The sequence below is a fragment of the Mesorhizobium sp. M0077 genome, from assembly GCF_040322955.1.
Taxonomy (GTDB): Bacteria; Pseudomonadota; Alphaproteobacteria; order Rhizobiales; family Rhizobiaceae; genus Mesorhizobium.
Genome location: NZ_JAMYUL010000017.1, coordinates 56509 through 113589 on the forward strand (window position 1 = coordinate 56509; position 57081 = coordinate 113589).

Sequence of the window (57081 nt, forward strand, 5' to 3'; positions counted from 1 at the left end):
TCTTTTTCTATCGGAGCGGCTGTCGCCGTTCGACCAGTTGCGCGAAGTCGCCATGGAGGCCTGCCTGATCCGCATGACGGTCGCGATCGCCGGCGAAATTCAGGCGCTGAAGCTCGGTACGGACGAAGCCCGCCGGCTCGCCCGCTTCGAGTTCGGCCGCTACGCCGCCCATGCCTTGATGATGCCCTATCAGGCCTTTCATGCCGCCGCCGTGCGGGCTCGTTACGACATCGATGTGCTGCGCTCGCGTTTCGGCGTCTCCTTCGAACAGGCGGCGAACCGCCTGACCATGCTGCAGCGTCCTGGCTTGTCCGGAGTGCCGTTCTTCATGCTCGAGGTCGACAATGCCGGCAACCGCTTCCGCAAGGCCGGCGGCCAGGGCTTTCCGCAAAGCCGCTTTGGCGGCGGCTGCCCGAAACTGCCGGTCCATGCCGCTTTCGCTTCGCCTGGCCAGATCCTGGTCGAGGCGGTGGAAATGCCCGACGGCGCCGAGTTCCTCTGCATCGCACGCACGCTCGAGGGGCCGCAGGGTTCGTTCTCCGAGCGCCCGCGCCGCACCGCGCTGCTGTTGGGCTGCGATATCGGCTTTCGCGACGAGATCGTCTATGGCGCCGGGCTGCCGGCAAAGGCCGGACAGGGCGCCGCCACGCCGGTCGGTCCCGCTTGCCGGCTGTGCGAACGCATCGGCTGCCTCGCCCGCGCCGAGCCGCCGGTGACCCGTCCGCTGGGCCTGGACGAGATGGCGACGGGCCTGAGCGCCTTCGATTTCCAGTGATGCTTCTCGGGCAGGAGGTCGCGGAAGACCGCAGCTGTTTGCGCTAAGCAATAGAGCGCGGCCCGAACCATCGCCGAACCAAATATTGATTAAGCATCGGCGCTGCGCTATCGAAGGTGAGCTGCAGGGCAGCCAAGGGGGGACGGCTTATGAACAGGAAAGCTTTGTGGCTTGGCGTGGCGCTTGCCCTTTTGGCGGGGCCTGTTCTGGCAGAAAAATCCTCGGAATTCTTCAAGGACTATCAACAGTATAGTGACGACGGCAAGGCATTCCTGGACAAGATCGATCCAAAGACCGGCGCGGTCGACCTTCCCGAAGGCATCCATCTCGATCTCAAGGACAAGTTCTATTTTCTGGGCAAGAAGGACGCGACGTCCGTCCTGACCGAGGCCTGGGGCAATCCGGCTGATACCGCGTCCGAAGCAATCGGCATGATCTTCCCGGCCAAGTACGAGCCCATCGCCGGCAACGGTTGGGGCATCGAATTGCGCTATGAAAAGATCGGCCATGTCGATGACGCCGACGCCGCATCCATCGACTACACCGAATTGCTGAGCAGCATGCAGGCGGACACATTGTCGGCCAACGATCAGCGGGTGAAGGACGGCTTTCCCCCGATCAAGCTGATCGGCTGGGCCTCGCCGCCGGTCTATGATTTCGTCCACAAGCGGCTGCACTGGGCCAAGGAACTGCAGTTCGGAGACGATACCGTCCACACGCTCAATTACGACGTCCGTTTCCTCGGCCGGGAAGGCGTCTTCGTGATGAGCTACATCGCTACGGTTGAACAATTGCCGGAGATCAAGCAGAGCCTGGACGAAGTGCTGGGCGTGGCGGACTTCAACACCGGCAAGAAATACACCGATTTTCTGCCAGGCACCGACACGGTCGCCGCGGTTGGCATCGGCGGCCTCATCGCTGGAAAACTCGCGGCAAAGGCCGGCCTGATTGCGGTCGCGCTCATCGCCCTGAAAAAGTTCGGCATTCTGCTGCTGGTACCGTTGGCCGGTCTTTGGCGCTTTATCCGCGGCAACAAGGGCACGTCCTAGAAACGGCGGTGTTTGCCCGTATGGCTGCCGGTTGGCGGTGCGCCAAAGGGAATGCCGGGCTGGATCACCTCCGGCGGTAGCCTATGCGCTAGGCGAATGCGGCACGTTTCTGTCGTCCATTGTGCATCATGCCGCCCCGAGATAGCCGACAGTCGCACCCCATGACCGATACCGCATCTTCTCCAATCGCCGCATCGCCGATCGTCTCGCCGCGCGAAGAGCGGGTCGGCTTGCTGCTGGTGTTCCTGTCGGCGCTGATGTGGAGCTTTGGCGGCACCATCGCCCGCTTCATCGACACCGCTGACAGTTGGACGGTGGTGTTCTGGCGCTCGCTGTGGGCGGCTGTGTTCCTGATTTGCTTCATGGCCTGGCGCGACGGCTGGCGCGGCATGTTGCGGCTGTTTCGCGACATGGGCCTGCCCGGCCTTGCCGTGGCCGTCTGTTTCGCCACGGCGTCGACGTGCTTCGTTGTCGCGCTCGCCTACACCACCGTTGCCAATATCCTGTTGATGCAGGCCGGTGTGCCGCTGCTGGCGGCATTGCTTGCCTGGGTGCTGTTTCGCGAACGCGTCGCCGTCGCGACCTGGGTGGCGATCGCCGCCGTCATCGCCGGCGTCGCCATCATGGTGTCGGAATCGCTCGACGGCGCCGTATCGCCCATCGGCGACGGGCTGTCGCTGCTGATCGCCGTCATGTTCTCGATTGCCACCGTCATCACCCGGCGCTTCGCCCATGTGCGCATGACGCCGGCGACGTGCCTCGGCACGATGCTGGCAGCGGCTTTCGCCGCATCGCAAGCCACGCAGTTTGCCACGTCGGCCCACGACATGGCTTTCCTGTTTGCCTTCGGCGTCATCAATCTCGGCCTGGGCCTTGCCTTCTTCGCCACCGGCGCGAGGCTGGTTCCGGCGGCGATCGCAGCACTCCTCGGCACGTTCGAGCCGATCCTCGGACCGATCTGGGTCTGGCTCGTTCATGGCGAGGTGCCCTCGGTGCGCACCATCATCGGCGGCGCGGCGGTGGTCGCCGCGCTGCTCGTCCATATCGCGCTTGAATTCAAGCGCCAGGCGAGACCTGCACGGCCGGGGACCACCGGCCTGCCATCCCCTAATTGACCCGCCTTTCCCTTGGTTGAGCCCGTCTTCCCTATTACGCCCTTCTTTCCCCAATTAGCGAAGCCGCACGCCCTATTGACCGAGCTTCCCCGCGCGGGCCATTGACAACCTTGCTGCGGCACGGGCAGGCTGGGGCACGGCAACAACAAGACAGGCTTATCTTGCCAAGTGTCCCCGCCGGTCGGACCAAGACCGGACCACAGCGTCGTATCCCTGCCAGCGCCGCGGCGAAAGCCTCTGACGGCGTCAGCGCGCCCGCCATGCGGGCACACAGAGCCATCATCTGCCGCTCGTCGAACCGCCCGGACGGCGCTGGCAGTTCATGCTTGTGGCTGCCCGGAAAGCTCAATACTCTGAAGCAAATGCCCAATCGCGCTCGAACAGCGACGACTTGGCGAAGGAACACTCATCAAAGGAGAACAGCATGATCCGCAAAGCGCTCTGGCTTTCGGCAACCTCGGCATTTCTGACGCTTTTCGCCGTTGGCGGCCATGCCGAGGATCGCGTCGTCAACGTCTTCAACTGGTCGGATTACATCGACAGTTCGATCATTGACGACTTCACTAAGGAGACCGGCATCAAGGTCGTCTACGACACCTTCGATTCCAATGAAATCCTCGAAACCAAGCTGCTTGCCGGCGGCAGCGGCTATGACGTCGTCGTGCCCAGCGGCAACTTCCTGGCCCGCCAGATCCAGGCCGGCGTGTTCCAGAAGCTCGACAAGTCGAAGCTGCCCAACATTTCCAACATGTGGGACACGGTTTCGGAGCGCACCGCCAAATACGATCCCGGCAATGAATACTCGATCAATTACATGTGGGGCACCGTCGGCATCGGCTACAACATCAAGAAGGTGCAGGCAGCACTCGGCACCGACAAGATCGACAGCTGGGATGTGTTCTTCAATCCCGACAGCCTGGCCAAGCTGAAGGACTGCGGCGTCTATGTGCTGGACTCGCCGGCCGACATCATCCCGGCGGCGCTCAAATACCTCGGCCTCGATCCGAACAGCACCTCACCTGACGACATCGCAAAGGCCGAGGAGACGTTGCTGAAGGTGCGTCCGTATATCCGCAAATTCCATTCGTCCGAATACATCAACGCGCTCGCCAACGGCGACATCTGCCTGGCGGTCGGCTGGTCGGGTGACGTCTTCCAGGCGCGCAACCGCGCGGTCGAGGCCAAGCAAGGCGTCGAGATCGGCTATTCCGTGCCCAAGGAAGGCGCCCAGATGTGGTTCGACCAGATGGCGATTCCCGCCGATGCGCCGCATGCCGCCGAGGCACTCGAATTTCTCAACTACATGATGAAGCCGGAAGTGATCGCCAAGTCGTCCAACTATGTGCTGTACGCCAACGGCAACAAGGCTTCGCAGCAGTTCGTCGACAAGGCGCTGCTGGATGATCCGGCGGTCTATCCGGACGCCGAGACCTTGAAAAAGCTCTATACGGTCCAGCCCTACGATCCCAAGACCCAGCGCCTGATCACGCGCAGCTGGACCAAGATCGTCACCGGCCAGTAAGCAATGCGACATGGTCCCGGCAGCCACCTGCCGGGACCATTCTTCTCTGGGGCAAGAAGCAAAAAAATAGGACGGAGTGGGACATGAAATCGCTTGGCAGCATCCGCAGGGATTTCGCGCCATGGAACGACCCGAACGCCAAGCCATATATCCAATTCGAGAACGTCACCAAGAAGTTCGGTGACTTCACCGCCGTCAACAATCTGTCGCTGACCATTTTCGAGCGCGAGTTCTTCGCCCTGCTCGGCGCGTCGGGCTGCGGAAAGTCGACGTTGCTGCGGATGCTTGCCGGCTTCGAGGAGCCCACCGCCGGCCGTATCCTTCTCGACGGCCAGGACTTGCGCGGCATCCCGCCCTACCGCCGCCCGGTCAACATGATGTTCCAGTCCTATGCGCTGTTCCCGCATATGAGCGTGGAAAAGAACATTGCCTTCGGCCTCAAGCAGGAAGGCATGCCGGGACCGGATATCGAAAAGCGCGTCGCCGAGATGCTGAAGCTGGTGAAGCTAGAGCAGTTCGCCAAGCGCAAGCCGCACCAATTGTCGGGCGGCCAGCGCCAGCGCGTCGCGCTCGCCCGCTCGGTTGCCAAGCGGCCAAAAGTCTTGCTGCTCGATGAGCCGCTCGGCGCGCTCGACAAGAAGCTGCGCGAGGAAACGCAGTTCGAGCTGATGGACCTGCAGCAAAATCTCGGCCTTACCTTCGTCGTCGTCACCCACGACCAGGAAGAGGCGATGACCATGGCCGACCGCATCGCCATCATCGACAAGGGCGAGGTGATGCAGGTGGCGACGCCGGCGGAAGTCTATGAGGCGCCGAGCTCACGCTTCGTTGCCCACTTCGTCGGCAATGTGAACATGTTCGAAGGCAAGGTCGCCGAGCGTGCGGCAAACACCACGCGCATTACCGGCGCGACAGGGGCCCAGATCGTCGTCGAAAACAGCACCGATACAAAGGCCGGTTCCGACATCGTCTTCGCCATCAGGCCGGAGAAGATCAAGGTGTCGTCGAAGAAACCGGCCGACGCAGTCAATGCGCTTGAGGGCGAGGTCTACGACGTTGCCTATCTCGGCGACATGACCGTCTACCACATCCGGCTGGATGACGGGCAGATCATCAGGGCAAGCGCGCTCAACGCGGCGCGAGTCACCGAGGACCCGCTGACCTGGAACGACCGCGCCTGGGTCTCCTTCCGGCCGGATGCCGGCGTCGTGCTGACGCGGTAGGGGGCGGGCATGTCCAACATCGCCATCACCGGCACCGGCCCATCGACAGCGGCCAAACCGTTTCTGACACGGCTCGGCGCCGGCTTCGTCAGCCGGCTCGTCATCATCGTGCCCTATCTTTGGCTGCTGTTCTTCTTCCTCATCCCGTTCATCATCGTTTTCAAGATCTCGCTGTCGCAGACGGCGATCGCCATGCCTCCCTACACGCCCGTGCTCGATTTCAGGGACGGCATGTCCGGTTTCTTCGCCGGCTTCCGCGAACTCAACTTCGACAATTATACCTTGCTGGCGCAGGACGCGCTTTACTTCAAAGCCTATGTGACCAGCGTTATCATCGCCGCGATATCGACGGTCCTTACGCTGCTCGTCGGCTACCCGATCGCCTATGGCATGGCGCGTGCGCCGGCAACGATCCGCCCGACCTTGATGATGCTGGTGATCCTGCCGTTCTGGACGTCGTTCCTGATCCGCGTCTACGCCTGGATTGGCATCCTCAAACCTGAAGGCCTGCTCAACCAGCTGCTGCTCGCCACCGGCATCATCGACGAACGCTTGATCATTCTCAACACCTACTATGCGATCTTCATCGGCATCGTCTATTCCTACCTGCCATTCATGGTGCTGCCGCTCTATTCCTCGCTGGAAAAAATGGATTATTCGCTGATCGAGGCGGCCAAGGATCTCGGCTGCCCGCCGACATCAGCCTTCTGGAAAATCACCTTCCCGCTGTCGCTGCCCGGTGTCATTGCCGGCTGCCTGTTGGTGTTCATTCCCGCGGTCGGCGAGTTCGTCATTCCCGACCTGCTCGGCGGATCGCAGACGCTGATGATCGGCAAGACGCTCTGGAACGAATTCAACAGCAACCGCGACTGGCCAGTATCATCGGCGGTGGCGGTGATCCTGCTATTGCTGCTGATCGTGCCGATCATGCTATTCCAGCGAGCCCAGGCGCGCGCCCAGGAGCAAGACAAATGAACACCAGCTGGAGCCGCTTCAACGTCACCTCGGTCGTGCTGGGCTTTGCCTTCCTCTATCTGCCCATCGTGCTGCTCGTCATCTTCTCCTTCAACGAGTCGAAGCTGGTCACCGTCTGGGGCGGCTTCTCGACCAAATGGTATGCCTCGCTGTTCCACAATCAGGGGCTGATGGACGCCACCTGGGTGACCGCGCGTGTGGCTGTCATCTCCGCCACTGTGGCAACCGTGCTCGGCACGCTGGCGGCACTGACCTTGACCCGCTACACCCGCTTCCGCGGCCGCATCCTGTTTTCCGGCATGGTGTTTGCGCCGCTGGTCATGCCGGAAGTCATCACCGGCCTGTCGCTGTTGCTGCTGTTCGTTGCCGTCGGTCTCGACCGTGGCTTCCTGACCGTGACGCTTGCTCACATCACCTTGACCATGTGCTTCGTGGCTGTCGTCGTGCAGTCGCGCCTGGTGTCGTTCGATCGTTCGCTGGAAGAAGCTGCCTTGGACCTCGGCGCAACGCCGGTAAAGACCTTCTTTCAGATCACGCTGCCGGTGATCATGCCGGCCATCGTCTCCGGCTGGATGCTGGCCTTCACCTTGTCGCTTGACGATCTGGTGATCGCCTCCTTCACCTCGGGGCCTGGCGCCACCACGCTGCCGATGAAGATCTACAGCCAGGTGCGTCTCGGCGTGACGCCGGAAATCAACGCCGCCTGCACCATCCTGATCGCCGTCGTGGCGGTAGGCGTCATCATCGCTTCGGTCGCCAACAAGCGGCGTGAGGTGCAGCGCCAGCTCGACGAACAGGCCGCGCAGCGCGGTTGATTGCGTCAAACGAGGGATAGGGCGGTCCCGGTAAGGGTCCGCCTATTCGCCTGAGACGCCGCGGCTGATCGGCGAGATGAACGGCGTGCTCCAGGTGCCGCCGACGAAGAATGACGACTGGTTGGATCCCTGCTGGCCATTGACCGGTGCCGCTGCCGGGTCGGCCTGGGTGACACCCCCCGAAAGCGCCAGCCCGCGTCCGCCGTAAGAGGCGATGCCGGACAGCCAGACCTTGTATTTCGCCGAATTGGCCTCGGCCTTGTCCAGCCTTGCCACACCCTTCGAGATGGTGGCCTTGAGCTCGGCGCCGTCCATCGGCAGTGTCCCGTCCGAGACGTCGTCGAGCGCGAAGAAGCCGCCCTGTTCCGTGTGCTTCAGAAATGCCGGCAAATTGAGCCCGCTCAGCGCGCCCGGCCCGAACGTCGCAGAGACCGAGCCGTCCGCGTTCTCGAAGATCGAGTCCCAGGATTTGCCCGGCCCTTTGAGAATGACCGAGACAGTGCCGGTGCTGGCCGGCACCAGCCGCGTCATTCCGGCCGCGGTGCCGAAAGCGGCGCCGTCAATGTCGGAGGCGAGCAGCCGGATCTCGACCTGCGAGCCCTCCGGTTTACGGTCGAAACGCAGGCTGCTTTGCACGTTGCCGCCAAAGGCCGACGCATCGGAGATATCAAAGACGGCAAGCCCGTTCTTCACCTGCGCCGTAGCGGCGACGTCGGCAAGCTGGATTGCGCCGGCCGAGGCATGCGCCGCTGACAGCCTCAGATCGAGATTGATCCGGTCGGCGAAGCTGGTGTCGATTTCGCCGGGACCGGTTTCACCGGTGGGCGCCAGCGGCGTGAAGGCCGAAAACAGCGACCTGAGGTCGAGCGTGTCGAAGGCGAGTGTGCCTGATATCACCGGCAAGGCGTCGCCGAACGAGAAATCCAGCGCCCCCATTCCCGGGTTGCTGTCGAGCGTCACCGCGGTGTTTTCGAATTTGACGCGGCCGGCGGTCGCCGTGATCTTGCTCGAAATCGAGACCGAACCGATCGCCGTACCAGGAGCAATGCCGGCCTGCGACCATTCCAGCACGCGCCGCAGCGAGGGTGCGGCGAATTTCGCCTGGCCATCGAAATAGGCGTTTTGCGACATGCTGGCCGTGCCATCGAACGAGAAGCTGGCCGGCGCTGCCTTGAACGAAAACGTGACCGGTGCGGCGCCGCCGGCAAACAGCACCAGCGGCTTGGGCGAGGCGGCATCGACGGTGACGCTCTCTCCGCGCCAGATTCCGGTCGCCGACAAGGTCGCGTTGCTGTTCATCGCTGCCCAGCTCGCCTGGCCGGACAGGCTGGTCAGCAATTCGACGTCCTTGCCGCCGATGGAGGCGACCATGCGGCCGTCCCTGAATTCCACTGTGCCGAACGGATCGGCGGGCAGCTTGCTCAGGTCCGGCTTCGTCGGATCGGCGTTGACTAGGCCGCGCGCCGTGTCGATGGAGCGGGTGATGCGTCCGCCCGTTGGTATGGCGGGCAGGAATATGCCGTTTGCGGCGCGCTGGACCCGGATTGTCGGCCGCACCAGCCGCGCCGTCGAAAACACCACATCGCCCTGCAGCGCCGCCATCGCCGAAAGGTCGACCTCGACCCGTTCGGCCTCGATCACCGGCGGCGCGTCGGTCTCGGTCCACTGGGACAGCGTGACGTCGCTCAATATGGCGCGGAACTTCGGCCACACCTCGATGCGCGGCGAACCGGCGATGGTGACCCTGAAACCGCTCCACGCGCTCATCTCCCAGGCGATGCGATCGCGCACGATCCGGGTCGAGGCAAACAGCGGCAGAGCGGCGACGACCAGCGCGATGACGAGCACGGCAACGCCGATCGCCCATATTCCGCGCCGGATCAAAGGTGATGGCATATTGCCCCGGTTGCTTTCATTCCGATAAACGCCTGACGGGTGTAACCGCCAGTCGTCACCACGCCTTCCAGCCGTCACTACGACTCAGGGCTGAGGCATTTCAAGTCTTTATGGCCCGGCGATGGCAATTGCGCACATATGGCCGAGTTTAGCGGAACAAAATCTTGCTCTGCCGCACGGTGGTAGGCATAAGCGATGCAGCTTCAGCCTGTTACGAGGCGCGGCGTTTTTGGGACAGCGGCGCCTGTAAAGCTGAGGCTAGTGCATGTCGCCCGGAAGAGTGCAGCGGTTCCGGGACAACGACGTGCATCAAACAAAAGCATATCTATCTTGCGACGCGACGGGCTTCAAGGAGGATCGATCATGGCTGCCGAAGCACCGCTCTGGACTCCGACGCAAGACCAGATCGACGCAACACCACTGACCGCGTTCATGAAGGCAGCAGCGGCCAAAAGCGGCACATCCTTCGCCTCCTACGCCGAACTGCACCGCTGGTCGGTCGAGGATCGCGAGGGCTTCTGGAGCCTGCTGTGGGACTTTTGCGGCATTGTCGGCGACAAAGGGACCGATGCGGGCGAGCCCGTGCTCGTCGATGGCGACAAGATGCCCGGCGCATCGTTCTTTCCCAAAGCGACGCTGAACTTCGCCGAAAACCTGCTGAAGAAGACCGGTTCCGGTGACGCGATCGTCTTTCGCGGCGAGGACAAGATCGAGCGGCGGCTGTCGTGGAGCGAACTGCACCAGCTGACCTCGCGCTTTCAGCAGCTTTTCCTGTCGCTCAAGGTGAAAAAGGGCGACCGCATCGCGGCGATGATGCCCAACATGCCGGAAACCGTCGCCGCCATGCTGGCGGCCGCCTCCATCGGCGCGGTCTGGTCGTCCTGTTCCCCCGATTTCGGCGAGCAGGGCGTGCTCGACCGTTTCGGCCAGATCGAGCCGGTCATATTCATTGCGCCGGACGGCTATTGGTACAATGGCAAGGCAATCGAGGTAGCCGACAAGATCGCTGCCGTTGCGGCGAAGCTCGAAACCGTCCGCAAGGTCCTGATCGTCGACTATCTCGGTACCTCGCGCGATATCGCAGCGATCATCGACAAGGCCGTGGCGCTCGAAGAGGCGCTGTTACCCTTTACCGCCAAAGCGGTCACGTTCGAGCGGCTGCCGTTCGCGCATCCGCTCTACATCCTGTTCTCGTCAGGCACGACCGGCATTCCCAAATGCATCGTCCATTCGGCCGGCGGCACGCTGGTCCAGCATGTCAAGGAACACCGGCTGCATGCCGGACTCATCGAAGGCGACCGCTTCTTCTACTTCACCACCTGCGGCTGGATGATGTGGAACTGGCTGGTGTCGGGCCTGGCCTCGGGCGCCACGCTGCTGCTCTATGACGGCTCGCCCTTCCACCCCGACGGCAATGTGCTGTTCAGCTTCGCAGATGCCGAGAAGATGACCTTTTTCGGCACCTCGGCCAAATTCATCGATTCCGTGCGCAAGGCCGGGCTCAAGCCGATCCGCAGCCATGATCTGTCGAGTGTGCGGGCTATTTCCTCCACCGGCTCACCGTTGTCGCCGGAGGATTTCCGCTTCGTCTATGACGGCATCAAGAAGGACGTACATCTCGCCTCGGTTTCCGGCGGCACCGACATCGTCTCCTGTTTCGTGCTCGGCGTACCGACGCAACCGGTCTGGACCGGCGAGATCCAGGGTCCCGGCCTCGGCCTTGCCGTCGATGTATGGGACGATGACGGCAAGCCGATCCGCGAGCAAAAGGGTGAGCTGGTCTGCACAAAAGCGTTCCCGTCGATGCCGATCGGCTTCTGGAACGATCCTGAGGGCAAGAAATACCAGGCCGCCTATTTCGAGCGCTTCGACAATGTCTGGTGCCACGGCGACTTCGCCGAATGGACCGCGCATGGCGGCATGATCATCCACGGCCGTTCCGACGCGACGCTCAATCCGGGCGGTGTGCGCATCGGCACGGCGGAGATCTACAATCAGGTCGAACAGATGCCGGAGATCCTTGAGGCGCTGTGCATCGGTCAGGATTTCGACAATGACGTCCGCGTCGTGCTGTTCGTGCGGCTGGCCGCCGGCGTGACGCTGGACGAGGATCTGGAAAAGCGCATTCGTTCCAAGATCCGCAGCGGCGCCAGCCCGCGCCACGTGCCGGCAAGGATCGTCGCCGTCAGCGACATTCCGCGCACCAAATCGGGCAAGATCACCGAGCTTGCAGTGCGCGACGTGGTGCATGGCCGCGCCATCAAGAACAAGGAAGCGTTGGCCAATCCAGAGGCGCTGGAGCTGTTCAGGAACCTGCCGCAGCTGGCTGAGTGACGCGGCCGGGATGGTTAACCAGATATGTCGGTCGAATTTACCTAGATTTCATGAGTGGTACACATTCGTAAATTTTTTGGACGGCCGGTAAGGAGTTGTTAAGGCCCGGCGTCGATAGTCGCACGTAACTTGAGGGAGAAATCCCGTTCCTCGTCCCCTGAGGATCAGATTCGCTCAAGCCCCCGTTGTGACAGCAAATCCCATTTAAGGCGTCCTGTTGGACGCCTTTTCTTTGTCCGGGATTCTCGCCCGGGAATGGCCGGCCCTATTCGGCCAGCACCCGCGTCGACGGGAAGGCGACCTCGACCAGCGTCCCTTCGCCCGGCGTCGAGGTGATGGTGAAGCGGGCGCGGTTGGCTTCCACCATCGCCTTGGTCAGCGGCAGGCCGAGACCGGTGCCGTCGCCACGCCCGCGCTTCAGCGCATTGATCTGCTTGAACGGCTTCAGCGCCTGCTCGATCTCGGCATGGCTCATGCCAATGCCGGTATCGCGCACCCGCATGACAACGTCGCCGGAGGTTTCATAGGCGGTCGACACGATCACCTGTCCGCCGGCTTGCGTATAGCGAATGGCATTGGACAGGATGTTGAGCGCGATCTGGCGCACGCTTCTGAGGTCGGCGACCACTTCGGGCAGTCGCGAGGCGAAGCTGGAGCGAATGATGACACGCTCGCGGTTGGCCTGCGGCTGCATCATCGCCACAGTCTCGGCCAGCGTATCGTTGAGCGACACCGCCTCGTAGTCCATTTCCTGCTGGCCGGCCTCGATCTTCGAAATGTCGAGGAGGTCATTGACGAGATCGAGCACATGGTTGCCCGAGCGGTTGATGTCTCTGAGATAGTCGCGGTAGCGGTCATTGGCTACCGGGCCGAACTTCTCGTCCACCATCAGCTCGGAAAAGCCGATAATGGCGTTGAGCGGCGTGCGGATCTCGTGGCTGATGCGGGCGAGGAAATCGGTCTTCTGCGAGGAGGCGCGCTCGGCCACCGCGCGCGCCTGGGTCAGATCCTCTTCGGCCCGCTTCCACTGCGTGATGTCGCGCACCACGGCGCAGAAGCCGCTGTCATTGGGCAGCCTGCCGATGGTCATGAACAGCGGGATGAAGCGCCCTTGCGCCTCGCGCCCGATCACCTCGCGGCCATCGTTCATCACACTCGCCACGCCGGGCTCGGACAGGCCGTTCAGATAGTCGCGGGCCGCGCGCTGGCTTTCGATGGCAAACAGCGAGGCGAACGGTTTACCGCTGACGTCGTCGCTGTCGAAGCCGAACAGCGCCTCGGCCGGCCGGCTGATCGAGCGGATGTCGCCGTCGCGGCCGATCAACACCACACCATCGGTCGCGGTGTCGATGATGGTGCGCATCTCGGCAATGCGCGCTTTGAGTTCGGAGACATCGGGCTGCGTCTGCTCCTCGGCTGCGAGATGCGCAACCATCGGCGGCTCGTTATCGCCGGTACGTCGCACCACCAGCATCAGCGCCTTGCCGGCGCGCCACGGCACCGAACGCAAAATGGCTTCGATCGGAAATTCCTGGCCCTCGCGCGTCTTCAGCTTGAGTGTGTGGTCGCTTTCGCCGGCCGTTTCTGAATAGGGATCGGCAAACAGCGCGTCGAGCCCGCCGGCGTCGCTCAGGTCCTCAAGCGTGTCATAGCCGGTCAGGCCGAGGAATTCCTCATTGGCGTAATGAAGCTCGTCGCCCGAATGGATGAGCAGCGGCACCGGCAGCTTGCCGAGGATCGACGTGTCAGGGGCCTTGTGTTCATCTCCGGCCGAGAATGCCGAAGGCATGAACCCCTCAAGCTTGAGCGGCGGCACTTTCAGGCGCTGTGGTTCTGCCGGCACTGTGTCCGCATCGCCGGCCTTGTCCCCGTCTTCCACGGCCGAGTCAGTCGCCTCGTCGGACGGCGCCCAATCCTCATTGTCCTCGGCATCGCGGAAATCGGCCGACGTCATGCTGTCGTCTTCACCGGCATTGGCCGGCGTCTCGGCAACAACCGGCTGTGACTCTGCGGCCTCGACGATCTCTTGCGCTTGCGTATCATCCGGTTCGGGAGCCGGCGCCGGTTCGTCTTTGGAAGACGTCGCTTCCGTACTGTCTCCGGTGACGGAGCCTGGTTCGGGATCGGCATAGTCGAGCAGGGAGCGCGACACTGTCGGCGCCTTCGCCTCGCCTGCTTCGCTGTCCGCAAGGCCGTCGTCCGGCTGCTCGCCGTCAAGCCGCGCCAGGTCCTTTTCGTCCTCGGCATCGCTTTCCGGCGGTTCGGCCTCAGCCGTTTCGCTTTCGGGCGCGGAGGCCGACGGTTCAGCCGCGGCAGCCGGGCCGGCTTCGTCCGGACTCGAGACCTCGGCGGCTTGCCGGGCTGGAGCGGCTGTTTGAGCCTGGTCCGCTTCGACATGGTCCGGTTTGGGATGATCTCCCTTGGCCCGCTCCAGCCTGGCCTCGTCCGGCGTTGTTTGACTGGTCCTGGTCGGCTCGGCCTGCTTGCCGGCATCCGGCTGCTCCGGGGGGGGATTGTCCTTCTTCAGCCGCTCGCCGATTTCGCGGAAAGCGCTGCGCTCCAGCGTCGACAGGCCCCTCTCGCTTGTCGGCTGCTTGTCGTTGGCGGGCTGCCGATGCTCGGCCAGCCGGATGACCTTGTCGGCAAAACGACGTTCCTGCTTCGGCACGATGGTCAGTGCCGGCACTTCGCCCTCGAACGGATCGGCCGCCCTGGGAGCTTCCGCCACGGGCTGTTCCGGGGCCGGCTCGGCTGCTGCCGCTGGCGCGCCATTGGGGACCAGCGCCATGCCGATTGCTTCCGGATCGACCACCGCATCGCCGGCGCGGGCGACGCCGAAACCACGAAAACCTTCGAAGGCGCGGCTGCGGCCATAGACAGGCAGTGCTGCCAGATCGACCGGTATCTTCAGGTCGGAGCCGGCAACCGGCCACAGTACCGAGCGGCCCGACCAGGTGTCGCGCCGTTCAAGCAGGCCCGCGATCTCGCCCGAGGCGTCGAGGCCGAAAATTGTCGCGACGTCCTTGAAGCGGCGGCCGATCACGTCGGCGGCGGCTTTGCCGACAATGTCGCCGAATTCCGGCGACAGCGCGCTGAACTTGCCCTCGGCGTCGGTGCGCCAGACGAAGCGCAGCGGCGGCGCCGAGCGGTCGATCTCACGTTTGGCGGGAGGCGCAGCCGGTGGGGCTGCGTCAGAGGGCAGGGCGGGCGCAGCGGCACTGCAGTCCAACTGCGCACTCTCGGCCGGGGAAACAGAGTCCGGCTCGGCCTGCGCCGGGCTGTCCGGCTCGCCAGCCTGCGGCTCTTCGCCGGCATGGAAGTACCAATGATCATGTTGCGCCGGCGCGCTGTCATTCGCCGCCTGCTCGCGGCCGGTCGTCTGCTCGCGATGGTCCGCCTTTGTATCGGTTGACGCCGAAGCATCATGCTCGGTGGCAGCCCGACCTGTCTCCCCGACATCAGGCGCGGCCGCGAGTGGGGCGCCCTGATTCCCGCTTGCGGTGGGGTGGTCAGCCACCGCATCCACCGTTACCGCGTTCTCCGCGGCGGCTTGCGCCGGGCCATCGTCGACCTGCGCTGCAGCAGGTTCGGCATCCAGCTCGCCGACAGGATTTTCCTCACCGAGCTGATCCTCGTCGATGACCACCAGCAGATGCCTGGACTCGGTCAGGCGCGCGAAGCCGGCCGGATAGGACGTGGCGCCGCCGGGGACCAGCCGCTTGACGATGCGGTCGTCCTGGCTCGCCACGTCGGCGACAAGCGCGGCCAGCGTCTCAGGCCGGATGGCGAGCGCGCCAAAGCCATCCGAAGCCGCCTCGACAGTGCCGGCGGCGTCGACAAAGGCGATGAAATGGCCGTCTTCGGTAAAGCCGCTGATGGCGCGGGCCGCAATGTCGGCAGCACTGCGCGAGCCGGCCTGCGCTGCCGGCACCACCAGCATGATGGCGCTTTCGCCGTCCGGCATAGTCACCGCACTGGCCAGGAAGCCGACGGCGCGGCTGGTGATGCCGGTCGCCAGCCGTACCGTAATGGCGCGGTCGCTGCCGATCTGCGGGAAGCCCGCGGTCGCCATGATCTGACGCCTGGCGATCAGCGGCAGCTGTGCCGAGGCGCCGATGATGGCCTCGATGTCGGGATAGCCGAACACCGCAGCGCCCGGGCCGTTGGCCCAGATCACCTGTTCGAGGTCGGCCGACAGAATCGCGATCGCGTCGCCGGCGGCGAAGCGCTGGCGAACCGCATCAAGCACGGCGACATCGAGGAAAGAGTAGTTCTCGGAAGGCATGCGCTTGGCGGACCCTTTCGGTGAAACCTCTTGGCGAACCCCTCTTGGCGAACCTACAAGGCGGGCAATTTGCAGTTAACGCTTTGTTAATAAAAGCCCGCGCGGCGAAGGTCCACAAGCCATGGCGGGAAGCAGGTGGAATCTCTGGCCACTTGGTTAACAGCCCCTCGGGATGCCCTTGGGTAACCTCTTGGGGTAACGCATGGGAAGAAATTATGGTGCACTGCAACAAAGATATTGCATCGCACAAAAAAACCGCTATATTGCCATCATACATGAACGAGACGGCTTTTTGTCAAAGCCGCTACCCCGAAAGGATGGAAAATGACCAAGGCCAAGACCGCTGAGACCATCGAAAACGTCGAATTCCCGAGCTTCGACGCTTCCAAGGCAACCGATCAGATCCGCGCTTTCGCCGAAAAGGGCGTCGAGCAGTCGAAGGAAGCCTACTCCAAGCTGAAGACCGGCGCCGAAGAGACCCAGAAAGTCCTGGAATCGACCTTCGAGACTGCCAAGACCGTTTCCAGCGACCTGTCGCTCAAGACCATCGCCGCTCTGCGCGCCAATGCCGAAGCCGGCTTCTCGCATCTCGAGGCCCTCATCGGCGCCAAGTCGCTGTCGGAAGTGGTCGAACTGCAGACCGCCTTCCTGCGCAAGCGCGTCGAGACCACGGTCGAGCAGGCCAAGGACTTCCAGGCTGTTGCTTCGAAGGCTGCCGAAGACGTCTCCAAGCCGGTCAAGACCGCTTTCGAGAAGGCCCTGAAGGACATCAAGGCCGCCTAATAATTGCGCACAACTCTGCGATGCATCAAAACGTCGCATTTCGTCAGACAAATAGGTGTGCGATAGAGTTGTCCAAATGAATACCCGGCGAGTGGAACCTCCTCCCTCTGCTCTCCGGGGTGACCAGCCAGCACCTCCTCCCGCTGGCTCGTAACAGGAAAAGGCCGGCACCTCCTCCCGCCGGCCTTTTTCTTTTGCCGAAGAAACCGGCGCCTGTTGGCAGAACCGGCTTTGCCTTATCAAAGGCCTTGAATTAGTCTCTGATAGACCGTATTGGACGCATCGCCGAACGACAGAGCGGATCTCGGAGAGTGAATTTTCACCACGATCTGGCTCAGGCGAACGTGCCGTTGTAGCTCAGATGGTTAGAGCGCCGGATTGTGGATCCGGAGGTCGCTGGTTCGATCCCAGCCAACGGTACCATCGAATTTCCCGCTAAAGTATTGATTGCCGATCCCGACGATCCACGAGAGATCAAGACACCTGTATGGCCCTTTCGGCAGGGCAGGAAGACCCTGACTGCGCACACACACCGCGGTGCGGATACCCGCGCCGCAGCTTAGGTTTCATCTTACTCCAGCGGTTCGTCGGTCGGCCGAGGCGTCGTGCCTGCCTGACGAGGACGGCCGGCATTGCGATTTGCAATACGGCTGTCGAGCGGCGATCTGGACGCTTGCTGGGCGCCAGCGGTCTTGGGTGCCGTCGGCTTGGCGCCGGAATCGCTGTCTTCAGCATCGCGACGGGGATGTGGCAGGCCGGCGGCGTCAGGCGACCTGACCGGGGGTGTGGCGGCCGGGTTTGTCGATGCGGGTTTATCCTTGGCCATTTTCAACTCTCGCCTTTTCAGCATGCAGACGGCCGGACAACAAAGTCGGGCCATTGGATAGAACGGTCAGCCGTGCGGGCGCATCACCACTTTGATGCAGCCGTCCTCCTTGTCGCGGAAGGTTTTGTAAAGCTCGGGCCCGGCCTCGAGGCCAGCCCGATGGGTGATCACGAATGACGGGTCGATATCGCTGTTGTGAACTTTCTGCAGCGATGTCGCGTTCATCCTGGATCGTCGGATCGGCCACCTGATCGCAGCGTATGTCGCCTTTGCCGTGCCATGTGAGGGCCTGCATGTGCTGTTCCTTGACGACAAGCTCTGCAAGCCCGAACTTGGCTTGATGTGAAATGTTCCCGCTTCGAACGAGCATCCGGCCTCAACCCTTGGCGGCCGAGCCGGGTTCGGCCATGCCGCAATGCTGCTCGGCCAGGGTGCCGGCCGGCGTTCCATGCGCCGCTGCAACCTGCAGCTTGTTTTTCCAGCCGCTGATCGCCTGCTGCCACGACCGCATCCCTGATCGCTTCGCAGGGCAGAGGTTTGGCGCAAGCGCAGGATCTGCTATCGCGCCAGCATCGCGGCGACAACGAACACGACGGCGGCAACGACGACAAGCGCGACAATGGCCAGCACCGGGCCGTTTTTACTCGGGGCCGGGGCGCGCTCGTCGTCCGGCCGCCGCATCGCATTGGCGAAGCTTGCTTGATTAGCGAAAGCCGGCGTGCCCGTCGCTGCGGGAACCGGCACGGCGCAGGTGTCTGCTGCTTCGGCATCGGTTTCCATAGGCGCCGCCGCCGGGTCGAATCCCGGCGTCTTGTCCTCTGTCACCCCAGACTGAATATCGCCTCTGTCTTCGGCCGGGTTACGTTCGACGTTCATGATGATGCTCCTGCCGCTGGCCCGGGCTTCCCCAACCGCGAGCGGATCAGGATGTTCCATCGGGCGGAATCGCCAACAACGAGGAGCAAATTCAGATAGCCTTCAAACAGATGTCCCTGGTGGCAACGCGGGCCTTGCAACCGGTCAGCACCGGATTGGTGGTCTGTTGTAGTCGGCCATGGTCGGCAACGCGGCAGATTCGGCAAAGTTCCAGTCTGGCTCGCAATGCCCGCTTACGCACACCGCCGCTCGTTGACCTTGAGCTGGCTCGTTCCAGCCACTCCAACCCAAATTGCCAGTCCGGCTCCCGGCGGCGCGCTGTTTGGATTCCGTGGGAACATCAACAGCGCCAGCGAGTTCGGTATGTGCAGCGAGTTCCCTGTTCGCCGCATGGCCAACATCCGGAGCTCTTGACTGCCCGCGTCTTCGCTCCTGGAGCGCGGGCCACTCCTCTTAGCCCAAGGTTGCGATCATGAGCAGAAACATTCCGGAAAAGCGGGCCAGGCAGGGTGGCTTGGGGCGACCGGTCCTTGGCGTGCTCTTGGCCGGCCTTGTCTTGGCGCTCGTTGCCTGGGGGATCGCTGAAATCTATGGCGAGCAGGCTAAGACACCGGCGACACAACAAAACAGCCGGGTTCCATCGCCAGATACTTACAGCCCAAATCCAGGCGAAACGGACCCGGCAAACTCCAAGGCCGATGATGTGAATGGTGAACCGGTGGACCGAAATCCCAAGCTCGACAAGGATCCAACGCCGCGATCAAGCACTGGCGGGGATCAGCCAGGGACACCGCCAACTCAACCTGCTTCGCCATAGCGTTCGGACCTGTTGATGAACACATCCAACAGCAGATGCGGAAATGTGGAGCGGCGATTTCAGCCAATTTCAAGAGCCGGGTCTGTCAATAATCGCCGGCGCTCTCTGATAGCTGGGGAGCCACAAAACCTCCGCTGATTCTTACCGCTTGCTGGATGGCACTGGCGGCTCCAGACCGACTGCGCGCTGTGTCACGCCGGCAGACCTTTGCACCTCTGGGCGCTTTTGAACTTGCAAGTCGATGGAATCGGGCAAGCTGGGTGTAGATGATGCAGTCGTCATCTTATCGAGGTCCGGCAGCAACACCATCTTTGCGTAGCGTGGAGGAACCAGATGGCCTCCGAAAACAGCGAATATCCCGCACACGAATAAAGCGAGAAGCAGGGCCGTAAGCACATCTGTGAAAATCTCGACAAATCTCATGTGCTCGCTCCGCGCGTAAGGATCCCGCCGCGCTCTCGACAGTAAGAGCGGCGGGATCCTCAACCGGCGATGAAGGGACTTTGATCGACGGTCTTCTCCTAATGTGGCTTCCGGTTGCGTGTTCCCTGGTTTGGACCTTATCCACCGACTATGGGACTAAGGTCCGGAGCCTAAATGGAACCAATGGGGAAGAGCGGAATCCATGTGCCTTTAAGAGGCTTCAACCTGAGGGCACGACGGCTGATCGTCAGCCTCCCGCCAGAGACAGTCCACGGGCGCGCTCGCGCAGCAACGCAAGCAGTTCGTCGCGCCGTGGCTCCGGCGTGTCGACGGGTAACACCAGACACAAGGTCCTTTTGATGGCGCCGTGGCCGTCGTGGATGGGCGCTGCCATGCACCAGGTGAAGCGGTCCGCCAGAGCGGCGGTCTCGCTGAAACCCTGCCGGTGGGCCAGGGCAACATCGGCAAAGAATTCGGCTGGTGCAATGATGCGGCCGTCGGGAAGCTTGTAGTCGCCAGATGGGATGAAGTCCCTCAACTCTTGCTCGTTCATATGGCCGAGGAGCAGCCGTCCGGATGCCGTCCATGGGATCGGCACCTCGACCCCGACATCGCTTGAGATCCGGAACGGGCCCGGCGAATCTCGGCAGTCCAGAACGACGTATTTGTTGCCACGCAGGCCGCATAGCTGGACCGTCTCGCCTGTCTCGGCGGCCAACTTATCCAAGGTCTCGATGATGCGACGGTAATGGGCGTTGTGATGTGAGTAGGCCCAGCCGAACAGATGCATGGCGCGTCCGAAATAGACGTAACCTTCACCGCCGACGTTTTCGAGCATTTCGGCGTCGAGCAGGCTGTTGACGATCTCGTAGGTGGTCGAACGCGGCGCGCCGATCATCTTGGCGATGTCGCCGACGCGCATTGGCGCGCGGTGCCGCAGCAACGCCTCGAGCAGCATGATGACGCGGTCAATGCCGCGTCGTCGTTCGCCGTTGCGCGGCTCCGCGCCGGCTTCCTTCCCGATCGCATCGTTAGTGCCGTCGCTCATGACCATCCGCCAAAATCATTTCGGTTCTCGTCTCAAGGCGCTTGAAAGATGTCAAGGCTCGGTCTAGCATCCAATTTGTCCGATATACAGACACATTGTCTGAAATACCAGACAAACTAACGAGCCGGACGCAGACAAATCCCGAGAGGACACACGGTTTCCAAGACCCGGCGACCGACGGGTTTCCTCGCCCTTGTTCTGCACGTCGAGGCCACAACCTCTGAAGGGAACAGTCATGATGAAATCACCGTTTTTCGCATCCGCCAGCGCGCTTTGCCTCGGTCTCGTGCTGAGCTTTGGCGTCGCCTCGCAGGCCAATGCTGCCGCCAACTGCATCAAGGGCGACCGCAAGGCGCCGTACACGATCGGCTGGGCCAACATCTATTCCGTGCCGACCTGGATGAAGCAGACCCAAGGCACGATCGAAGCCGAAGTCGAGACCCTGAAGAAGCAGGGACTGGTCGACAAGCTCGTCGTCACCGACGCTCAGGGCGATGCCAACGTCCAGATCCAGCAGATTCAGTCGATGATCGATTCCGATGTCGACGCCATCATCCTGATCGCCGGTTCGTCGACCGCACCGGCACGCGTTCTGGCCGACGCCTGCGCCAAGGGCATCGCCATCATCAACTTCGACAGCCTCGTCGACACCGACAAGGTCACCGCCAAGGTCAACACCGATTCTTCGCAATGGGGCGACCAGGCCGCCAAGTTCCTGATCGACGCCATCGGCGGCAAGGGCAAGATCCTGATCCTCAATGGCCCCGCCGGGGTTTCGGTCAGCGATGACAGGCGCAAAGGCGCCGACGCTGAGCTCAAGGCCCATCCCGACGTGACGGTGCTTGCCGAGACCAACACGCCCTACAACGTCGCGCCGGCACAGGAAGCCGTCACCAGCCTGCTCTTCGCCAACCCCGAGATCGACGGCATCCTGTCGCTCGGCGGCGCTCTGTCGGCAGGCGCCGTGCTGGCCCTCGACAAGCAGGGCCGTGAACAGGTGCCGATCACCGGTGAGAACGCCCGGCAGTTTTTGGAACTCTGGAAAGAAAAGGGCTTGAAGAGCTGGGCGACGATGCAGCCGAACTGGCTCGGCGCCTTCGCCACCTACACCGCCGTTCAGGCGCTGGAAGGCAAGGATGTGCCGGCTTTCGTCAAGATTCCGCTGCCGGTGATCGACAATTCCAACATCGACGAATACCTCGCCCGGGCCAAGGACTTCCCGGCTGACGGCTACATCTTTTCTCCTTACGATGAGGAGCTGTTCAAGAAGCTGCTGGCTCAGAAATAAGCCTGAAGGGTTGTAGCGTTGACAACCATGGCTCCGCTGCTCGCGGCGCGCGGGGTGTCGAAGTCTTTCTTCGGCAACCCCGTCCTGCGCGACGTTTCAATCGCTCTCCAGCCGGGCCGCGTGCATGCGCTGCTCGGCGAGAACGGCGCCGGAAAGTCGACCTTGATCAACCTTTTGTCCGGCGCCTTGAGACCGGATGGCGGGACGATCGAGGTCGATGGACGCGCGGTCTCACGCATGACGCCAGCTGTTGCGCGGCAGGCCGGCATCGCCGTCGTCCAGCAGGAACTCAGCCTGACGGCCAGTCTTTCCATCGCCGAAAATGTTGGTCTCGGCGCCTATCCCAAACGGTTCGGCCTGATCGACTACCGCGAACTCGCTGCGCGGGCGAGGGCCGCATGCGAACTTGTCGGGCTGCACGAGCCGCTGTCGACGCCGGTCGGGAATCTGTCGCTCGGCCGCCGCCAAATGGTGGAGATCGCCAAGGCGCTCTACCGCCGGCCGCGCGTGCTCATTCTCGACGAACCGACATCGTCGCTATCGGCAACCGAAACCAAAATCCTCACCGATCTGCTGCAGCGGTTGCGCGGCGAAGGCATCGCCATTCTCTACATCTCGCACCGACTGAACGAAGTCATGGCGCTGTGCCAGCACGTCACCGTGCTGAAGGACGGCACCTGCACGGCCGACCGCACCCTGGAAGGCACCGACGCCGCCGGGTTGGTTCGGCTGATGGTCGGCCGCGATCCCGGTGATCTTTTTCCGCAATGGCAGCCTTCCAGTTTGCTTGCCGACGCTATCTCCGTCCGAAATCTTTCGGCCGGCCTGATGCGCGACGTCGATCTGGATATCAAAACGGGCGAAGTGCTTGGCATTGGCGGCCTGGTCGGGCAAGGGCAGGAAGATCTGCTGCTCGGTCTCTACGGCGCCATTCCGGCACGGACGGCGTCGGCGACCGTCAACGGCGCCTCCGGCCTGCCCGGCGGCGTGCCGAAAGCCAACGCGCTGGGGCTGGCCTATGTGCCCGCGGATCGCAAGCGCGAGGGCCTGCACCTGATCCATCCCATCATCACCAACATGATGCTGCCCGCCTTTGCCAGGCTGCCGGCGCTGAAGCTGCGCAGCCGCTGCGCAGAGCGCGAGACGGCCAAAAGCCTTGCCGCCCAACTCGGCATCAAGGGTCACCTCGGCCGGGCGGCGCAGGCTCTATCGGGCGGCAACCAGCAGAAGGTGGCGCTGGCGAAATGGATGCCGCACGACCCGTTGGTGCTTCTGCTCAACGATCCGACGCGCGGCGTCGACGTCGAAACCAAGCGTGAGATCTACATGATGCTTCGCAATTTCGCCGCCGCCGGCAAGGCGGTCGTGCTGCTCAGTTCCGACACGCCCGAACTCGTGCACCTTTGCGACCGTGTAGCCATCGTCCGCGAAGGCCGCATCGTCGCCATGCTGGCGCGTGGAGCGCTGAGCGAGGAAGCCATCGTCTCCGCGGCGATGGGCGCCGAACAGCGGAAGGTTGCGGCATGAACACATCTTCCTCCGCCCGGCAGACCGGCGCGCTCTACTGGCCGGTGCAACTGCGTCGCAATGTCGGCGTGCGCAGCCTGTTTGCCGTCGTCCTAGTGTTTCTCATCGCCTATGGCGTCCTCTTTCCGGGTCTGTTCACGGCGTCCGGCTTCGCCAAATTCACGCAGAGCTGGTTTCCATTGGCTCTGGTCGCGATGGCGCAGGCGATCCTGATGCTCACCGGCGGCATCAGCCTGGCCATCGGCGCGACGGTCAGCTTGGGCGCGGTCATCGCCGCGACGACGATGGCCGGGCCGCTGGGCGTCGCCGGGGGCACTGCCGCGGTGGCGCTGACGGGCCTCGGCATCGGGGCGGCGACCGGCTTCATCGTGGTACGGCTTCGGCTGCCGGCCATCGTGGTGACGCTTGCCGGGTCGTTCATCATCGGCGGCGCCGCACTGCTGATCCTGCCGCGGCCCGGCGGCGCAATCCCGGCGTGGCTGTCCGACCTGCTTGCCGGCAACACACCGGCGGCATTCGTGCTGCTGGTGCTCATCGTTCTCCTGTGGAAGCTCTATCTCGCCACGCCGCTTGGCTTGAGCCTCTATGCCGCCGGCGAGAATCCGGTCGGCGCCTATCGCTCCGGCGTGCCGGTCGACGGCGCGCGCATTGCGGCCTATGCGATCAGCGGTCTGCTCTCCACCGGCGCCGGCTTGTTCGTCGCCGCACAGACCGGTTCGGGCGACCCGGTCATCGGCGCCGCCTTTACCCTGAACTCGATTGCCGCTGCGGTGCTCGGCGGCATCGGCTTCCTCGGCGGCCAGGGCACGATGCGCGGCGCGCTTGCCGGCAGCCTGCTGCTCAGCCTGATGATCAGCGTCATGTTCTTCCTCGGCTTCACGCCGGTCGCACAATATGTGGCCCAGGGCCTGATCATCATCGGCGCGGTCGCCATCCCGCAATTCCGCAAGGCACAGCAATGACAGCATGGAATGACAGCGCGGGCGGCAAACGCGCCCTGACGGTCCTGCGCAGCCGGCCGTTTCTCACCGTTGCCATCGTTGCCGCGGTCTGGATCGTGGCGAGCTTCGTTTCGCGCGGCTTCGGCGCTTATGGCCATCTGCGCTATCTGGTGGAGCTCGGCGCCGTCATCGGCCTGGTTGCCGCGGGCCAGACTTTTGTGGTGATCGCCGGCGGCATCGACCTTTCCGTCGCGGCCATCGTCACGGTCAGCGCCGTCAGCCTGCCGCTGCTGTCGTGGCAGGTGGATCCGACCGGCATCACCGCCATTCTTGCCGTTCTGGTGCTGACCACGGCAATCGGCCTGGTCAACGGGCTCGGCGTCGCTTTGCTGCGCGTCCACCCGATGATCATGACATTGGCCATGGCGACATTCTTGCAGGGTCTGTTGATCATCATCGCCGGCGGCAGCGCCGTGACCGCCGAGAACCCGCTGGTCCACTGGCTCGGCAATGGCCGGCCGGCCGGCATTCCCGCTGGCGTATTGTTGTGGGTGGTCGTCTCGGTGATCGTGCTGACCACGATGCATGCGACATCGCTCGGCGCCCGGATTTTTGCCATGGGCGCCAACCCGCTTGCCGCGGCGCTGTCCGGTGTTCCGGTCACGTCCACGACGCTTGCGGTCTACGGCATCAGCGGCTTCTGCTCGGGACTTGCCGGCGTGCTCGTGTTGGGCATGAACGGACAGGGCTATGTCGGCATCGGCGATCCCTATCTGCTCGCCTCGATTGCCGCCGTGGTCCTCGGTGGCACCTCGATCCTCGGCGGGCTTGGCACCTATGCCGGCACCATCCCCGGCGCCATCCTGCTGGTCACCATCACCGCGCTGATCACCGTCGTCAACGCATCGCCCGGCTGGCGCAGCATCCTGTTCGGCTCGCTGATCCTCGGCCTGCTGCTGCTCTCAGGCCGGGAGCAGGCGCGCCGATGACACATCGTCGAGCCGATAGATGCGCCTTGCGTTGCCGAAGAACAGCGCCGTCTGCTCGTCGGCGGAAAAGTCCGCTGTGATGGTTTTGAAGCCGTCATATATGTCATCGAACGAGGCATGCAGGCCGGCGACCGGAAAGTCGCTGCCGAACATGGCGCGACCGGTGCCGAAACAATCGATGCAATGCAGGACGACGGGCTTCAGGCTGTCGAGCGTCCAGTCATGATCGTAGGCGACCAGATCCGATATTTTGATGGCGACGTTGTCGCATTGCGACAGAAGCCGCAGCCCGTCGCGCCACACCTGCATGCCATCGGCGTCGCGGTCGATCGGGCTACCGCAATGGTTGAGCACGAATTGCTGATCGGGGAAGGCCCTGGCAAGCAGCCCCGCGTCGGCGAGCTGGCGCGGAAACACCATCATGTCGAAGGCCAGCCGATGCTGGCCAAGCAAGGCAAGCCCGGCGCGCCAGGCCGGATCGTCCATGATGCCGTCACGGGCCGCAAAACGGCGGGCAGGGTCGGGATCCCAGCTCAATATGTCGCGCACGCCGGCGACACGCTCGAACGCGGCTTGCGCTTCGATCAGCGCCGGCGCCTGGCGATCGGCGAGCGGCACGTGAACGACATAGCGGGCGGCGACGCCGCGCGATTTGTCGAGTGTTTCAAGCCAGCGCGTTTCTCCGATGCAGTCGCCACTCGCCCAGCCGGCTTCGACATGGACGGTGGCGATGACATTATGCCCTATGGCATCGCGCGCATAATCCCCGGGCAGATAGTTCCGCCGCAAGGGGCCAAGCTCGCCGAGGCCGCCGCGCTCGCTGGCCGTGGCGGCGAGCCAGGGATGCCGTCCCAGTCTGAGATCCCAAAGATGATGATGGGCGTCGATGATCGGTCCGGCGTAAGGTTCTGGCACGTATCTCTCTCAGGCTGTGACCGGCGATCGATCCTGGCTTCGTTCTGCGACGGTAAAAGGGTTAGCATCGCATGACTGAAAACTCACCGGTTCCAGCCCTTTCGGTGCGCGAAAATTTTCGGCTCGACGACCGCATCCGCGGCGTGCCTCCCGGCACAACCGGGCTGGACAGCAGCCTTGTCGCGGCCGAGCACTGGCATCCGGCCGATGGACGCATGGCGCTTCCGGTGCTGACCCTCGACGAGGCGGCCTTCTCCGCCAATCGCGACCTGTTCCTGCGCTATGCGCGCGAACACAATGTTGCGATCGCTCCGCATGCCAAGACGCCGATGGCGCCCGATCTTACCCGGTCGCTGGTCGAGGCCGGCGCATGGGGCACGACGGTCGCCGACATCAGGCAAGCGACAGTGATGCTGAAGGCCGGCTTGACACGGCTGATCATCGCCAATGAGGTTGGAGGAGCCGGCGGCGCCAACCGGCTGGCCGTGCTTGCTGGTGCCTGGCCGGATGCCGAGCTCTATGTCTTTGCCGACTCGGTCGACGCCGTGAACGCGCTTGCCGAGGCTTGGCGCGCCAATGCGGCGCTGCCGCCGCTGCGCGTGCTGGTCGAACTTGGTGCGGGCAGGGCGGGCGCCCGCACCACCGCGCAAGCCGAGGCCATCGCCGATGCGATCACGGCTGCCGGCGGGCGGCTGCTGATCGCCGGCGTTGCGACCTATGAAGGGGCGGCGGCGCAACCCGAGCCCGGTCGCACCGATGAGGTGATATCCGGCCTGCTGGCAATGACCGCCGACATGTTCCTGCGGCTGCGTGCCCGCGTCGGCGGCGACGCACCGCTGATCGTCACAGCCGGCGGCTCCGCCTTCTTCGACCAGGCGGTCGCGGCGCTTGCACCCCTCGTTTCCAGCGACGGCAACGCAACGCTGGTGCTGCGCAGTGGCGCCATCTTCTTCCACGACCACGGCACCTATGACCGTTCGCTCGGCGCCCTCGATGCCCGCAAGGGTTTTGCCATAGGCGGCATCAGCGCTTCGGCGCGGCATTCCTTTCGCCCTGCGCTACGCCTGTGGGCCGAAGTGCTGTCGCGGCCTGAGCCCGGCCTCGTCATCTGCGGCATGGGGATGCGCGACGTGTCGTTCGACCAGGGATTTCCAACGCTGCTCACGGTCTTCCGCGCCGGGAAGCCGTCGCCGACGCCCATCGCGCGCGCCGAGGTGGTCAAGCTCAACGACCAGCATGCCTTCCTGTCGATTGCGCCTAGCGACGACATCGCCGTCGGCGACGTCATCGAATTCGGCATCTCGCACCCCTGCACCTGCCTCGACCGTTATCGTGTGATCTTCGGGGTCGACGCCACCGGCCACGTCCGCCACGCTTTCCCCACCTGGTTCGGCTGACCAGATCCCCGAAAAAGAGAACCTCGAAAGGATCCGATATGATCAAGTATTTTCAGTCCGGCTCGCGCATGTCGCAGGCAGTCGTCTATGGCGGCCTCGTTCACATAGCCGGCCAGGTGGCCAACGATCGCAAGGCCGGCATCGAAGGCCAGACCAGCGACGTGCTTGCCAAAGTCGAGGCGCTGCTGGTCGAGGCCGGCAGCAGCAAGTCGAAGTTGGTGGCGGTCAACATCTTCCTGCCGCAGATCGGTGATTTCGAGGCCATGAACAGCATCTACGATGCCTGGATCGATCCTGCCCGCCTGCCGGCGCGGGCCTGCGTCGAGGCGCGGCTTGCCGACCCTGATCTGCGCATCGAAATCACCGCGGTCGCGGCGGTCTGACCATGCACACCGGCCTCGCCCACACGCTCGATTTCGACCGCGACGGCAAGACGCTCAGCCATCTAAGCATTCCGTTCTCGATCGATCGCTCGCCCTACTTTCAGGTCAAGGTGCCGATCTGCCTCATCCGCAATGGCGACGGCCCGTCACTGCTTTTGATGGCCGGCAATCACGGCGACGAATATGAGGGCGAGCTGTCGCTGGCAAAACTGGCGCGCCGGCTCGATCCGAAGCGCATCAAGGGCCGCATCACCATCATGCCGATGGCCAACGCCCCTGCGGTGATGGCCGCCAAGCGCTGCTCGCCGCTCGACGGCGGCAATCTCAACCGGGCGTTTCCCGGCGATCCCTCGGGAACGCCGACAAGCCGGCTCGCCAATTTCCTTGAGACGGAGCTGTTTCCTCGTCACGACGTCGTCTTCGATATCCATTCGGGCGGCACGTCGATGGAGCATCTGCCGACCGCGCTGGTCGAACGCAACGCCGATCCCGAGCGCCACCGGCGTGGCGTCGAGCTGATGCGCACGCTCGGCATGCCCTACGGCTTTATCGCTGATAACGGCCAGGCCTCGCCAACCTCGATGGGCGCAGCGCGCCGCGCCGGCGCCGTCGGCGTCAGCGGTGAGTTCGGCGGCGGTGGCACCGCAACGGTCGATTCGATGGCGATCACGGCCCGCGCGCTCGACCGTCTGATGATAGCAATGGGTGTGGTCGACGCGCCGGTTCTTGGCGCGGGCGAAAAGCCTTCGGCGCCGACAAGGCTGCTGTCCCTGTCCAGGCACAGCCAGGGCCTCTATGCCACCCGCCGCGGCTGGTTCGAGCCCGCCGCCAGGCTCGGCGACAGTGTCACTTCAGGACAATTGGCCGGCTGGTACCACGATCTCGAGCGGCTCGATGTTGCCGAGGAGGCCCTACATTTCGCCGAAAGCGGCTTGGTGCTGTCGCGCCGGCTGCACACGATGTGTGAGGCGGGCGACTGCCTAATGCAAGTCGCAGAGCCGGTCGACGGCTGAGCCAAAGGCAGAGGATATTCCATGCAGCAACTGTCCATGTGGACCTATCCCTGGGACATCCAGGATCTCGGCCTGGAGACGGTCGAACGTGATCTTGTCGGGCGCGCCGGGCTCAACATGATCAGCCTGGCGACATCCTATCATGCCGGGCGCTTCCTGCAGCCGCGCAGTCCGCGCCGCAAGGCCTATTTCCCTGAGGACGGCACCATCTATTTCAAGCCGACCGCTGCGCGCTGGGGAAGTCTAGCCATCCAACCCAAGGTGGCTGACGTGATCACCGAGGGCGGCGACGTGCTCGGTCAGCTCATCCGCCGTCGCGACGCGGGCGGGCTAGGCGTTTCGTGCTGGACGGTCTGCCTGCACAACACCCGCCTGGGCATGCTGCATCCGCAGGCCGTCACCCGCAACGCCTTCGGCGATGCCAACTACTACAATCTCTGCCCGTCCCATCCCGATGCGCGCGCCTATGTCCGCGCGCTGATCGCCGACATCTCGCACAGCTATCGGCCGGACCGGATAGAACTTGAAAGCCCGTCCTTCATGGGCTTTGCCCATGAATACCATCACGAGAAGGACGGTGTCGGGCTGACGCCGGAAGACGATTTTCTTTTGTCTCTGTGCTTCTGTCCGTCCTGCGTCGCCCGTGCGGCAAAAGCCGGCATCGATGCCGAGGCGGCGCGTAAGCTCACCAGGCAATGGATCGTCGAGACCTGCGAGCGTGCGGTGCCTGAGCGGCGCTTTCCCGATTTCCCCGCCTGCGGCCTCGACGCCTTTGCGCCGTGGCCGGAGCTCCATGCCTATCTCTTGTGGCGATTCGAGCCAGTGACCAGCCTGGTCGCCGAACTGCGCGAGGTAGCCGATCCCACGACGCGGGTCGTCATTATCGATCTGAAAGACGGCTGGCTTGGCGGTTGCGATCTGGCAGCGCTGGGCAAGGTCTGCGACGGGGCGATCCTGTGCGCCTACGACATGCAGGCCGGCGATGTCGCCAGCCTGATGGCGGCCGGCCGTGCGGCACTGGGCGCGGACAAATTCCTCGGCGCCGGCTACCGGCTGTTCTATCCGGAAATGGCCCGCCCCGACATCCTCGCGGCCAAGGTGAAGCCGGCGCTGGCGCCCGGTGTGGACGGCGTCAATTTCTACAATTACGGCCTCATTCCAGCCGCGCGGCTCGACTGGATCCGCGCTGTTCGGCAGTCTTGAGCCAGCCGGCCAATGCTCGTGGCCACGAGGCGTTGAGGCCGGATTCGGGCGCGAGCGCTGCCGGGTTAATCAAATCAGCGAAACCTGAAGCCATCCATGGTGTAATCCGGGTAGGCGTCCATCGTGTCTAATAGGTCGAACAGGTCAGGTGTGTCCGCCAATATTCCTGACAGAACCAGCACCGTGGCCACGCCGGCAGCAAGTCCGCCGGCGATGTCGTGTTCGACGCTGTCGCCGACGCAGACCACAGTGCTGCGGTCTGGATTGCCTGCCACCGCTAGCGCAGCGCCGAATATAGTGGGGTAAGGCTTGCCGATACGCGTGACGCTACCACCGAGGTCCTCGTAGAGATCCGCCAGCCGGCCGGCGCCGAAGCGCGGCCCCACTGCCGTCAGCATGATCTTGTCAGGGTTGGTGCAGAAGCATGGCACCTGCCGCACCGCAGCCGGCGCAAGAAGCCGGCGATAGTGCTCGAGATCGTAGCGGTCGCCCTCGCTGGCCGAGATCAGCACCAGCTCGGCATCGTCACCGTCCTTGGTCAATGCGAAGGGCAGACCTTCAATCGCCGAGCGGTCATCGTCGCGGCTTATCAACAGGCATTTCGTGTTTGGCAGTAGCTTTCCGGATACCGCCATGTCGTGGAAGAACTCCCACGCGACCTCGCCGGAAGAAACAAAATGGTCCCAGCTTCCCGGTTCGAAGCCGAGCTTTAGCAGCCGGCTCTCGTTGGGCCCCGCCCGCTTGCCGGAGTTCGAGATCAGCACAATGGTCTTGCCGGCGCGCTTCAGCGTCGACAGTGCTTCCACCGCCCCTGGATAGGGGCTGGCACCGTCATGCAGCACGCCGAACTGATCGAGCAGGAAAACATCATAGCGCTCGGCCAGCTGGTTGACGCCGTTGAGGTGTTCGACTGTTTTCGCGCTCATAGAAGCCCCGCCGCGCTTGCGCCCGTCAGCGCCAGTCGCGCCGTGCCGGCGGCGGCTTCGTCCGAAAGTGCCGGCAGGAAATCAACACCAAGTCTGCGCCGCCGGATCGCCGTCCAGGCGGCATTCGCCGCACCGCCGCCGACGCTTCTGACCGACGTCAGCCGCGGCGCGCCGAGCTCGGCGAGCCTGTCATAACCGAGCGCCTCGATCGCGGCGATACCCTCCAACATGGCTTTCAGATAGTCGGCGTCCTCCACCGGTCGGGGCACAAGACGCGGCGGCAGTGCCGGATCGGCGATCGGAAAGCGTTCGCCTGCAGTGGCAAGAGGATAGTAGTCGAGGCCGGTCTCGGTCATCGGGTCGATCGCCATGCTCAGCTCGACGATGCGCGCCAGAGGGAAATGCTGTGTCAGCACCTTGCCGCCGGAGTTCGATGCGCCGCCCGCCAGCCAGACATCTCCAAGCCGATGGCTGTAGATGCCGAAGCGTGGCGCCGAGATAGGCCGGTCGGACAGGATCTTGACGGTCAACGACGACCCCAGCGCGGTGACGCCGTCGCCTATTGCCGCGGCACCTGTTGCCAGGAACGAGGCGCAGCCATCGGTCGTTCCGGCGACGACGGCGATTTCGCGCGGTAAGCCGAACACATCCGCGGCATCCGCGGTGAGCTTGCCGACGACATCGCCCGGCCTGGCGACACCGGGCAGCAACTCCATGCGCATTTCGGTGGCCGCAATCCAGTCCGGCCAGCAGCGGGCCGTGGCGTCGTAACCGGTTTTCAAGGCATTGTTCTCGTCGCTAACATCGAAGCGACCGGAGAATTGTCCCGCGATCCAGTCCGCCTGATGCAGCACCGCGGCAACACCGGGCGTGCGCTGGAACCAGAGCGCCTTGGCAAGACCGGACGTTGCCCCAAGTGCGGCACTGGTCGCTGGGGCTTCGCGAGCGATCGCGACCAGAATGGCGTTGTCGGCGACCGTATCGTTGTACATCAACGGCTCGGCCAGCGGCCGCCCGGCGCCGTCGACCGGCAGCAACGTACCTGAAGTGCCGTCAACAGCGATCGATCGGACCACTGTTCGGTCGATGCCCGAAAGCAGTTCCGCCAGCGCTGCGCCGACCGCTGACCACCACACTGCAGGGTCGCGGGCATTCCGGCCAAACAACTCGAGCGAAACGGCGGAACGCGCGGCAATGGAAAAATCCGGACGCATGGCGACCGCGCGCGCGCCGGACGTGCCGATGTCGATGCCTATGGCAAGCGGCGTGTCAGCGGCTGGCGGCATTGAGTTTCTGGCGATACTTCTCGGCGTCCCAGTTGACCAGTTCATCGTTCTCGACGGCGGTGAGGTAGTTCAGCCGCGCTGCAATGTCGATGCGTGCCGTCACGTCGGCAAGGCAGCGTTGCATGGCGTCGGCGCCCGCACTGGCATCGCCGCGCATCAGCACGCCCAGCCCCGGAAACAGGATCGCCACGGGGTTTGCACCGCACCGCTCGATGACGCGCGGCACATCCTCACCGGGGTTTGCCACCACCGACCCCCGACCCAGAAAGATGACGTGATCGGGGTAGAGGCTGCCCCCGGACGCCATGCGGCGGCTTTCGGGATCGATGGCGACGGCGTGCGCCTCGATTTCCGCCGGCAGCCTGTAACCGGTTTTCCCGGCCAGCGCCGCCAATCCCGCAACATCCGGTTCCGCCACTTGGCGCGCCGGCCGCGCCAGAAGCAGCGTGACGCGGCGCAGCAGCACTTCGGCCTCGGCGACGGTATCGGCCGCGACGACCAGCCCGTGATTGGCAAGGATCAGCACGTCGACCCCAGCCTGAAGCCGCTCGGCAATACCCTGGGCAAGCGGCAGGCCTGGCCGGAAATAAGGAACATACGCCCATTTGAGACCATCAAGGCGTCTGGCGGCTTCCACCTCGCAATTGGCCTGTACCGCCAGCGAAATGGTTTCGACGCAATGGACATGCAGGACGACGCGCTGCGGCATCAGCGCGTGAACGGTGGTTTCAATCGAAGGGCGCAGGCGCCGGGCGTTGAGCGTCTCGATGGCGAAGATCTGCGGCTGGTCGGCGGCGCTGTCGCGCTGTTCGACAGCCCTGAGCAGCGGCGCCATCGCCACCGGGACCATGATGTCTTCGGAGAGCGCATCCTTCAGCCATGTGCCGGAAGCCTTGATCCACAGCGTGTCGCCGGCTTTCAGCGAGGTGTTGCCGCCGGCGGCCTGGGTCAGATTTGGATTGCGCCCGATGCTGGCCGAAAGCGCCCGCAAAGCAGCCATTTCCTGCGCATCCGCATAGCTCGCCATGGCGCATTTCCTCTATCAGCTCCGTCAGCCTCGCAGCTTCGGATACCCGTCGTGGGATGTTGATGTGTATCGCAGATGCGAGCGACTTACGTCAATAGTGATCTAATGTCATCAAAGGTTCTTGCAATCGGAAAGATGTTGAGTAAGTTACGTCAAATGCCGTGGCAAAAACGGCTCCTGGGAGGAAAACGATTGAGCGACTCCGGCCGCCAGCGTCAGATCGTCGAGTTGCTGCGGGATCGCCCCTTCGCGTCGGTGCGCGAACTGCAGGGGCAGCTCGGCGTGTCGGCGGCGACGGTGCGGCGCGACATCGACAAGATCGACGAGGCCGGTGAAGCACGGAAGGTCTATGGTGGCATCTCGGCGCTCGACGGCGCTTCACAGGCGGGTGTTGCCTATGCCAGGCCCTATGACGAGAACCGCGACCTCGCGGTCGAGGCCAAGCGGCAGATCGCCGCTCTCGCGGCCACGATGGTGCGCGACGGCGATGCGGTCATCGTGCATGGCGGTTCGACCTGCTTCCACCTTGGGGTCAAGCTGGCTGAGCGCAGCATCCGTCTCTATACCAATTCGATGCCGCTCGCGGCCTATCTGAGCGACCACGGCCATTGCAGCCTGACCGTTGCCGGCGGCGATCTGCATCGTGAGCCGGGCATCATCCATTCACCGACCCAGGCGGAGCCGTTCTACGCATCGAAGTTCTTTCTCGGCGCGCAAGGCCTTGGCCAGGAGGGCGTGCTGGAATCGCACCCGCTGCTGGTCCGCTCCATCGCCGATCTCAGCCTGTGTGCCGACCAGATCGTGGTGCTGGCCGACAGCCGCAAACTGTCGATCCACGCCCGTAACATCGCGCTGCCCTTGTCGCGCATCGGCACGCTGGTGACCGATGACGGCCTGTCCGACGTCGACGCGCGCATGCTGGAAGACGCGGGCGTCATGGTGCGCATCGCTTCGGCTTCGGGAGCCATCCAGTGAAGATGGCCGTCCTCGATTTCGGCAAGACCAATTCGAAGCTGTTCGTCTTCGCTCAGGACGGGCGCATCGTCGACGAGCGCCGGACCCGGCCGAACTGGATGCGCAAAGATGGCTTCAGCGTGCTTGATGAGGCAGCACTTCACAGTTGGGCGGTTCGCGCCGTAAGCGAGGCCTCCGACGTCCATGGCGTACAGGGCGTGATGGTGTCGGGCCATGGCTGCACCTTTGCCCTGGTCGACGAGGCGGCGCTGACGCATCCGATACTCGATTATGAGCAAGAGCCGCCCGCTGATATTGCCGCGCAAATTGATCGCCTCGTTCCGGATTTCACCGAGACCTTCTCGCCGCGATTGCCGCTCGGCTTCAACTACGGTCGCCACATGCTGTGGCTACAGGCGGTGCAACCCGGTGCATTCACGGCCGCGAAATCGATCCTCGGCTATCCACAATACTGGAGCTGGCGGTTTGGCGGCCGGGCGGTCTCGGAAGTGTCCTATCTCGGCTGCCACTCGCATTTATGGGCGCCGCGCAAGCGCGACTTCAGTTCGCTGGTCGATATTGAGGGCTGGCGCGACCGGATGCCCGCTTTCGAGCGGGCGGGCTCGGTTGTCGGCGAGCAACGCCTCGGCGACACGAAGCGGCGGATCGCCATCCACAATGGTGTCCATGACAGCAATGCCGCGCTCCATGCCTATCGCCGGCAGGAGCTTGGCCCGGTCACCGTCGTCTCGACCGGCACCTGGGTCGTCGTGCTTAATCCGGATTGCCTGCTCGACGCGCTCGATGGCCAGCGCGACATGCTGGTCAATGTCGATATCGACGGCGGCCCTGTGCCGACCATCCGCTTCATGGGCGGGCGCGAATTCGCCACGATCAGCGACGGCTGGCAAGGCGCGATCGCGCCGGCGGCAGTGCAGCGGGTGATCAACGCCGGCAGCATGGCGCTGCCGAGCTTCGCGCCGGGCGGACCAATGCCCGGCCGCGCCGGCAAATTGGTCGGCCGCATGCCAAGCGCCGAGGAACGCGCAGCCGTGGCGCTGCTCTACGTCGCGCTGATGGTCGACCTCTGCCTCGACCAGATCCATTCGGACAACACCGTGATCGTCGATGGCGGACTGAACGCTGGCGGCCTGCTCGCCGGGCTAGTGGCGCAACTGCGTCCCAGCCAGGCCTTCCTGCAAGGGGCCACACTGGAGGGCAGCGCCACCGGGGCGGCGGCGCTGGCCTTCGAGACCGTCGGCCGCGAATTTGCCGCGGAAGTGCCGGAGCCCGTGCGTGCCGCAAGCTTCACCGGACTTGCCCGATATCGCGACACATGGCGTGGCCTCATCGGCGAGCAGGGCATCCCCCGCGCGGCAGCGGGAGGCGCACGGTGATTGTCGCTGCTCAGGCCGAAGTCACGCGCCAGCCAGTGCTGGAAATGCGGCACATCTCGAAGACGTTCGGGCCAGTCCGCGCCTTGCAGGACGTGTCGCTGACCGTCCATGCCGGCGAAGTCCATGCGCTGATGGGTGAAAACGGTGCTGGCAAGTCGACTTTGATGAAGGTGCTGTCCGGCGCCTATCGGCCTGATGCCGGCGGCGAGATACTGATCGACGGCGTGCCGGTCGCCACCGGCGACCCGATCAAGGCGCGGGCTCACGGCATTGCGGTTATCTATCAGGAACTGTCGCTGGCGCCCAACCTGACGGTCGCGCAGAACATCTTCCTCGGCAATGAGCCGAGGCGTTTCGGCATCGTCGACCGCGACCAATGCTACCGGCGCAGCAATGAGATCATCAAGCGTCTCGGCGTGTCCTTCTCCGCACGGGCTCAGGTTTCCAGCCTGTCGCTCGGCGAGCGTCAGCTGGTCGAAATCGCCCGCGCGCTTTCGACCAGCGCGCGCATCATCGTCATGGACGAGCCAACCACCTCGCTGACCTCGCGCGAGACCGACCGTCTCTTCGAGGTCATCGCGACGCTGAAGTCGCAAGGCATCGCCATCATCTACATCAGCCACCGCATGGAAGAGGTCTACCAGTTGGCCGACCGTGTCAGCGTGCTGCGCGACAGCGGCTATGTCGGCACACTCGAGCGCGCCGAGCTGAACGCCTCGCGCCTCGTCTCGATGATGGTTGGCCGCGACCTGTCGGCTTTTTACAGGAAGGATCATCGCCCGCCGGACAGCAAGCGCGCGGTCGCCTTGTCGGTGCGCGGCATGGCAGACGGCAATCTCCTGAAGAACTGCTCCTTCGAACTGTACAAGGGCGAGGTGCTGGCTCTGGCTGGCCTTGTCGGCTCGGGCCGCACCGAACTCGCGCGACTGATCTTCGGTGCCGACAGACGCATCGCCGGAACGCTGGAACTCGACGGCAAGCCAGTAACCATCGGCTCGCCAAGCGAGGCACTGAATGCCGGCATCGCCTATCTCACCGAAGACCGCAAGGAACTCGGCCTGTTTCTCGACATGTCGATATCCGACAACATCAGCATGGGCGTGCTGGCTAGGGATGCGCGGCCCGGCGGCTTGCGCGATTTCAAAGCCGCCGAGAGACGTGCTGCCACGGCCGTTTCGGATCTCTCCATCCGCACCAGGTCGGTACAGGCCAATGCCGGTTCGCTGTCGGGCGGCAACCAGCAGAAAGTGTTGCTTGCCCGCCTGCTCGAGACCGAGCCGCAAGTGGTCATCCTGGATGAACCGACGCGCGGCGTCGATGTCGGAGCGAAGTCGGAAATCTACCGGCTGATCGACAATCTCGCCAAAAAGGGCATCGCCATCCTGATGATCTCCAGCGAACTGCCGGAGGTGATCGGCGTCGCCGACCGCGTGCTGGTAATGCGCGACGGCACGATCGCCGGCGAGGTGACGGCGTCCAAAGACCAGCCGCTGCGCCAGGAAGCAATCATGGAACTTGCAACGGGAGCGGCCAAGGGATGACCGACAAGGCGACCGAGATCAGTGGCCAGGCTGTCGGCAGGAGCCGGCGGTTGCGCACCGCCTTCGCCGCCCTTGGCATGCTGCCGATCCTGATCCTGCTGGCGGTCGGCTTTCAGTTGATGAACGCGCGCTTCTTCACCCAGACCAATTTGCTGATCGTCATGCAGCAATCGTCGATCAACATTGTGCTGGCAGCGGGCATGACCTTCGTCATCCTGACCGGCGGGATCGACCTGTCCGTTGGCTCGATACTTGCCGCCTCGGCGATGGTGGCGGTGATGGTGTCGCTGGTGCCTGATTGGGGACTGCTGGGCGTGCCGGCGGCCATTCTCGTCGGCCTCGGCTTCGGCGTCATCAACGGGCTGCTGATCGCCTATATCAGACTGCCGCCCTTCATCGTCACGCTGGGGTCGCTGACCGCTGTGCGCGGCGTCGCCCGCCTGCTCGGCCAGGACACCACGGTGTTCAACTCGGACCTGCCGTTCGACTTCATCGGCAACGGTTCGCTGTTCGGCATTCCGTGGCTGGTCATCATCGCCTTGTCGATCGTGGTGCTGTCCTGGCTGGTGCTCAAGCGCACCGTGCTCGGCACCTGGATCTATGCCGTTGGCGGCAATGCCGAAGCGGCGCGGCTGACCGGCATCAAGGTGCCGCTGGTGCTGCTCTTTGTCTATGGCGTTTCCGGCCTGCTGGCCGGCCTTGGCGGCGCCATGTCAGCGGCCCGGCTCTATGCGGCCAACGGGCTGCAGCTTGGGCAGTCTTACGAACTCGACGCCATTGCCGCGGTCATTCTCGGCGGCACCAGCTTCGTCGGCGGCGTCGGCTCGATCTGGGGTACGCTGATCGGTGGCCTGATCATAGCGGTGCTCTCCAACGGGCTTATCTTGGCCGGTGTCTCGGACATCTGGCAGTACATCATCAAGGGATTGGTCATCATCGTGGCAGTCGCCCTCGACCGCTACAGGCTCCAGGCAGGAGCGAGAACGTGATTGACCTTGGTCGCCGGCGTAAACGACCGGTTTGTGTAACGCACCGTGAGAGGCGCGGGGCAATTGGAGGAAAGCAATGAAGACCATCGCTAAACTGCTCTGCGGCGTCGCACTCGCGGCTGCCGCCATCGCGCCCGCATCGGCCAAGGACCTCAACAAGGTCGGCATCTCGGTCGGCCTGCTCGGCAACCCCTTCTTCGTCGCCACCATCAAGGGCATCGAGGACGCGGCCAAGAAGATCAACCCGAAGGTCGAGGTGACGTCAGTGTCGGCCGACTACGACCTCAATAAGCAGGTCTCTCAGGTCGATTCCTTCATCGCCGCCGGCGTCGACGTCATCATGCTCAATGCGGTCGATGCCAAGGCGATCGGCCCGGCGGTGAAGAAGGCGCAAGCAGCGGGCATCGTCGTTGCCGCCTTCGACGTTTCGGCGCCAGGCGCCGACGTCACCGTCATGACCAACAACGTCAAGGCCGGCGAAGAGGCCTGCCAGTATCTGGTCGACCACACCGGCGGCAAGGGCGACTACGTCATCCTCAACGGCCCGGCGTCGTCGTCGATCCTGGAGCGGGTCAAGGGCTGCAAGGACGTCCTTGCAAAACACCCCGACATCAAGATCCTCTCCGACGACCAGAATGCCGAAGGCTCGCGCGACGGCGGCCTGAAGGTCTTTCAGTCGCTGCTGACCCGCTTCGACAAGATCGATGCGGTGTTTGCCATCAACGATCCGACGGCGATCGGCGCCCAGCTTGCGGCCAAGCAGCTCAATCGCTCGGAGTTCATCTTCACCGCAGTGGATGGCGCTCCCGATATCGAGAAGGAACTCGCTTCCGGCACCTCGATGATCAAGGCCTCGGCTTCGCAGGATCCCTACGTGATGGCTGGCCAGTCGCTGACGATGGCGGCTGAGCTGCTTGCCGGCAAGAAGCCGGCGGAGCCGACCGTGCTGCTCGACCCGAAGCTGATCACGGCCGAGAACCTGAAAGACTACAAGGGCTGGACCGCAGCCCGCTAAGCCTCCCAAGGCCGATGCGGCCGGGGCAACCCGGCCGCATCTCAATTCAGAAACGGGAGACGATCATGTCGCGCATCGGTATTCATTCCTTCGTCTGGTCGGCGAGTTCGGCGCAAGGCGACCTCGAACGGACGCTGGCCAACACCAAGGAGGCCGGTTTCGACCTGATCGAGTTCTCCTATCTTGACCCCGCCAATGTCGACGTTGGCGGGTTGGCCAGGCGCATCGCCGACCTCAAGCTCGGCGTCGCGATCAGCATCGGCCTGCCGGCCGACGGCGACATTTCGAGTGCCGACAAGGCGGTTGCCGCGCGCGGCGTCGAGATCCTCAACGAGACGATCGCGCTCACCCGCGATCTCGGCGGCCAGAAGATTGGCGGCATCCTCAGTACCAGCCACGGCTTGCAGACGCAGGCGCCGACGCGCGATCAGTGGAACCGCAGCGCGGGTACACTTGCGAAGGTTGCGGAGACGGCCAAGGCCGCCGGCGTCACGCTCAATCTGGAGATCGTCAACCGCTTCGAAAGCAATCTGCTCAACACCGCTTCACAAGGCCTGGCCTTCATCGCGGACACCGGCTCCGACAACATCTTCCTGCACCTCGATACCTTCCACATGAACATCGAGGAGGCCGATGTCGGACTGGCTATCCGCCATGCCGCTGACAAGATCGGTTATGTCCATATCGGCGAGAGCCATCGCGGTTTCCTCGGCACCGGCAATATCAACTTTGCCGCCATCTTCGATGCGCTGACCGCAATCGGCTATAGGGACGACCTCAGCTTTGAATCCTTCTCGTCGAAGATCGTCGACGAGAACCTGTCACGGAAGACCGCGATCTGGCGCAATCTGTGGGCCGACAATATGGAACTGGCCCGGCATGCGCGCGCCTTCATCTCAATCGGTCTGGAGACGGCGCAGCGCAAGGCAGAGCTTGTCGCATCGAGACATCGTCCTTAGCAGGAGCGCGCTGCCAAAGCGCGCCAATGTAGTCGTTCACCCGGCCGGCACTCCCTTCACTTGCAAGGAATCGACGCCGGAGGCGCTGAGTGCGGCGGAGGCAGTCGAGCGGCGTGACACGCAGATACGGGAAGATTTCTGATTTGGCCCACGAAACTCAAAAAAATCAACATTTTCATACGCCCTCCGGGGTCATCCAATCTCCATACTGGACGGGGATGACGTTTGACACAGCGCGGCGGAAAGAAGCAGGATAGCTGATAGAGTCGACATCGCATAATGATGTCACTATATAGCGGCGGCTTCGACCGCGTAGCTGTGGCGGTGTACCACGAAGCAGCAGAAAATGTGTTACGCGTTGTGATCCCTATTGTGATACAAATCGGCCGTCGACAGCAGGAAAAGATCGTAAGAACAATAGCATAAAGCCGAAGCCGATCCCGGCCAACGTACCACTCTATCAAACAATCAGAACGTGCTCCTTGAACCTTCCCTTCATTCGGCTCTTCGGACCTCCGACAAGATCAACTTGCCGGGCGAAGCCGACTCGGTTCGAATGGCAGCATGCATCCTTTACCGGGTGCGGACGTTTACGGTTACCAACCGGCATAGCCGCCAGGGAAAAGCAGTATGAGTGAACATGCGATCGAGTTCTTGCGCGGATGGATCGGTGAAAAGGTCCACTGCCAGCACTCGCCGGTAAAGATCGAGAAGCAGGCCGAGACCCTCGCCAAGGAGTGCGCCGCCAAGGCCGCTGAGGTCGGCATTCCGCTCGAAGATATCCAGGAAGAAGTCGGCGACATCCAGGAACTGATCGCATCGCGGCTCGAAGAGGCGGCCGAGGCCGACCAGAGCAACGCGGCCAAGCCGTGACGCAACAGGCCTGGCGCCGCCAGGCCTTGCCCTCTATCCAAATCGATCTTTCAGCCAGGCCTTCGGCAGCGCCGGCACGAAATTGCCGTCGCGTCCGCTCATATCCTCATTGGCGACCATTGCATTGAGGATCGCCTCCTCTACGCCTTGCGCCACCGCATCGAAGAACGGATCGATATCGACGTCCGGGATGTAAGCCGCGTTTGCGGTTCGTCCCGACGGTGCAAGTGCTGCTTGCGGATTGGCGGTGGTGAAGGCCAGAAAAATGTCGCCCGAACTGTGGTAGCCGAAGCCGCCTGTCATGGCGATGCCGAGCGGCACGCGCTTTGCCAGCCGCTTCATCTGGTGCGGCAGAAATGGCGCATCGGTGGCGACGATGGCGACGATCGAGCCCTTTTCGGCACGCGGCGTGCCTTCGCGCATCGCCGGCTCTACCAGATCAGGCCCGACGCGGGCGCCGCGCAGTGTGAAATTGCGCCGCTTGCCGAAATTCGCCTGCACGAATACGCCGACCGTATGCCTGATGCCCTGCCACTCGACGATGCGCGATGCCGTGCCCGAGCCGGCCTTGAAGCCAAAGGCAATCATGCCGGTGCCGCCGCCGACACTGCCTTCCTCGATCGCTCCACCGGCGGCACCGTCGAGCGCGGCTTCGACATCTTCGAAGCCGACGTGATGACCGTTGATGTCGTTGAGGAAACCATCATAGGTCTCCGCCGCAACCGGCAGGCCCCAGCCGCTGTCGAGCGCCGCCGGCAGCACGCGTTGCATCCAGCGCAGCGTGCCGTCGCGGGTAACGCCGCAGGAATGCGTGTTGGTGATCGTGACCGGCAGGTTGAAGGCGCCGACTTCCTCGATAATGTGCGACCCCGTCAACTCGCCATTGCCGTTCTGGCTGAAGACACCGGCAAACACCGGCGTGGCGAGCTCAGCCAACGGCCGCGGCAGGATGGCGGTGACGCCGGTGCGCACCGGCCCCGTGCCAACCTCGAGCAGACCCTCGCCGGAAATCAGCGTCGCATAGCCGACCGATACGCCGGGCACATCGGTGATGGCGTTGAAGCCGCCCGGCGTGCCCTCGAAGGCAATGCCGAAAGCACGCGCGCGCGGCTTGCCCGCCGGCGTTTGAAGATGCGGGTCATGTCCGGTCATGCGGTCCTCTAAAAAAGCGAGCCCTGATTGCCCGGCTCTTTCGGTTTGCTGGCCGTCGGCTTTGCGGCGGGTTTGCTGGCCGCTGGTTTGGCAACGGCCTGCACCCGCTCGGCGTCGCCGGTCGCGACTGCATTTACGATGCCGTCGGCGAACTCCAGCTGCAGGCCAGCGCCCGGCGCCACATCAACTGCCAGTTTGATCACCGCGCCGTCGGCATCCTTGACCAGCGCGAAGCCGCGGGCCAGCACAGCCTTGTGCGACAGCGTTGCCATCAGCCTCTCGGATTGGACGATGCGGCCGCGCAGTCGCTCCAGCCTGAGCAGTACCGCTTGCGTGCCGCGTCTCGTCAAAGCTGTCAGCAGATCCCTCTGCACGGTTTGCCGCCGTGCCGTTGGCTCGATCGTAATGCGGCCTTGCAGCAAAGCCAGTTGCTGCCTGTGCCGTTGCAGGGATGCTTTCGCACATTTTGGCAACTGATCCGCCGCACGATTCAACTCCGCGCGCCGGGCTCTCGCCAATGCGCGCAGCGCCCCTTGAGCGCGCAAAAGGTTGCGGTCGTTGGTGCGTCGCGCCTCGGCAATTCGCCGCGACAGCGTTGCCGGAGTGAGCTTCACGGCGAAGAACCGAGCTTGCTTTCTTTCGGTGGAGACCATCAGCCCCCGGCTAAGCCGGCTGGCCGCCTCGTCCAGCCGCCGTCGCGGCAGCGCCAGCAACTGGTCGGGCGAGGGCAGCGCGCGGGCGGCCGCACGCGAGGCCTGCCGCTTGCGTTCGAAATTGCGCAAGGTAGCTGCTTTGAGCCGTGCGCCAAGACTGGCTAGTGTCGCTTCGAGGTCCGCTTTCACCGGCACCGCGATCTCCGCCGCACCTGTCGGCGTCGGTGCCCGCATGTCGGCGACGAGATCGATCAAGGTCCAGTCGGTCTCGTGGCCGACGGCCGAAATCACCGGGATGCGCGAGGCAGCGACGGCGCGCGCCAGCCCTTCATCGTTGAACCCCCAGAGGTCCTCGAGGCTGCCGCCGCCGCGCGCCACGATCAGAAGGTCGGGCGGCACGATCGCTCCATCCCAGGCCAGCGCGTTGAAGCCGTTGACGGCCGCCGTCACTTCCGCCCCCGCCGTCTCGCCCTGCACTCTCACCGGCCAGACCAGCACATGCAGCGGAAAGCGGTCCTTGATGCGATGGATGATGTCACGGATCACCGATCCGGTCGGCGAGGTGACGACGCCGATGGTGCGCGGCATGAAGGGCAGCCGCCGCTTGCGGCCGGCATCGAACAGCCCTTCGGCCTGCAGTCGCCGCTTGCGCTCTTCCAAAAGCGCCATCAGCGCCCCGGCGCCGGCGGGTTCTAGATTGTCGATGACGATCTGGTAGTTGGATTTGCCGGGATAGGTGGTGAGTTTGCCGGTGGCGATCACCTCCATCCCCTCTTCGGGGCGGAATTTCAGCCGGCTCATCGTGCCTTTCCAGACCACGGCATCGAGCCGCGCGCGGTCGTCCTTCAGGGTGAAATAGGCATGGCCGGAAGAGTGCGGCCCACGATAGCCGGAAATTTCGCCGCGCACCCGCACATGGCCGAAGACATCCTCGACCGTGCGCTTCAGCGCGCCGGAAATCTCGCTCACCGTGTATTCGGTGGCATTGGTTCGTGATTCGGATTCTGCGTCGCTCATCGGCCGATTGAGCGGCTGTTGTCGCTCCGCGTCAAGATTCCATAACTTGATCTTAAGCCTGTCCTGATTGACTCTGGGCCAAGGAGGACGCATGAGCGCCCGCAGACAACGCAGCCCGTTGACGTTCCAGGTCACCCTGACGGTGCTGACGCTTGCCGTTTTTGCACTGGCCATCGTTGTCGGCTTCGGCCTTTACGCCACCATGCAGGCCGACCGGGTCTCGCTCGAGCGGCAGAAGGTTTTCCTGGCCAACGGCCTGCAGGACCAGGTCGCCGCGGTAAAGCGCGAGCAGGAAAGCGTCGCCGTCTGGGATGATTCCGTTATCAACGCCAAGGCCGGCAACCAGACCTGGATGGCAGAGAATCTCAGCGTCTGGATGTCCTCGTATTACGGCCACAACCGGGTCTATGTGCTGGACGACGCCAACCGGCCGGTCCACGCCATGCGCGAAGGCAAGGTCGTGTCGCCTGCCGTCTTTGGCGAGGACGAACCCGCTTTGCGGCCGACCATCGCCAGGTTGCGCCAGATGATGAGCAAGGACGCAAGCCAGGCCGGCGCAAAATTCGTTGCCGACGATCTGGTCTCGCTTGGCGGTCAGCCTGCCATACTCAGCGTCATGCCTCTGGTGCCGAGTTCGGATCGCGTCACCCAGGCATCCGGCAGCGAATATCTGCATGTCTCCATAGAGTTCATCAACGACGCGGTGATCGGCAAGATCGCGCAGAAATATCTGCTGGCGGGGGCGCATCTCCTGCCGATGGCTCAGCCGCTTGGCTCTGCTGCCATTCCGCTTATCGACAAACAGGGTGTCATCCTCGGCTATATTGCCTGGGACCAGGAACGGCCCGGCCTGACGCTGGTGGGCAAGGCCAGCCCGGCCCTGGCTCTGGCCGCGCTGGTTGCGGCGAGCGTGCTCGCCTTTCTGCTCCGGCGTCTGCGCCGTGCGTCATCGGCGCTGCAGACCAGCCAGGCCCAGGCGCAATATCTCGCCTTTCACGACACGCTCACCGGCCTGCCCAACCGGGCACTGTTCGAGGACAGGCTGCGGCGTGCCTTGCTTACCTCCGGCAATGAAAGCAAGGTCGCGCTGCTTTATCTCGATCTAGATCGCTTCAAGCATGTCAACGACACGCTTGGTCACCCGGCAGGCGACGAACTCGTGCGCCAGACGGCGGCCAGGCTTCAGCATACGGTTCGCGACGTCGACACGGTGGCAAGACTGGGTGGCGACGAATTCGCGGTGATCCTGATCGATGTCCGCGACGTCAGGAACGCAGAGGATATTTCCGAGAGGGTGCTGCAGAAACTGCAGGAGCCGTTCAAGCTGATGGACGATCAGGTCTTTATCAGCGCCAGCATCGGCATAGCCTTGTCGACAGGCCCTGATGCCGACGCAGACGATCTGCTGCGCAAGGCCGACATCGCGCTCTACGAAGCCAAGAAGAACGGCCGTGGCCGCTACCAGGTCTTCGCCGGCGACATGGACGACCTTTTGCTGCGCAAGCGCAAGGTCGAGAGCGAGCTGCGCAGCGCGCTGAATGGCGGCACCGGTATCAAGCTCGCCTACCAGCCGGTCTTTGCCAGCGACGGCAAGACCATTGTCGGCGCCGAGGCGCTGATCCGCTGGGCGCATGAGGTCCATGGCGCACTGCCGGCGGCGCAGTTCATCGCCATCGCCGAGGAACGCGGCATGATCGGGCAGCTCGGCGCATGGGCCCTGCTGGAAGCCTGCCGCTTCGCCGTGAAGACCAAACTGCCGTGGCTCGCCGTCAATGTCTCGCCGCTGCAATTGCGCGACGCCGGCTTTGCCGAAGAGGTTGCCTCGATCCTCGCCGAAACCGGACTGGCGCCGAAGCGCCTGCAGCTCGAAATCACCGAAAACGTTCTCCTGGAAAACAACGACACCACCAGAGCGGCTCTGGCAGCCTTGCGCCAGTCGGGCGTCGGCATTGTGCTCGACGATTTCGGCACCGGCTATTCGTCGCTGAGCTATCTGCGCCGCCATGCCATCGACAAGCTCAAGATCGACCGCTCCTTCGTGCGGCTTCTCGACGGCGACGGCAATTCGGGCGCCATCGTCAAGGCGCTGATCGATCTCGCCGGCGCGCTCAAGGTCGAGGTCACCGCCGAGGGCGTAGAGACCGAGGTGCAAAAGGCGCTGCTGGTCGCCATGGGCTGCCAGCAGCTGCAGGGCTACCTCTTGTCGCCGCCGCTGGAGCCGGCGCAATTGGTGGCGCTGTCCGGCCTGTCGTCGGCCAACGCAACGACGGAGGCGGCAGCGTCGGCCTGATCGTTCCTACCAGCCAGGCAGGATCTGGTTCGGCTTGCTCCGCTTCATCTTGGCGAAGGCGAGCGAGGCGAAATCGAAGCTTCCCGTTTCTTCGCCGAGCGGCACGGAAATATTGTCGAGGCTTTCCGAGATGTGTCGGGCCAGAGCGTCGACGATTTCGGGACGCGAGGTCTGGCCGCGCATGATGCCGATGCGGCAGTCGGGCAGGGCGCCAAAACCGTCGGCTTCGCCCAGCACCCGCATGCCGGGCCGCAGCGCGCATTCCGGCAGCACCGAGATCGCCAGTCCCGACAGCACCGCGGCGGTGATGACGGTGGCCGAGAAGCTGGTGAACAGGATTCGATAGTCGCGGCTTTGCCGGTCGAGCACATCGACGGCGGCGCGCCGCCAGATGCAGTTCGGCCGGCCGAAGGCCATCGGCAGCACTTCCTGTTCGTGCGTGGCATGGTTGGCCGAGGTCACCCATAGCAGCGGCTCGCGCCGCACCACTTCCGACTGGCCGCGCGTGTCGTTGTGCGTCACCAGCGCAAGATCGAGATTGCCGCGCTTGATATGCTCGACCAAGCCTGGTGTCGGCTCGCAGATGACGGTCAGTTCGACGCGTGGGTTGGAGCGCGTGAAGCGTGCCATGATTTCGGGCAGGAACCGGTCGGCATAGTCGTCGGGGGTGCCGATGCGGATGGTGCCTTCGAGCCGCTGGTCATCGAAGGCGGCCAGCGTTTCGCGGTTGAGATAGAGCAGGCGGCGCGCGTAGGAGAGCAGCTTGTCGCCTTCCTCAGTCAGCCTGTTGGTGCGGCCGTCCTTTTCGAACAGCGGCTTGCCGATCCGCTCTTCCAGCCGGCGCATCTGCATCGACACCGCCGATTGCGTGCGCAGCACTTCCTCGGCCGCGCGGGTAAAGCTGCCGGTATCGGCAATCGAGATGAAGGTCTGCAACTGGTCGAGATCGAGTGGCGCTTTCATCGGTCCAATCCATCACTAGCGTTGATGCTAAAGATTAGAAACATTCGTTGGATTAATCAATCGGTGCGTGGCAAATTCACATTGTCCACATGAAGGCATGTGAATCGAGACCGGAACGGCCGCTGTCCCCAGTGCCGATCGCCTGGTCTTGTCCAGTTCGAGTCTGAAGGAGACCGACATGACCACGTTTGATTTCGCCACCGAGACCTCGCGCATAACCTCGCGTCCGGCCGTTGCGACGCGCGTGGCCAACACCCTTCTCAATGCCTACCAGGCCTGGAAAAATCGCCGGGCCTTCTATCGCCTCGGCGAGATGTCGGACGCCGAACTCGCCGATATCGGCCTGACGCGCGCGGATCTCCATGTCGCCATCGATGTGCCGTTCGGCGCCGATCCGACCGTGAAGCTGCGTGCGATTGCGAGCGATCGTGCCGATACGATCGAAGATCTCGCCCGCCAAATAGCGTGATATCGGGCGCATTGTTTCGGTTGCCGTGAACCTTTCTCAGGCTCGCTGCGACCAACGAGTATAGCAGGCTCCCCACTCCCTGCCGGGTCCCCGCCGGCCAGCCTGCACACTGGCCCGGTCCTCCTCCAGGACCGGGCTTTTCTTTTAAAGCTCCGTCGTCATCGTGCGGTCTGCGCCGCGTCGCTTCGTTCCTTGCTCCGAAGCCGCGAAGGTCAGCGCCCAACTACCGCCAACTACCGCCGGTCCATGTCCCGCTTGAACTGGTCGAAGATCGTTTCCACGCCCTTCTGATAGTCGTCGCGCTGCTGGGCGCCGGTCTCGAACATCTTGCCGAAAATATCGTCGAACGGATTGCGTGGCCTGCCGCTCGGATTGGCCTGCGGTTGCGGCGCCTGGCGCTCCTGCGGTGCCTGTCGCGGCTGGGGTGCTTGCGGCTGCTGCGGCGCCGGCTGCCCACCGGGCAGGCCGAAGCCGCCACCACCGCCTTGCCGCATCATCTTTTCAAAAATCTTGCCCAGCGGGTTCTCGCCGTAAGGGCTCTGCGTCTGTTGCGGCTGTGTTGGCTGTTGCGGCCGGCCCTGCGGTTGCTGTGCCGCGCCACCGCCGAACATATCCTGCAGCACCTTGCCCAGCGGATTGTCGCCATAGGGGTTGGGCGCCTGTTGCGGCTGGCTTTGCGGCTGTTGGGCGCCGCCGCGGAACATGTCCTGCAGCACTTTGCCCAGCGGGTTCTCACCGTAAGGATTGGGTGCTGGCTGCGGCGCAGGCTGTGCCCCGCCGCCCGCCTGCCGCATCATCTGTTCGATGATCTCGCCGAGCGGATTGCTGCCGCCGCCGAAGCCACCGGCGGCCTGCATCTGACCCCCGGTCAACTGGTTTGTCGTCTGCTTGAACAATCCGCCCATCACCATCGAAGCGATGGCCGGCAGCATCTGCTGCAGGATCTGCTGGCTGACGCCGGTCGCCTGCGCGGCCTGGCTGGCCACCGCGCGCGACAGCTCCTTCGAGCCGAACAGATGACCCAGAATGCCATTGCCCTCATTGACGCCTTGCGGTGAGAAAGCCCTGGTCGCGTCCTCGAAGTATTTGGCGTGCTGGCCGCTCGCCATCGCCGTCATGAAAGCGCCTAGCCCATAGGGATCGGCGGTGTTGCGTTGCAACCCTTGCGAGAAGGCCGGCAGCAGAGCGGCGACAGCCGCCTGCGTCTGCTGCATGGAAAGCCCGTACTGCTGGGCAAGCGCCTGCATGCCGTTGCCGTTCTGCGCCTGCGCCAATATGTCGAACAAGGTAGGCATCGGTTTCTCCTCCGGGAAATCCTCGAGGGAGAACCTAGTTCGTTTCGATGTTCGATTGAAGCGGCTTTTGCCGCTGCTCAAGGCGCGACGCTAATACGCATATTCCATGAACACCGGCTCGATCGAGCCGCCCCAGCGCGTGTGGTAGGCCGACAGCATTTCCTCGGCACTGGTGGTACCGCGCGCCACGACTTCGTCCAGCGTGTTGAGGAACGAGGTCTCGTCATAGCCGTCGCGGTTCTTCCTGCCGCGATTTTTCAGCCCAAGGCGCGAAATCGTCATTACATCGCGGCCGATCTCACGCAGCGTCGTGTTGCGGAACGGCGCGGAAATGCCTTGTTCCGGCACCGCATTGCGCATCGCCAGCGTTTCTTCATAGGTCCAGCTCGAAGTCAGCGCCTCGGCGGCGTCGAGCGCGGCCTCGTCATAGAGCAGCCCGACCCAGAAGGCCGGCAGTGCGCAGATGCGGCGCCACGGCCCGCCATCGGCGCCGCGCATTTCGAGGAAGCGCTTCAGCCTGACGTCGGGGAACAGCGTCGACAGATGGTTCGCCCAGTCGCCCATGGTCGGCAGTCCGTCTGGTACTTCATTGCGGGCAGCGCCGGTCATGAACTGGCGGAAGGTGATGTGCGTCATGTCGTGATAGTGGCCGTCGCGGATGACGAAATACATCGGCACGTCGAGCGCCCATTCGACATAGTCGGCAAAGCCGAACTCGGGCGAGAAGCAGAATTCGAGCAGGCCCGAGCGCTGGTTGTCGGTGTCGCGCCAGATGTCGCCGCGCCAGCTCTGCAGCCCGTTCGGCCGGCTGTCGGTGAAGGGCGAGTTGGCAAACAGCGCCGTCGACAGTGGCTGCAGCTTCAGCGACACCTGCATCTTGCGGCGCATGTCGGCTTCGCTTTCGAAGTCGAGGTTCACCTGGATGGTGCAGGTGCGATACATCATGTCGAGACCCTTGGTGCCGACCTTGGGCATGTAGCGGGTCATGATTTCGTAGCGCGATTTCGGCATTTTCGGCGTCTCGGCCAGCGACCATTTCGGGCTGCCGCCGAGGCCGAGAAAGCGGATGCCCATCGGCTCGGCGATCTCGCGGACCTGCGCCAGATGCGCATTGCCCTCGCGACAGGTCTGGTGGATCGTTTCCAGCGGCGCGCCCGACAGCTCGAACTGGCCGCCCGGCTCGAGCGAGATCGCGCCCTGGCCGGTCGGCTCGACCAGGCCGATGATGCGGCCGTCATCGATGATCGGGTCCCAGCCGAGCTTTTGCTGCATGCCTTCGAGGATGGCGCGGATGCCGCGCTCGCCGCCATAGGGCACCGGCGCGTTGCCGTCGACATAGAAGGGGAACTTCTCGTGCTCGGTCCCGATGCGCCACTTGTCGCGCGGCTTGTTGCCTTCGGCCAGATGCTCGACCAGTTCGTCGATGCCTTCGATTGGCCGGAAATCGGTTGTGTCGCGCGCCATGGGGCCCCCTCTGCGGCTCTCGGAGCCCGCCGGCGCTAAATGGACGAAATGTCAGCAGCCGATCAAGCGAAAAATCCTGAGCCACAGGTCAACAGGAATTGATCTTTACGCCTCTTACCAGTCTCCGACCGTCGCCTGCATCACCGCAAGCGCCGCTACAGCTGCTGTGTCAGCGCGCAGGATGCGCGGTCCGAGCGGGATGGCAGTGACGAAGGGGAGCGCCCGCAGCATCTTGCGTTCGTCGTCGGAAAAGCCGCCTTCCGGCCCGACCAGCAGCGCCAGCTTCCTCTCCGGCACCGCCTGCAATGCCGGCAGCGGGTTGTTGGTCGAGGCATCCTCGTCGCAGAAGATAAGCCGGCGTTCCTTGTCCCAGCCGGAGAGCAGGCGCTCGAATTTCTCGGCCTCGCGCACTTCCGGCACCGCCAGTATGCCGCATTGCTCGGCCGCCTCGACGACATTCGCGCGCAGCCGGTCGATGGAGGGTTTTGCCACTTGCGTGTGCTGGGTGATCACCGGCTGCAGGATGCCGGCGCCCATCTCCACCGCCTTCTGCACGAGATAGTCGAGCCGGCCCTGCTTCAGCGGCGCGAAACAATAGACGAGATCGGGCAGCGGCGGTTGCGGCCGCTGCGAGGCCAGCACCTTCAGCCGCACCGCCCTTTTCGACCTGGTGGCAATCGCCGCCGACCACTCGCCGTCGCGGCCGTTGAAGACCAGGATCTCGGCGCCTTCGCCGAGCCGCAGCACATGCGTGAGATAATGGCTCTGCTGCTGGCCGGCATCGAATTCGATGCCTGCCGCGAGGTCGTCCGGCACGAACAGCCGCTGCATCTTGTAATTGGCGCGCATCGCCGAGGAATGGGCGAGGCGGTGCCTGGCGTCAAGTCTCGGCGGAACGATGCCACACCGGTTCAAAACCGTGCCGCAGCACCGAAACGGTCGTGGCCGGTGTGAGCAGGCGCAGCGACCGGCCGGCAAGGCTGTCGAAGGCCGCCGCATCGCCATAGCCTGCGAACGACCAGGGCAGCGCGTTGCCGCCGCGCAGCGCATAGGCCGAGCCGCCATCCGCGATCATCGCTCCGTCCGGCAATTCGGCAAGCTCTCCCATGGTGACATCAGGTGGCTTGCCGCCGGAAGCCAGCCGCTCCTTGTGCAGCCGCTTGTCCACCATTGGCGCGCGCGGTTCGTTTACACCGAAGACTTTGCCGACAAAATCCGTGGCTCGCTCACGCCGGCAATAGAAACAGGGACGGTGCCCGGCGGCCAGCGCCGTCACCTCGTCGAGGAAGAACAACTCGGTCCAGCCGGCCCTGCCGCCCGGCCTGTTCCTGCCCATCGGCTCGCGCCGCGCATTGCGGAATTGGCAGACGCAGATGATCCAGGCCGGCAAGGCCCAACGCTTTTTCAGCAGCGTCTTGGTCTCAGGATCGTGGATGATGCCGCGATTGCCGGTGAACAGGCCGCGCTCGGATATGGCATGGATGGCGCCGAACGGATCGACCCGGTTCTGCAGTGGCATAGCTCTCTCCCGAATACGCATCTTGGCTGCAATACGGGCGACATGATATCGCTCGTCGCGTCATTTCATGTCAGCAGGGTTTTGCGATGCGGGTGCTGGTGGTCCAGAACTACGACAACACCGGCCTTGGCCAGGTTGGTGCCGCGCTCGCCGAAGCCGGCGCCGATCTCGACCTGCGCCGGCCCTACAAGGGCGATGCGCTGCCGGACGACGCGACCGGACACGATGCCATGGTGATGCTTGGCGGCGGTCAGAATGCGCTGGCCGACGATGACTACCCGTATTTCCCGGCGCTGCTCGAACTGACCCGCGATTTCGCCGCCAAGGATCGCTCGGTTCTCGGTATCTGCCTGGGCAGCCAGTTGGTTGCCCGCACTTTCGGCGGTGAGAACCAGATCGGCGGCGCCTCGGAATTCGGCTGGCACAAGGTATCGCTGACGCCGGACGCCAAAACCGATCCGGTGCTTGGCGCACTTCCCCAGGATTTCCCCATCTTCGAATGGCACGACGACACTTTCGCGCTGCCGTCAAATGCGGTGCGGCTTGCCGGCAGCGAAATTGCCGAGAACCAGGCGTTCCGTATCGGCCGCGCTGTCTACGGCTTCCAGTTCCATTTCGAGGCCGACCGGCCGATGGTGAGGGACTGGAGCACATCCTTCGCGCCGCTGATTGCCGATCGCCATCCCGACTGGCAGGATCGCCTCGACAGCGAAATGGCACGCAACGGCCCCGAGGCCGACGCCGCGGGCTTGGCCATTGCCCGCGCCTGGGTGGCGACGATCTGAGACTGGCCGCGCGCAGTCAGCAATTCCAGGAAAAGTGTGAAGCGGTTTTCCGTCCGAAATTGCGTCAGATAAAAGGATAGAGCGGTTCGCCGTAGCGGCGAACCGCTCTATCCGTTGCATAATTGGCACGCGGCGGGGAATCTGCCGGGGACAACTTCTTTCGTCCTTGGTTTGTGGCCGAACGCTATCCTACAAGGCGCGCGCTCTGCATCGGCAATGCAACCGCGATGAACCTTCTGTGTGCTCCGCGCGACACACCGCCGATACAGAATCGACCTACAAGCGCGAAATCGTCGAAACTTTGAGACGAATTCGTTGTTTCAACGCATTGGTAACCGCCTCGTGCCCAGATGCAGGAAGCTCAACTAGAGATGACGTCCGTGAAAGCAGCGCTTCTGTCCTTTGTCATGCTGTCTGCCATCGTTTTGTGCGGTCTCGGCATATATTCCGCCGATGCAGCCAACAACCACCAAGCCGTCGACGGCTACGGCGTCACCGCCGCCCTCCGTTAAAACGCTTTTCCCTGTACCGTCAGGATACGCTTGTCCGCGCCGTCTACGGCGAGCGCGCTGAGCATTCCTGACTGCCAGGCGAGCGTGTCGACATTGACGCGGTTGGGCATAACTTCGGCCTCCGGCACCGGCGTGTGGCCGTGCACGATCACCTTCGGGTAAAGCCCTGGATGGTTGTGGAAGACGTCGCGGATCCAGACCAGATCCTGTGGGCTCTGGCTCTCCAGCGGCACGTCAGGCCTGATGCCGGCATGGCAGAAGAAGAAATCACCTGATATCAGTGACAATTGCAGCGACCGCAGGAAGTCGACATGGGCTTGCGGTACAGCATTGACCAGTGCCTGGTGTCCCCGCCGTAACGCCTCGGCCTTGCCGAACCAGCTTGCGTGTCCCGCTAGGTCGACGCCATAGGATTGTGCCGTCTGCACGCCGCCATAGCGGATGAACAGCCCTTCCGGGTCAGGCTCGTCGAGAAAATCGAGGAAGCCGATATCGTGGTTGCCGGCGAGCATCAGATGCCGTGGATCGCGTTTCTGTGCCTCGATCAGGAAGTCTATGACGCCCTTGGACTCTGGTCCGCGGTCGACATAGTCGCCGAGGTGGATGACGCGCCAATCGCTGGTCGGCTTGTATTCGAGTTCGCTCTCGATGCGGCGATGCATGGCGGCGAGCAGATCGAGCCGGCCATGCACGTCGCCGATCGCATAGAGGCGCATGCCATCGGGCGCGCGCGCGTCGAGGTAGTGGATGCCGGTCTCGGTCAAGGCGGCTTCGTCTCCGTGATCCAGCGAGGCTAGGGTCTAATCGGTGAACAAGACCCTATCGCCGCAACTGGTCCTTGCCCATCTCGGTCACCAGCCGTTTGCCGCACAGTGCCAGCGTGATGTCCATCTCCTTGCGGATGATGTCCAGCGCCAGGGTCACGCCTTGCTTGCCCATGGCGCCCAACCCGTACAGGAACGGGCGGCCGATATAGGTGCCCTTGGCGCCGAGGCAAAGCGCCTTCAGCACGTCCTGGCCCGAGCGGATGCCGCCGTCCATATGCACTTCGATCCTGTCGCCGACGGCATCGGCGATCTCCTCCAGCGCCATGATTGACGACGATGCGCCGTCGAGCTGGCGCCCGCCATGGTTGGAAACGATGATGGCGTCGGCGCCGGTCTCGACCGCCATCAGCGCGTCCTCTTTGTCGAGAATGCCTTTCAGGATCAGCTTGCCGCCCCAGCGCTCCTTGATCCAGGCGACGTCCTTCCACGACAGGTGCGGGTCGAACTGCTCCGTCGTCCACGATGCCAGCGAAGCGACGTCGCCGACGCCCTTGGCATGGCCGACAATGTTGCGGAAGGTGCGGCGCTTGGTGCCGGCAATGCCCATCAGCCAGCGCGGTCGCATGGCGATGTTGGCAATGTTGGCCAGCGTCATCTTGGGCGGCGCCGACAGCCCGTTGCGGACATCCTTGTGGCGCTGCCCCAGGATCTGCAGGTCGAGCGTCAACACCAGCGCCGAGCATTTTGCAGCCTTCGCCCTGTCGATCAGGTCGAGCACGAAATCCTTGTCGCGAAGCACGTAGAGCTGGAACCAGAACGGCTTCTTCGTCACCGACGCGACATCCTCGATCGAGCAGATGCTCATCGTCGACAGCGTGAACGGCACGCCGAATTCCTCTGCCGCCTGCGCCGCCAGCATCTCGCCATCGGCATGCTGCATGCCGGTCATTCCAGTTGGGGCAAGCGCCACCGGCATCGCCACTTTCTCGCCGATCATGGTCGATTCCAGCGAGCGGTTGCTCATGTCGACCAGCACGCGCTGACGGAATTTTATCTTCTGGAAGTCCTCCTCGTTGGCGCGGTAGGTGCTTTCGGTCCAGGCGCCGGAATCGGCATAGTCGTAGAACATCTTCGGCACCCGCCGGCGCGCCAGGTCCTTGAGATCGGCAATGGTGAGGATGTCGCTCATGGTGGTTCCTCGTTAGCCAGTCGTCTTGAAGCCGTCGTCGGCGTCGGAGCGCTGCTTGAGCCTGAGCCGCGACACGCGCTGCCAGTCGCCGCTGCGTTCGGCCTCGAGCATCGAGCGCTCGACATAGGAGATATGGTCCATCGCCGCCTGGCGGGCAGCTGAGGGATCGCCGGCCTTCACGGCTTTGTAGATCGCGCCGTGCTGGGCCAGCAGCGCCTCGCGCGCTCCGGGCACGCTGAACACCAGAAGCCGGTTCTGGAACACGCCTTCAGACAGCAGCCGGTAGCAGGAGCGCAGCGTATGCAAGAGGATGATGTTGTGCGCGCATTCGCACACAGCATGGTGGAACTCGACGTCGATTTCCGCCTCGTCGTCGAAATCGCCGGTGCGGTGCGCCTCGTCCATACGCGCCATGATGCGGTCGAGCAGCGCAATGTCGTCCGCTGTCGCGCGTCGCGCCGCATATTCGGCCGCAACACCTTCGATCTCGCGGCGGTATTCCAGATAGTCGGTCACCGCCTTGCGGTGCATCGAGATGAGGTCGGTCACCGGCTTGGTGAACAACTGGCCGATGACGTCGGCGACATGGGTGCCGCCGCCGGCCTTGGTGATCAGCAGCCCGCGCCCTTCCAGCGCCTTCAGCGCATCGCGCAGGATCGGCCGCGACACGTCGAACTGGCGCGCCAGCTCGCGCTCGCCCGGCAGCCGGTCGCCGGTGCGCAGCACGCCTTCAAGGATCAGGCTTTCGATCTGCTGCACCACCTCGTCGGCGGTGCGCGAATGCTCGATCCTGGAGAAAATATCGCTCAACGGGGGCCTGGGAAATTGAACCGGCGTCGCGCAAGATAAAGCCAGCGTCGCCAACTGGTCAAATTATTTATCCAATTTGCCCAATCGGGTCGGTCTGCGCGTCGCGCCGGCAGGACCTACGATGCTAGATTTTGGTGTTTACGCGCCTCATGGATTGCCTTTAGAGGACGCCATCACACGAAGGGTCGAGAACAGGGGGACCACCGTGTCGGACGAGACGTCCAACCTCGAATTCCAGCCGCGCGCCCAGGGCAGCGTGATGGGCTTTCCCGCGCATGAGGGACGGCCTGGCGCGATCGGCGAGGTCCATGCCCGGCCGCATCCCCTGATCGAGAAGCCGCGCGTGCTTGTGCAACTCGCCTTCATGACCGAGGGCGGCTCCGGCGTCGACATGGCCGTGCTCTCCGAACTGTCGCGGCGCCTCGGCATCGCGGCGCCCGACCGTCATGCCCGCCACCACGCCATGAAGTGGGGCAAGGGTACGCTGCGCTGGGAGCGGCATACGGAATTTTCGACCTATCTGTGGGAAGGACCGCTGGCCGAAAGCAGCAGGGCGCAGGAGGATTCTCCTTTCGGCAACGGGTTCTCGCCGCCGGGAACGGTGATCTCAGGCATAAGGCTGGAGATTCGCAAATGGACGCCGGCAAGCGAGAAGCTGATTGCGGCCTTCGACCCGACGAGCCTCTGCTATTCGCTGGTCGAGCGCGGCAATGCGGCCATCGTCACCGATTTCCGCCAGGACGGCGACGGCCTGACCCGCATCCTGGTGCTTGATCGCGGCCTGACGCCGGCGCGGACCGGCGCGCTGTCG

General features: G+C 63.7%; 48 protein-coding genes, 1 tRNA gene and 2 pseudogenes (2 of these 51 cut by a window edge). 31 read left to right on the forward strand and 20 right to left on the reverse strand.

Going from position 1 to position 57081, the window contains the following annotated elements; genetic code table 11:
* The 7 genes from NKJ57_RS26260 to NKJ57_RS26290 form a co-directional block, all read left to right on the forward strand.
* Positions 1–775, forward strand: the 3' portion of a protein-coding gene (locus NKJ57_RS26260) for a helix-turn-helix domain-containing protein (RefSeq protein ID WP_023727761.1). Its footprint begins 653 nt before the window's first position; the window shows 775 of its 1428 coding nt (coding positions 654–1428); its start codon lies off the left edge, out of view; it ends in the stop codon at positions 773–775.
* Between the two features lie 149 nt (positions 776–924).
* The gene (locus NKJ57_RS26265; RefSeq protein ID WP_031193251.1) at positions 925–1824 is read left to right on the forward strand and encodes a DUF2167 domain-containing protein; all 900 of its coding nucleotides are present in this window, start codon (positions 925–927) and stop codon (positions 1822–1824) included.
* Between the two features lie 161 nt (positions 1825–1985).
* Positions 1986–2939 carry a DMT family transporter gene (locus NKJ57_RS26270; RefSeq protein WP_352513152.1) on the forward strand — a complete coding sequence of 318 codons (954 nt, stop codon included), beginning with the start codon at positions 1986–1988 and terminating at the stop codon, positions 2937–2939.
* Between the two features lie 424 nt (positions 2940–3363).
* Complete coding sequence (locus NKJ57_RS26275) at positions 3364–4461, forward strand: polyamine ABC transporter substrate-binding protein (protein ID WP_023669323.1); 1098 nt, start codon at positions 3364–3366, stop codon at positions 4459–4461.
* An 83-nt stretch (positions 4462–4544) separates the two neighbouring features.
* Entirely contained in the window at positions 4545–5684 is a 1140-nt protein-coding gene (locus NKJ57_RS26280; RefSeq protein ID WP_023697298.1) for an ABC transporter ATP-binding protein, read from the forward strand.
* Positions 5685–5693: 9 nt separating this feature from the next.
* Entirely contained in the window at positions 5694–6659 is a 966-nt protein-coding gene (locus NKJ57_RS26285) for an ABC transporter permease subunit (RefSeq protein WP_352513151.1), read from the forward strand.
* Complete coding sequence (locus NKJ57_RS26290; protein WP_352513149.1) at positions 6656–7474, forward strand: ABC transporter permease; 819 nt, start codon at positions 6656–6658, stop codon at positions 7472–7474. The genes NKJ57_RS26285 and NKJ57_RS26290 overlap by 4 nt, the downstream gene beginning before the upstream one ends.
* Positions 7475–7516: 42 nt before the next feature.
* Here the strand turns inward: NKJ57_RS26290 and NKJ57_RS26295 are convergent, their stop codons facing one another.
* Positions 7517–9370: an AsmA family protein gene (locus NKJ57_RS26295; RefSeq protein ID WP_023692376.1), complete on the reverse strand. Its 1854-nt coding sequence runs from the start codon at positions 9368–9370 to the stop codon at positions 7517–7519.
* Positions 9371–9733: 363 nt separating this feature from the next.
* Between NKJ57_RS26295 and NKJ57_RS26300 the strand changes: the two genes are divergently transcribed.
* Positions 9734–11704, forward strand: coding sequence for an acetoacetate--CoA ligase (locus tag NKJ57_RS26300; protein WP_352513147.1), 1971 nt, complete (start codon positions 9734–9736; stop codon positions 11702–11704).
* 265 nt (positions 11705–11969) lie between these two features.
* Here NKJ57_RS26300 and NKJ57_RS26305 read toward each other — a convergent pair whose 3' ends face one another.
* Positions 11970–15989, reverse strand: a complete 4020-nt coding sequence (locus NKJ57_RS26305) for a PAS domain S-box protein (RefSeq protein WP_023692374.1) — start codon at positions 15987–15989, stop codon at positions 11970–11972.
* A gap of 324 nt (positions 15990–16313) precedes the next feature.
* Between NKJ57_RS26305 and NKJ57_RS26310 the strand changes: the two genes are divergently transcribed.
* A complete protein-coding gene (locus NKJ57_RS26310; RefSeq protein ID WP_023669330.1) occupies positions 16314–16772 on the forward strand; it encodes a phasin in 459 nt (152 codons plus the stop codon).
* A 346-nt stretch (positions 16773–17118) separates the two neighbouring features.
* Positions 17119–17195, forward strand: a tRNA-His gene (locus NKJ57_RS26315).
* 469 nt (positions 17196–17664) lie between these two features.
* On the opposite strand, the pseudogene NKJ57_RS26320 reads toward NKJ57_RS26315, so the two are convergent.
* The 3 genes and pseudogenes from NKJ57_RS26320 to NKJ57_RS26330 all read right to left on the reverse strand — a co-directional run.
* Positions 17665–17790, reverse strand: a pseudogene (locus NKJ57_RS26320) (glutathione-dependent formaldehyde dehydrogenase); the annotation flags it as partial.
* A 184-nt stretch (positions 17791–17974) separates the two neighbouring features.
* Positions 17975–18088: pseudogene (locus NKJ57_RS26325) on the reverse strand (SDR family NAD(P)-dependent oxidoreductase); the annotation flags it as partial.
* A gap of 68 nt (positions 18089–18156) precedes the next feature.
* Positions 18157–18534 carry a hypothetical protein gene (locus NKJ57_RS26330; protein WP_502882127.1) on the reverse strand — a complete coding sequence of 126 codons (378 nt, stop codon included), beginning with the start codon at positions 18532–18534 and terminating at the stop codon, positions 18157–18159.
* Positions 18535–18946: 412 nt separating this feature from the next.
* Here NKJ57_RS26330 and NKJ57_RS26335 point away from each other — a divergent pair, with 412 nt between their 5' ends.
* Positions 18947–19291, forward strand: a complete 345-nt coding sequence (locus NKJ57_RS26335) for a hypothetical protein (RefSeq protein WP_081725440.1) — start codon at positions 18947–18949, stop codon at positions 19289–19291.
* A gap of 670 nt (positions 19292–19961) precedes the next feature.
* On the opposite strand, the gene NKJ57_RS26340 is transcribed toward NKJ57_RS26335, so the two are convergent.
* Positions 19962–20762 carry an IclR family transcriptional regulator gene (locus tag NKJ57_RS26340; protein WP_023686799.1) on the reverse strand — a complete coding sequence of 267 codons (801 nt, stop codon included), beginning with the start codon at positions 20760–20762 and terminating at the stop codon, positions 19962–19964.
* 235 nt (positions 20763–20997) lie between these two features.
* Between NKJ57_RS26340 and NKJ57_RS26345 the strand changes: the two genes are divergently transcribed.
* From NKJ57_RS26345 to NKJ57_RS26360, 4 genes are read left to right on the forward strand one after another with little or no spacing between them, the layout of a single operon-like run.
* A complete protein-coding gene (locus tag NKJ57_RS26345) occupies positions 20998–22050 on the forward strand; it encodes an ABC transporter substrate-binding protein (RefSeq protein ID WP_023748647.1) in 1053 nt (350 codons plus the stop codon).
* 27 nt (positions 22051–22077) lie between these two features.
* Entirely contained in the window at positions 22078–23577 is a 1500-nt protein-coding gene (locus NKJ57_RS26350) for a sugar ABC transporter ATP-binding protein (RefSeq protein WP_352513178.1), read from the forward strand.
* Complete coding sequence (locus NKJ57_RS26355) at positions 23574–24539, forward strand: ABC transporter permease (protein ID WP_023686801.1); 966 nt, start codon at positions 23574–23576, stop codon at positions 24537–24539. Before NKJ57_RS26350 ends, NKJ57_RS26355 begins: the two co-directional genes overlap by 4 nt.
* Entirely contained in the window at positions 24536–25507 is a 972-nt protein-coding gene (locus NKJ57_RS26360) for an ABC transporter permease (protein ID WP_023748645.1), read from the forward strand. Before NKJ57_RS26355 ends, NKJ57_RS26360 begins: the two co-directional genes overlap by 4 nt.
* Here the strand turns inward: NKJ57_RS26360 and NKJ57_RS26365 are convergent.
* Positions 25481–26422, reverse strand: a complete 942-nt coding sequence (locus NKJ57_RS26365) for an amidohydrolase family protein (RefSeq protein WP_023735735.1) — start codon at positions 26420–26422, stop codon at positions 25481–25483. The genes NKJ57_RS26360 and NKJ57_RS26365 overlap by 27 nt on opposite strands.
* Positions 26423–26493: 71 nt before the next feature.
* Between NKJ57_RS26365 and NKJ57_RS26370 the strand changes: the two genes are divergently transcribed.
* From NKJ57_RS26370 to NKJ57_RS26385, 4 genes are read left to right on the forward strand one after another with little or no spacing between them, the layout of a single operon-like run.
* Positions 26494–27819 carry an alanine racemase gene (locus NKJ57_RS26370; protein ID WP_352513144.1) on the forward strand — a complete coding sequence of 442 codons (1326 nt, stop codon included), beginning with the start codon at positions 26494–26496 and terminating at the stop codon, positions 27817–27819.
* A 38-nt stretch (positions 27820–27857) separates the two neighbouring features.
* Positions 27858–28202: a RidA family protein gene (locus NKJ57_RS26375; protein ID WP_023670576.1), complete on the forward strand. Its 345-nt coding sequence runs from the start codon at positions 27858–27860 to the stop codon at positions 28200–28202.
* Positions 28203–28204: 2 nt separating this feature from the next.
* The gene (locus NKJ57_RS26380) at positions 28205–29215 is read left to right on the forward strand and encodes a succinylglutamate desuccinylase/aspartoacylase family protein (protein ID WP_023686805.1); all 1011 of its coding nucleotides are present in this window, start codon (positions 28205–28207) and stop codon (positions 29213–29215) included.
* A 21-nt stretch (positions 29216–29236) separates the two neighbouring features.
* Positions 29237–30418 carry a hypothetical protein gene (locus tag NKJ57_RS26385; RefSeq protein WP_352513142.1) on the forward strand — a complete coding sequence of 394 codons (1182 nt, stop codon included), beginning with the start codon at positions 29237–29239 and terminating at the stop codon, positions 30416–30418.
* 74 nt (positions 30419–30492) lie between these two features.
* Here the strand turns inward: NKJ57_RS26385 and NKJ57_RS26390 are convergent, their stop codons facing one another.
* Genes NKJ57_RS26390 through NKJ57_RS26400 form a run of 3 tightly spaced genes read right to left on the reverse strand, consistent with a single transcriptional unit; the run spans position 30493 to position 33657 of the window.
* Complete coding sequence (locus tag NKJ57_RS26390; RefSeq protein ID WP_352513140.1) at positions 30493–31344, reverse strand: TIGR01459 family HAD-type hydrolase; 852 nt, start codon at positions 31342–31344, stop codon at positions 30493–30495.
* Positions 31341–32630 (reverse strand): FGGY-family carbohydrate kinase, encoded by a 1290-nt coding sequence (locus NKJ57_RS26395; RefSeq protein WP_031201226.1) that lies wholly within the window; start codon positions 32628–32630, stop codon positions 31341–31343. The genes NKJ57_RS26390 and NKJ57_RS26395 overlap by 4 nt, the downstream gene beginning before the upstream one ends.
* Complete coding sequence (locus NKJ57_RS26400) at positions 32614–33657, reverse strand: class II aldolase/adducin family protein (RefSeq protein WP_352513138.1); 1044 nt, start codon at positions 33655–33657, stop codon at positions 32614–32616. Before NKJ57_RS26400 ends, NKJ57_RS26395 begins: the two co-directional genes overlap by 17 nt.
* 192 nt (positions 33658–33849) lie before the next feature.
* On the opposite strand from NKJ57_RS26400, the gene NKJ57_RS26405 reads away from it, so the two are divergent.
* The 7 genes from NKJ57_RS26405 to NKJ57_RS26435 all read left to right on the forward strand — a co-directional run bounded on the left by NKJ57_RS26405 (position 33850) and on the right by NKJ57_RS26435 (position 41385).
* Positions 33850–34632: a DeoR/GlpR family DNA-binding transcription regulator gene (locus NKJ57_RS26405; RefSeq protein WP_352513136.1), complete on the forward strand. Its 783-nt coding sequence runs from the start codon at positions 33850–33852 to the stop codon at positions 34630–34632.
* Entirely contained in the window at positions 34629–36008 is a 1380-nt protein-coding gene (locus NKJ57_RS26410; protein WP_023701286.1) for an FGGY-family carbohydrate kinase, read from the forward strand. The genes NKJ57_RS26405 and NKJ57_RS26410 overlap by 4 nt, the downstream gene beginning before the upstream one ends.
* A 44-nt stretch (positions 36009–36052) precedes the next feature.
* Complete coding sequence (locus tag NKJ57_RS26415) at positions 36053–37549, forward strand: sugar ABC transporter ATP-binding protein (RefSeq protein ID WP_050587408.1); 1497 nt, start codon at positions 36053–36055, stop codon at positions 37547–37549.
* Positions 37546–38538, forward strand: a complete 993-nt coding sequence (locus NKJ57_RS26420; RefSeq protein WP_023704479.1) for an ABC transporter permease subunit — start codon at positions 37546–37548, stop codon at positions 38536–38538. Before NKJ57_RS26415 ends, NKJ57_RS26420 begins: the two co-directional genes overlap by 4 nt.
* A gap of 76 nt (positions 38539–38614) precedes the next feature.
* Positions 38615–39553, forward strand: coding sequence for an ABC transporter substrate-binding protein (locus NKJ57_RS26425; protein WP_023670567.1), 939 nt, complete (start codon positions 38615–38617; stop codon positions 39551–39553).
* Between the two features lie 65 nt (positions 39554–39618).
* Positions 39619–40512, forward strand: coding sequence for a sugar phosphate isomerase/epimerase family protein (locus NKJ57_RS26430; protein WP_352513133.1), 894 nt, complete (start codon positions 39619–39621; stop codon positions 40510–40512).
* Positions 40513–41142: 630 nt separating this feature from the next.
* Entirely contained in the window at positions 41143–41385 is a 243-nt protein-coding gene (locus tag NKJ57_RS26435) for a DUF768 domain-containing protein (protein WP_023670565.1), read from the forward strand.
* A 33-nt stretch (positions 41386–41418) separates the two neighbouring features.
* Here the strand turns inward: NKJ57_RS26435 and NKJ57_RS26440 are convergent, their stop codons facing one another.
* Together NKJ57_RS26440 and xseA are read right to left on the reverse strand one after the other, a co-directional pair.
* A complete protein-coding gene (locus NKJ57_RS26440) occupies positions 41419–42537 on the reverse strand; it encodes a DmpA family aminopeptidase (protein ID WP_352513131.1) in 1119 nt (372 codons plus the stop codon).
* 8 nt (positions 42538–42545) lie between these two features.
* Positions 42546–44207 (reverse strand): exodeoxyribonuclease VII large subunit, encoded by a 1662-nt coding sequence (xseA, locus tag NKJ57_RS26445; RefSeq protein ID WP_352513129.1) that lies wholly within the window; start codon positions 44205–44207, stop codon positions 42546–42548.
* 91 nt (positions 44208–44298) lie between these two features.
* Between xseA and NKJ57_RS26450 the strand changes: the two genes are divergently transcribed.
* On the forward strand, positions 44299–46497 hold the full coding sequence (locus NKJ57_RS26450; RefSeq protein WP_352513127.1) for a bifunctional diguanylate cyclase/phosphodiesterase: 2199 nt from the start codon (positions 44299–44301) through the stop codon (positions 46495–46497).
* Between the two features lie 6 nt (positions 46498–46503).
* On the opposite strand, the gene NKJ57_RS26455 is transcribed toward NKJ57_RS26450, so the two are convergent.
* A complete protein-coding gene (locus tag NKJ57_RS26455) occupies positions 46504–47460 on the reverse strand; it encodes a LysR substrate-binding domain-containing protein (RefSeq protein ID WP_023670561.1) in 957 nt (318 codons plus the stop codon).
* 178 nt (positions 47461–47638) lie between these two features.
* On the opposite strand from NKJ57_RS26455, the gene NKJ57_RS26460 reads away from it, so the two are divergent.
* Positions 47639–47929 carry a DUF1127 domain-containing protein gene (locus NKJ57_RS26460; protein WP_023670560.1) on the forward strand — a complete coding sequence of 97 codons (291 nt, stop codon included), beginning with the start codon at positions 47639–47641 and terminating at the stop codon, positions 47927–47929.
* Positions 47930–48162: 233 nt separating this feature from the next.
* Here NKJ57_RS26460 and NKJ57_RS26465 read toward each other — a convergent pair whose 3' ends face one another.
* The 4 genes from NKJ57_RS26465 to NKJ57_RS26480 form a co-directional block, all read right to left on the reverse strand.
* A complete protein-coding gene (locus NKJ57_RS26465) occupies positions 48163–49224 on the reverse strand; it encodes a DUF937 domain-containing protein (RefSeq protein ID WP_352513125.1) in 1062 nt (353 codons plus the stop codon).
* 90 nt (positions 49225–49314) lie between these two features.
* Positions 49315–50688 carry a glutamate--cysteine ligase gene (locus NKJ57_RS26470; protein WP_352513123.1) on the reverse strand — a complete coding sequence of 458 codons (1374 nt, stop codon included), beginning with the start codon at positions 50686–50688 and terminating at the stop codon, positions 49315–49317.
* A gap of 114 nt (positions 50689–50802) precedes the next feature.
* Complete coding sequence (locus NKJ57_RS26475; protein WP_023818657.1) at positions 50803–51537, reverse strand: 16S rRNA (uracil(1498)-N(3))-methyltransferase; 735 nt, start codon at positions 51535–51537, stop codon at positions 50803–50805.
* A 31-nt stretch (positions 51538–51568) separates the two neighbouring features.
* Positions 51569–52207 (reverse strand): hypothetical protein, encoded by a 639-nt coding sequence (locus tag NKJ57_RS26480; protein ID WP_352513121.1) that lies wholly within the window; start codon positions 52205–52207, stop codon positions 51569–51571.
* Positions 52208–52293: 86 nt separating this feature from the next.
* On the opposite strand from NKJ57_RS26480, the gene NKJ57_RS26485 reads away from it, so the two are divergent.
* Positions 52294–52992, forward strand: a complete 699-nt coding sequence (locus tag NKJ57_RS26485; protein WP_352513119.1) for a type 1 glutamine amidotransferase — start codon at positions 52294–52296, stop codon at positions 52990–52992.
* 371 nt (positions 52993–53363) lie between these two features.
* Complete coding sequence (locus NKJ57_RS26490; RefSeq protein ID WP_006206855.1) at positions 53364–53504, forward strand: hypothetical protein; 141 nt, start codon at positions 53364–53366, stop codon at positions 53502–53504.
* Here NKJ57_RS26490 and NKJ57_RS26495 read toward each other — a convergent pair.
* From NKJ57_RS26495 to NKJ57_RS26505, 3 genes are read right to left on the reverse strand one after another with little or no spacing between them, the layout of a single operon-like run.
* Positions 53501–54268, reverse strand: coding sequence for a metallophosphoesterase family protein (locus NKJ57_RS26495; RefSeq protein ID WP_352513117.1), 768 nt, complete (start codon positions 54266–54268; stop codon positions 53501–53503). The genes NKJ57_RS26490 and NKJ57_RS26495 overlap by 4 nt on opposite strands.
* A gap of 55 nt (positions 54269–54323) precedes the next feature.
* On the reverse strand, positions 54324–55460 hold the full coding sequence (locus tag NKJ57_RS26500) for an alpha-hydroxy acid oxidase (RefSeq protein WP_023815110.1): 1137 nt from the start codon (positions 55458–55460) through the stop codon (positions 54324–54326).
* A gap of 12 nt (positions 55461–55472) precedes the next feature.
* Complete coding sequence (locus tag NKJ57_RS26505) at positions 55473–56270, reverse strand: FCD domain-containing protein (RefSeq protein ID WP_023695102.1); 798 nt, start codon at positions 56268–56270, stop codon at positions 55473–55475.
* A 205-nt stretch (positions 56271–56475) separates the two neighbouring features.
* Between NKJ57_RS26505 and NKJ57_RS26510 the strand changes: the two genes are divergently transcribed.
* Positions 56476–57081, forward strand: the start of a protein-coding gene (locus tag NKJ57_RS26510; protein WP_352513115.1) for a DUF3422 family protein. 717 nt of this gene lie beyond the right edge of the window; only the first 606 of its 1323 coding nucleotides appear in the window; it begins with the start codon at positions 56476–56478; its stop codon lies beyond the right edge, outside the window.

What these genes read in the sequence shown, in the direction of transcription:
- NKJ57_RS26265 (WP_031193251.1), top strand. Translation starts at nt 925, where the DNA reads ATGAACAGGAAAGCTTTGTGGCTTGGCGTGGCGCTTGCCCTTTTGGCG.
- NKJ57_RS26270 (WP_352513152.1), top strand. Translation starts at nt 1,986, where the DNA reads ATGACCGATACCGCATCTTCTCCAATCGCCGCATCGCCGATCGTCTCG.
- NKJ57_RS26275 (WP_023669323.1), top strand. Translation starts at nt 3,364, where the DNA reads ATGATCCGCAAAGCGCTCTGGCTTTCGGCAACCTCGGCATTTCTGACG.
- NKJ57_RS26280 (WP_023697298.1), top strand. Translation starts at nt 4,545, where the DNA reads ATGAAATCGCTTGGCAGCATCCGCAGGGATTTCGCGCCATGGAACGAC.
- NKJ57_RS26285 (WP_352513151.1), top strand. Translation starts at nt 5,694, where the DNA reads ATGTCCAACATCGCCATCACCGGCACCGGCCCATCGACAGCGGCCAAA.
- NKJ57_RS26290 (WP_352513149.1), top strand. Translation starts at nt 6,656, where the DNA reads ATGAACACCAGCTGGAGCCGCTTCAACGTCACCTCGGTCGTGCTGGGC.
- NKJ57_RS26295 (WP_023692376.1), bottom strand. Translation starts at nt 9,370, where the DNA reads ATGCCATCACCTTTGATCCGGCGCGGAATATGGGCGATCGGCGTTGCC.
- NKJ57_RS26300 (WP_352513147.1), top strand. Translation starts at nt 9,734, where the DNA reads ATGGCTGCCGAAGCACCGCTCTGGACTCCGACGCAAGACCAGATCGAC.
- NKJ57_RS26305 (WP_023692374.1), bottom strand. Translation starts at nt 15,989, where the DNA reads ATGCCTTCCGAGAACTACTCTTTCCTCGATGTCGCCGTGCTTGATGCG.
- NKJ57_RS26310 (WP_023669330.1), top strand. Translation starts at nt 16,314, where the DNA reads ATGACCAAGGCCAAGACCGCTGAGACCATCGAAAACGTCGAATTCCCG.
- NKJ57_RS26330 (WP_502882127.1), bottom strand. Translation starts at nt 18,534, where the DNA reads ATGGAACATCCTGATCCGCTCGCGGTTGGGGAAGCCCGGGCCAGCGGC.
- NKJ57_RS26335 (WP_081725440.1), top strand. Translation starts at nt 18,947, where the DNA reads ATGAGCAGAAACATTCCGGAAAAGCGGGCCAGGCAGGGTGGCTTGGGG.
- NKJ57_RS26340 (WP_023686799.1), bottom strand. Translation starts at nt 20,762, where the DNA reads ATGAGCGACGGCACTAACGATGCGATCGGGAAGGAAGCCGGCGCGGAG.
- NKJ57_RS26345 (WP_023748647.1), top strand. Translation starts at nt 20,998, where the DNA reads ATGATGAAATCACCGTTTTTCGCATCCGCCAGCGCGCTTTGCCTCGGT.
- NKJ57_RS26350 (WP_352513178.1), top strand. Translation starts at nt 22,078, where the DNA reads ATGGCTCCGCTGCTCGCGGCGCGCGGGGTGTCGAAGTCTTTCTTCGGC.
- NKJ57_RS26355 (WP_023686801.1), top strand. Translation starts at nt 23,574, where the DNA reads ATGAACACATCTTCCTCCGCCCGGCAGACCGGCGCGCTCTACTGGCCG.
- NKJ57_RS26360 (WP_023748645.1), top strand. Translation starts at nt 24,536, where the DNA reads ATGACAGCATGGAATGACAGCGCGGGCGGCAAACGCGCCCTGACGGTC.
- NKJ57_RS26370 (WP_352513144.1), top strand. Translation starts at nt 26,494, where the DNA reads ATGACTGAAAACTCACCGGTTCCAGCCCTTTCGGTGCGCGAAAATTTT.
- NKJ57_RS26375 (WP_023670576.1), top strand. Translation starts at nt 27,858, where the DNA reads ATGATCAAGTATTTTCAGTCCGGCTCGCGCATGTCGCAGGCAGTCGTC.
- NKJ57_RS26380 (WP_023686805.1), top strand. Translation starts at nt 28,205, where the DNA reads ATGCACACCGGCCTCGCCCACACGCTCGATTTCGACCGCGACGGCAAG.
- NKJ57_RS26385 (WP_352513142.1), top strand. Translation starts at nt 29,237, where the DNA reads ATGCAGCAACTGTCCATGTGGACCTATCCCTGGGACATCCAGGATCTC.
- NKJ57_RS26390 (WP_352513140.1), bottom strand. Translation starts at nt 31,344, where the DNA reads ATGAGCGCGAAAACAGTCGAACACCTCAACGGCGTCAACCAGCTGGCC.
- NKJ57_RS26395 (WP_031201226.1), bottom strand. Translation starts at nt 32,630, where the DNA reads ATGCCGCCAGCCGCTGACACGCCGCTTGCCATAGGCATCGACATCGGC.
- NKJ57_RS26400 (WP_352513138.1), bottom strand. Translation starts at nt 33,657, where the DNA reads ATGGCGAGCTATGCGGATGCGCAGGAAATGGCTGCTTTGCGGGCGCTT.
- NKJ57_RS26415 (WP_050587408.1), top strand. Translation starts at nt 36,053, where the DNA reads ATGCGGCACATCTCGAAGACGTTCGGGCCAGTCCGCGCCTTGCAGGAC.
- NKJ57_RS26420 (WP_023704479.1), top strand. Translation starts at nt 37,546, where the DNA reads ATGACCGACAAGGCGACCGAGATCAGTGGCCAGGCTGTCGGCAGGAGC.
- NKJ57_RS26425 (WP_023670567.1), top strand. Translation starts at nt 38,615, where the DNA reads ATGAAGACCATCGCTAAACTGCTCTGCGGCGTCGCACTCGCGGCTGCC.
- NKJ57_RS26430 (WP_352513133.1), top strand. Translation starts at nt 39,619, where the DNA reads ATGTCGCGCATCGGTATTCATTCCTTCGTCTGGTCGGCGAGTTCGGCG.
- NKJ57_RS26435 (WP_023670565.1), top strand. Translation starts at nt 41,143, where the DNA reads ATGAGTGAACATGCGATCGAGTTCTTGCGCGGATGGATCGGTGAAAAG.
- NKJ57_RS26440 (WP_352513131.1), bottom strand. Translation starts at nt 42,537, where the DNA reads ATGACCGGACATGACCCGCATCTTCAAACGCCGGCGGGCAAGCCGCGC.
- xseA (WP_352513129.1), bottom strand. Translation starts at nt 44,207, where the DNA reads ATGAGCGACGCAGAATCCGAATCACGAACCAATGCCACCGAATACACG.
- NKJ57_RS26450 (WP_352513127.1), top strand. Translation starts at nt 44,299, where the DNA reads ATGAGCGCCCGCAGACAACGCAGCCCGTTGACGTTCCAGGTCACCCTG.
- NKJ57_RS26455 (WP_023670561.1), bottom strand. Translation starts at nt 47,460, where the DNA reads ATGAAAGCGCCACTCGATCTCGACCAGTTGCAGACCTTCATCTCGATT.
- NKJ57_RS26460 (WP_023670560.1), top strand. Translation starts at nt 47,639, where the DNA reads ATGACCACGTTTGATTTCGCCACCGAGACCTCGCGCATAACCTCGCGT.
- NKJ57_RS26465 (WP_352513125.1), bottom strand. Translation starts at nt 49,224, where the DNA reads ATGCCTACCTTGTTCGACATATTGGCGCAGGCGCAGAACGGCAACGGC.
- NKJ57_RS26470 (WP_352513123.1), bottom strand. Translation starts at nt 50,688, where the DNA reads ATGGCGCGCGACACAACCGATTTCCGGCCAATCGAAGGCATCGACGAA.
- NKJ57_RS26475 (WP_023818657.1), bottom strand. Translation starts at nt 51,537, where the DNA reads ATGCGCGCCAATTACAAGATGCAGCGGCTGTTCGTGCCGGACGACCTC.
- NKJ57_RS26480 (WP_352513121.1), bottom strand. Translation starts at nt 52,207, where the DNA reads ATGCCACTGCAGAACCGGGTCGATCCGTTCGGCGCCATCCATGCCATA.
- NKJ57_RS26485 (WP_352513119.1), top strand. Translation starts at nt 52,294, where the DNA reads ATGCGGGTGCTGGTGGTCCAGAACTACGACAACACCGGCCTTGGCCAG.
- NKJ57_RS26490 (WP_006206855.1), top strand. Translation starts at nt 53,364, where the DNA reads ATGACGTCCGTGAAAGCAGCGCTTCTGTCCTTTGTCATGCTGTCTGCC.
- NKJ57_RS26500 (WP_023815110.1), bottom strand. Translation starts at nt 55,460, where the DNA reads ATGAGCGACATCCTCACCATTGCCGATCTCAAGGACCTGGCGCGCCGG.